The following is a 57,430-nucleotide window of genomic DNA, read 5'->3' on the forward strand; positions in this document are numbered from 1 at the left end:
CCGTCCGGCGGCCCCGTCGGCGACGATCCCGAGGACACGCCCGGCGCGACGATCGCCGACGTGCCCGCGAGCGGCCGTCCGTCACCCTGACGTCAGCAGCGCCCAGACCGACTTGCCCGTCCCGTCGGGCCGCCATCCCCAGTCGGCGGCGAGCGCCGCGACGATGAGCAGCCCGCGCCCGTGCTCGTCGACGGGACCGGCCGCCTCGGCGTGCGGGGGCTCGGGGTTGTCGTCCACGACCTCCAGCAGGACGCGCCCCGGTTCGTGCGTGAGCACGACGGTCGCGTCGGCGGCGTACCGCAGCGCGTTGGTGACGAGTTCGCTGGTGACCAGCTCGGCGTCGTCGGCGAGGTCGGCGAGGTCCCACGCGGCGAGCGCCGCGCGGACGGTCTCGCGCGCGACGCGGATGGCGGGGGCCTCGGGGGTGAAGCTGAGCGAGAACCGGCTGGGGCCGGCCAGGGTCGTCTCGATCACCGCAGCGACTCCCGTCCTGCCGCGCCCCCGCCGTACCGGCCTGTGCACATCGCGTTCTCCGTCCCCCGTTGTCGGTGGTCAGCCGAGCCTTGCCGACCTTGCGCGTTCGGCTGAACTCGGAGCGTGACCGTGGCAAGCTGTGCCCAGCGTGCCCCCGGGTCGCAGGAAATGCAAGGTATGCAGAAACATTGGTTGCAATTTTCGTCCGCGAGGAGGCCGCGTGACCGGCTCCCGTCCCGCACCGACCGTCCGGCTGCGCCGGCTCGCCGCCGAACTGCGCCGCCACCGCTCGTGCAGCGGGCTCACCCGCGACGACGTGGCCGAGCGCACCGGCATCAACACCGCGACGCTCTACCGCATCGAGACGGCGCGGGTCCGGCCGCAGCCCCGCACGCTCGCCTCGCTGCTCCTCGCCTACGGCGTCGACGACACCGAGAGCGCCGAACTGACCACACTGCTCAAGAGCGCCCGGCAGCGGAGCTGGCTGCACACGCTGGCGTCCGAGCTGCCCGAGCGGTACGCGTCCTACATCGAGTTCGAGAGCGAGGCCGTCGAGCTGCTGACCTACCAGAGCCTGCACATTCCGGGTCTGCTCCAGACCGAGGACTACGCCCGCGCCGTCACCGCGGGCTCGCTGCCGGACGCCACCGCCGACGAGATCGAGCACCGGATCGAGGCGCGGATCAAGCGCCAGGAGCGGCTGACCGGCCCGGCGCCGCTGCGGCTGTGGGCGATCGTGGACGAGGCCGCGCTGCGCCGCTCGGTGGGCGGCCCGGGAGTGATGCGGACGCAACTGGAGCACCTGCGGCACGCGACGGCCTCGCCGTCGGTGACGGTGCAGATGGTGCCGTTCGAGGCGGGCGCCCATCCCGGTCTGGTGGGCTCGTTCGTGCTCATGCGCTTTCCCGAGCCGGTCGGTCCCGATGTCGTCTATATCGAAAGTCAGGCCGGCGACATCTTTCTTGAGGAACCCGAAGAGGTCGACCGGTATAGGGTGGCGTTCGAGCATCTCAGAGCCGTCGCACTGAGCCCTGCGGCGAGTGCGGCGGCGACATTGACGGACTAACCCCGCAAAGGAGCAAGGATGGACGCGCAGCACGGTTTCGCCGATTGGCGGACCAGCTCGTACAGCGGCGCCAACGGCGAATGCGTCGAGGTCGCCGGTGCGGTGTCCCACATCGCCGTCCGCGACAGCAAGAACCCGGAGGGTGGCGCGCTGACCATGGCGAACACCGGCTGGGCCGACCTGCTGGACGAGGTCCGCGCCGGGCGTCTCGACCTCGCCTGAGATAGCGGCGGTTCTTTCAGGGGTCCGTCCACCGCGGACCCACTGGAATTCTCACCGATTCTTCCCAGATGCTCATTTACGGCATCGAACTCCTACCGGGCGGGTGTGATCGGCAGCGCGCGGCGCGCATTACCCTGCGGGCCGCGCCATCCGGGCGGAATGCGCTCCAGCACACCGCCCGCGAAAGTTTCATAAAGTCCCAGCGGCGCCAGATGGACGTATCCGATATGGCAGTCGCATTTCTCCAGCGGGCAGCCGCGCGGACGCAGCGCCGCCCGAAACGACCCGTCGTAGAGATTCCCCAGGACGGCCGGAACGAAGTGGCACCGCCGCACCGTCCCCTCGCCGTCCACCGAGACGACGCTCTCCCCCGTCCGGCACGGTAGCCCGAGGCTCGCGTGGGGGTGGCGGCTCAGCGCGAAGTGCGGGTCGATCGCGGTCCACTCCGCCGCCTCCTCGTCGGTGTACTCCCGTCCTTCGGCGGCGTTGACCCACAGGTAGGTCGCGGCGGGCAGTTCGCGGCGGAGCCGGCGCGCGGCGGGCCGGTGCTCGGGCAGACCGACGACGCCCACGCTGTACCGGACGCCGCGCGCCGCCAGGTCACGGCACTTGGCCAGGAAACGGTCGTAGGGCACCTGCTCGGGGTGGTAGGTGGCCCAGAGCGCGAGCCGGTCGAGGTCGGCGTCCCCGGTCCAGTCGACGCGGTGGCTGAGATTGGTCTGGATCGCGACGCGCTCGACGTGCGTCATCCGGCTCAGCTCCACCAGCGCCCGGCGGTACCACGACCGGACGAGGCCCTCGCCCCAGGGCGTGAACAGCACCGACACCGGGTGCCCGCATCCGGCGACCCAGGCGGTGAAGCGTTCGAGCGCCGCCCGGTCGGCGCGGAGCTGCTCGGGCGTGTCGCGGCGCTTGGCGAACGGGCAGTACGGGCAGTCGTAGTCGCAGCTCGCGAGCGGTCCCCGGTAGAGGATCGTCAGGTGGTCCATCAGCGCACCTCGTAGGTGTTCATGAGCGCGTGCACGCGCGGTGAGAACAGCGCGGGGCCGATGGCGTCGGAGTGGGCGAGCCCGTCGGGGGTGAGCCGCAGGACGTCCGGCGCGTCCTCCAGCCAGCCGCGCTCGGCGAGCGGCGCGAGGTCCAGGTGGTCGGCCGCGTCGCCGCCGAAGCGTTCGCGGTAGGCGGCCCGGTCGAGGCCGGACGCCTGGAGCAGCGATTGCAGGACGTACCGGCGCCGCCGCTCGTCGGTGTCGAGCGCGAACCCGACGCGGGCGCGGGAGAAGTCGGGCGCGGCGACGTAGTCGTCGATGATCGCGCGGACCTGGGTGGCGCCGACCGCGTACTCGAACGAGTAGTGCAGCGCGCCGGTGTAGGAGCGGGCGCCGCAGCCGAGGCCGATCATGCCGTCGGTCTGGCAGCAGTACTCGGTGCCGCCGCCGCTGCCGGGACGCCGGAACATCCGCATCGACACCTGCTCGTAGCCGTGGGCGAGCAGGTGGTCGCGGCCGACGCGGTACAGCTCCAGCCGGTCGTCGTCCCAGTCGGACGGGCGGCGCGCCAGACCGGTCAGCGGCCGGACGTAGAGCGGGTACAGGTACAGCTCCTCGGGCTCCCAGCGCAGCGCGGCGTCCAGCGAGTGCAGCCAGGTGGCGGGGGTTTGTCCGTCGATGCCGTAGATGAGGTCGATGTTGAGGACGGGGATCTCGGCGGCGCGGATGCGGTCGAGCGCCGCCTCGACCTCGGCGCGCTTCTGCGGGCGGACGGCGGCGCGGGCCTCCTCGTCGACGAAGCTCTGCACGCCGATGGAGACGCGGGTGGTGCCGTGGTCGGCGAGGACGGCGAGCCGGTCGGTGGTGGCGGTCGCCGGGGACGTCTCGACACCGAGCGGGACGGCGCGCAGGTCGGTGAAGCGTCCGGCGATGGCGCAGAGCCGGTCGAGTTCGGCGGCGGTGAGGTAGGTAGGGGTGCCGCCGCCGAACGCGGCGGTGGCGAACGCGGCGGGGCCGAGGGCGTCGGTGACGGCGGTGGCCTGCCGGTCGAGGGCGTCCAGGTAGGCGGTGGTCAGTTCCTCGGGGGCGCCGGTGCGGGTGAACAGGTTGCAGAAGCCGCAGCGCATCTCGCAGAACGGGATGTGCAGGTAGAGGAAGAGGGCGCTGCGGTCCTCGCCGGACCAGACGTCGCGCAGCGACGGTTCGGGGTCGAGCGGACGGTAGGCCGTCTTGTGCGGATACGCGTAGACGTAGTGCTGGTAGGGGCTGGTCATGACAGGAGGAACTCCCCGTACGGAACGGTCCAGACGACCTCGTGGCCGAGCCGGTGCCCGGTGTGGCCGTCCTCGCCGTAGGCGGTGCCGTGGTCGGAGCAGACGATGACGAAGCTCGGCCGCCGCAACAGGGCGAAGAGGCGGCCGAGGTCGCGGTCGGCGGCGCGCAGGGCGGCGGCGTGGCTGGCGCGGGTGTCGCCGTGCGCGCGGGTGGCGCCGTCGAGGTAGAACCAGTTGGGCTGGTGCAGGACGGCGACGTTGAGCAGCAGGAACAGCGGCCGTTCGGCGGGCGTGCGGGCGAGGACGGCGGCGACGCGGTCGGTCTGGTGGCGCAGCGCGGCGGGTTCGGTGACGCCGAACTCCGGCTCCCAGTGGCGTTCGGCGAACAGCGACGGCAGGGCCGAGCCGAGCGCGGTCAGCCCGTTGAAGAAGCCGACGCCGCCGACGCAGACGGTGTGGTACCCGGCGGCGGCGAGGCCGGTGGGCAGGTCGGCGGCGTCGAACGTCCAGGTGCCGGGGGCGGTGGTCTCGCTGCCGGGGAAGGCGGCGGCGAACAGCCGGGGGTGCGGGCCGGGGGCGGCGGGGGTGGGGAGGAACCCGGCGAGCATGGCGGCGTGCGCGGCGTAGGTGAAGCTGCCCGGCGTGTGCCGCCGCTCCCAGCGCCCGCCGGGCAGGACGGCCGCGAGGTGCGGGGTCTCCCCGGCGGAGCACAGTTCTTCGGCGACGTCGTACCGGAGCGTGTCGAGCGTGATGAGGACGAGGTCGTGCGTGCCGACGATCCGGTTCATGTCGGGCATGGCAGCTCCTCCAGCAGGCCGAGCGCGCGGAGCTGCGCGGTGTAGACGTCCAGCCCCTCGGCAGACGTGCCCGGCAATCCTCGCAGACCGGGCAGCAGGTCACCGAAGGCGTTCACCTCACCGACCGCGCACTGCCCGCGCAGCCCGACGAGCAGGTCGACGCCGGCCATCGGCGTGCCCGGGAAGCAGGCCGCCGCGGCGGCGCACACGTCCAGCGCCCGCCGCCAGCCCGCGCCGAGCAGGTCGCGCACGGCGGCCAGGTCGCCGCGCGCGTTGCCGAGGTGCAGGTTCGTCAGCGGCCCGGTGCCGGTGCGGACGACGACGTGCGTGGGCTCCCCGGCGATCACGACGACGCGCAGGTCGAACGTCCGGCCGCCGACGGCGGCCTTGGGCAGCCAGCGCTCGACGTGCAGGCCGTCGGGGGCGAGGGCGTCGATCAGCGCCGCGACCTCGGCCTCGGTGTCGTAGGTGTGCAGCCGGAGCGAGTTGACCGGGCCGTCCGGCGTGAGCGTGACCGGTGCGACCGCCTTGACCCGGTCCGGCGCCGTCTGGAGCGCGACGACGCCCGAGCCCGACGAGCCGTGCGGCGGCTTGACGAACACCCGCCGCTCGCCCGCCGCCGCCATCGCCGCGCGCAGCGACGCGTAGCCGGTGACGGGGCCGAGCGCCACCGGGACGGGCACCCCGGCGGCGTCCAGGCGGGCGTGGCAGCGGCGCTTGTCGAACATGACCGCGACCTCGCCGGTGTCGCAGGTCAGCCGCGCGCCGGTGGCGGCGACGCGGCGCAGGCCCCGGACGAAGTTCGCGTACCAGGCGGCACCGCCGCCGACGCGGGACGGCTCGCCGGGCCCGCGCAGCAGCGCGTCGGTCTCGGCGTCCGACCCCGGCGACTCGATCCGCACCGGCTCGCCGGGGGCGAGCGCGAGCGGACGGCCGAGCAGCACGTCCGCCCACGGGACGACGGGCGGCGCGGCCAGCCCCGCCGCCCGGCACGCCTCGGTGAACGCCGCGACGCGCCGCTCCCCCGGCACCCCGACGACCGTCAGGCTCATCCGGCGACCCGGACGCGGTCTCCGGAGGACGTCATTCCGACACCGTGATGAAGCGCCATTCGTCCTCGGACGGCTGCTGGCTGGAGACGTCGGCGTTGGGCAGCTCACTCCGGACGCGCTGCATCATGGCGTCCTCCATGAAGTGGTGGTGCAGGTCGAGGACGCGCAGGTGGGTGAGCGGCTGGCCGGACAGCAGCGCCTCGGCGCCCTGGTCGCTCAGCGCGCCGAGTGCCAGGCTCAGCTCCTCCAGCCGCGCCACGATCGGCGCGCCCGCGACGGCGGCGGCGACCTCGTCCGCGATCTCGGCGTTCTCCAGCCCGAGGTGCTTGAGGGCGGGCAGCCGGTCACCGGCGAGGATCGGGGCCAGGTCGCCCACGGTGGCGTCGCCGCCGTAGTTGTCGGTGCCGAGCCACAGGTCCAGGTGCTCCAGGTTCGGCAGGTCGCTCGCGCCGACGGCCCGGACGATGTGGCCGGGCAGGCCGCCGTCCTCGAACCGCAGCGTGCGCAGCGACGGGGCCGAGAACGGTTCGAGCCGCAGCTCCTGCGAGCCGCGCAGGTCGAAACGTTCCAGCGCGGGGAACGCCGCGAAGAGCGGGGTGATGTCGTTGTGGTGAATCCAGGAGACCTCGGACTCCTCCATGACGAGGTCGCCGATGAACAGCGAGCGCAGGTTCGGGAACTCGGCGGCGGCCTTCAGGAGGAAGTAGACGGGGTGGTCGACCTTGCCCTCGTAGGGCTCGGCCCAGAAGCCGAAGATCAGCGTGGTGACCTGGGTGGTGTCCACCTGCTCCCGGAACCGGCGCCACACGTCGGTGATGGGGGTCTCGTCGTACTCGGTCCGCACCCGCCAGGCGCGTTCGCCCGCCGGGGGCAGCACCGCGTCCTGCGCCGTGGTGTTGGAGAACTCCTCCACGGGGAGCCCGGCGTACTCGGAGAGGTGCTGGTTGATCGTCATGGGTTAGGTCCTATCAGGCATGACTAACACATCAGATCGAAACGGCAGATCATTCTGCGACGGCGATAAAACGGCCGTCGCCCTGCCGCGTCTGACGGTCGGTCAGATCGACGTCCACGTCCGGCAGCGCCGCCCGGAGGCGCCGTTCCATCTCCTCGCCGACGAAGTGGTGGTGCAGGTCGAGCCGCGCCAGGTGGCCGAGCGGCTGCCCGGACAGCAGCGCCTCGACACCGTCGTCCGACAGGGTTCCGAGCGCGAGGCTGAGCGACTCCAGCCAGGCGACGCCGGGCGCGCTCGCGACGGCGGCGGCGATCTCGTCCTGAAGTTCGGAGTTCTCCAGGCCGAGGTGCTTCAGGGACGGGAAGCGGTCGCCCGCCAGGAGCGGGGCGAGGTCGTCCAGCGTGGTGTCGCCGCCGTAGTTGACGGTGCCGAGCCAGAAGGCCAGGTGCTCCAGGTTCGGCAGGTCGCTCGCCGCGACGGCGCCGACGATGTGCGCGGGCAGGCCGCCGTCCTCGAATCGCAGCGTGCGCAGCGACGCGGACGCGAACGGTTCGAGCCGCAGGCCCTGCGAGCCGCGCACGTCCAGCCGTTCCAGGCGCGGGAACGCCGTGAACAGGGGCGTGATGTCGGTGTGGGTGATCCAGGAGATCTCCTGTTCCTCCCCGACGATGTCACCGAGGAACAGCGAGCGCAGGTTCGGCAGCTCGGCGGCGGCGGCCGTGAGCAGCGGCACGACCGGCACGTACGCGGCGTCGTACGGCGAGCTCCAGTCGCCCAGGACCAGCGTCGTCACCCGCGCCAGATCGACGCGGGCGCGGAAGCTCTCCCACGCCCGCGTCAGTGGGATCTCGTCGTAGACCGCGGCCGCCACGCGCCAGGCGTGCCGGTCCGGCCGCTCGGCCGCCGCGCCGTCACCGACCTCGGCGATGGGGAGCCCGGCGTAGGACCCGAGGTGTTCCCAGTTCAGCATCAGCGTTTCCTTCCTCGTCGCGTCCGTCCTACCGGGTGCCTCCGACATCGCCGCTCACTCCCCGATCGCGATGAAGACCGGGTCGTCGGGGTCCTCCTGGCCGTCGAGGTCGGCGGCGGGGAGGGCGGCCGCGACACGCTCCATCGTCTCGTCGCTGAGGAAGTGGTGGCCGAGATCGAGCAGGCGCAGGTGCGTGAGCGGCTGCCCGGCCAGCAGCGCCTCGGCCCCGGCGTCGGTCAGCGTGCCGAGGGCCAGGCTCAGCGACTCCAGCCGCGCGACGACCGGCGCGGTGGCGAGGGCCGCCGCGATCTCGTCGGTGATCGTGGCGTTCTCTAGACCGAGGTGGGTCAGCCGGGGCAGCCGGTCCCCCGCGAGGACGGGCGCGAGGTCGTCCACGGTGGCGTCGCCGCCGTAGCCGCCGGTGCCGAACCACAGGTTCAGCGACTCCAGGTTCGGCAGGTCGCTCGCGCCGAGCGCCCGGACGACGTCGCCGGGCAGCCCCGCCGACTCGACGCGCAGGACGCGCAGCGAGGTGCTCGTGACCGGTTCGAGCGCCAGCCCGGCGGTGCCCCGGACGTCGAGCCGTTCCAGGCGCGGCAGTCCGGCGAGCACGGGGGTGATGTCGGTCTGGTCGATCCAGGCGATCGTCCGCTCCTCCTCGACGATCTCGCCGAGGAAGACCGCGCGCAGCTCCGGGAACGCGGCGGCGGCGTCGGCCAGCAGCGACGCGGGGTGCAGGTCGTCGCCGCAGGCGCCGAAGATCAGCGCGGTGACGGCGGCGGTGTCCGCCTCGGCGCGGAACCGGTCCCACAGCCGGGTGAGCGCGGCGGCGTCGGGCGCCCGCACGCGCCAGGCGCGCGACGCGGCGGGCGCGGACGTCCCCGCGGCGACGTCGGTGACGGGAAGCCCGGCGTAGGAGGTGAGATGCTCGAAGATCGACATCGGGCCGTCCTACCAGCCGCGACCGGCGGCGCGCAGCCGAACGGCCCCCGTTCCCGGTGCGGGAACGGAGGCCGTGCGGGGCGGAGCGTCAGGCCGGGAGGACCGAGCCCTGGTACTTGTCCTGGATGAACTTCTTCACCTCGGCGCTCTGGAGCAGTTCGACGAGCTTCTTGACCTGCGCGTCGCCCTCGCGCCCGGCCTTGACGACCAGGCCGTTGACGTAGGGGTTGCCCTCGGCCTTCTCGATCGCGATGGCGTCCTTGGCCGGGTTGAGCCGGGCCTCCAGCGCGTAGTTGCCGTTGATCACCGAGGCGTCCACGTCACCGAGCTGGCGGGGCAGCGAGGCGGCCTCGGTCGGGCGGAACCGGATGTTCTTCGGGTTTTCGGTGACGTCCTTGGCCGTCGCGGACTGGCCGACGCCGTCCTTCAGCGTGATCAGGCCGTTGTCGGCGAGCAGCTTCAGCGCGCGGCCCTCGTTGGACGGGTCGCTCGGCAGCGACACCGTCGCGCCGTTCTTCAGCTCGGCCAGGCTCTTGACCTTCTTGGAGTACACGCCGAGCGGCTCCAGGTGCACGCCCGCCACGAAGACCAGCTTCTGCCCGGTCTTCTGGTTCGACTCCTCCAGGTACGGCCGGTGCTGGAAGTAGTTCGCGTCGAGCTGGCCGTCGTTGAGGGCCGGGTTGAGCTGCTCGTACTCGCTGAACTCCTTCACCTCCAGCTTGATGCCGGCCTTCCCGGCGAGGTTGTCGCGGACGTGGTTGAGGACCTCGGCGTGCGGCACGGACGTGGCGCCCACGGTCAGCGTGTCGTCGGACGCGGCGTCCGAGCCGCCGCAGGCCGCCAGGCCGAACAGCAGACCGGCGGACGCGAGGGCGGCGGAGAACTTGCGAAGCACGAGGAGTGCCTTTCTCTTCAGTGGGTGAAGGGGTGGGATCAGGGGGCTCAGCGGTGGCTGAGACGGCGGGCGGTGACGTCGCCGAGGAGCTGGACGAGCGCCACGAGGAGCACCAGCAGCACCACGATGATCATCATCATCTCGGTCTCGAACCGCTGGTAGCCGTAGCGTTTGGCCAGGTCGCCGAGGCCGCCGCCGCCGATCGCACCGGCCATGGCCGAGTAGCCGATCAGCGCGATGACCGTGACGGTGAGACCCGCGACGATGCCCGGCCGGGCCTCGCGCAGCAGGACCTTGCCGACGATCTCCCGGCGCGAGGCGCCGAGCGCGAGGGCGGCGGCGACCGTGCCCGGCTCGACCTCGCGCAGCGACGTCTCGACGAGCCGCGCGTAGAACGGGATCGCCGCGACGGTCAGCGGCAGGATGGCGGCGCGGGTGCCGATGGACGTCCCGACGACGGCGGTCGTCACCGGGATCAGCGCCATCAGCAGGATGATGAACGGCACGGCGCGGCCGACGTTCACGACCAGGCCGACGGCCTTGTTCAGCGGCGCGAGCGGCAGCAGCCCGCCGCGCTCGGTGATCACCAGCAGGACGCCGAGCAGGATGCCGCCCAGCGCCGTGAACAGCGTGGACCAGCCGGTCATCTGGAGTGTTTCGAGGGTGCCCTGCCGCAGCAGCGGCGCCATCTCGTCCCAGGTCATGCCGGTGCCTCCTCGGCCTCGTGCACCTCGACGGTCAGCCCGGCGCCGCGCAGGTGCGCGAGCTGGGCGGTGTTGGCGGCGGGGCCGCCGGGCAGCTCGACGCGCAGCCGCCCGATGCGCGTGCCGCCGATGTCCTCGACGGCGCCGCCGAGGATGTTGACGTCGGTGGCGAAGTCGCGGGCGAGCGAGGACACGAAGGGGCGGTCGGCGCTGTCGCCCTCGAACGTGACGTCGGCGACGGTCGTGCCGGGACGCGGCCGGGGCGGCGGCAGCGGGAACAGGCCGCGCGCCAGCTCCGAACCGGGCCGCATCAGCAGTTCCCGGACGGGCCCGGACTCGGTGATCCGGCCGTCCCGCATGATCGCGGCCGAGTCGCAGATGCGCTTGACGACGTCCATCTCGTGCGTGATGAGCAGGATCGTCAGGCCGAGCCGCCGGTTCAGGTCGCGCAGCAGTTCCAGGATCGACGCGGTCGTCTCGGGGTCCAGCGCGGAGGTGGCCTCGTCGGACAGCAGCACATTGGGCCGTCCCGCGAGGGCGCGGGCGATGCCGACGCGCTGTTTCTGCCCGCCGGAGATCTGCGCCGGGTAGGCGGCGGCGTGCTCGGTGAGCCCGACGAGCCCGAGCAGTTCGCGGACCCGTTCGGCGCGCTCGGCGCGCGGGACGCCCATGACCTCCAGCGGGAACGCGACGTTCCCGGCGACCGTGCGGCTGGACAGCAGCCCGAAGTGCTGGTGGATCATCCCGATCCGCTGCCGCGCCTTGCGCAGCCGCCCGCCGGAGAGGGCGAGCAGGTCCTGGCCGTCGACGACGACGCGGCCCGCGTCGGGGCGTTCCAGCAGGTTGACGCAGCGCAGCAACGTGCTCTTGCCCGCTCCGCTCCGGCCGAGGACGCCGTGGACCTCGCCCGCGCGGACGGACAGGTCCACCGCGTCGACGGCCGTGACCTGCCGGCCGCGGTCGCGGTAGACCTTGCTGAGTTTTTCGATCTGAATCACAGGAAATATCCCGGCGTAGGCCGGCACCCGTCCCGGGCGACGGCGCGGTGGAACGCGTCGAGGATGCGGAGTGGAGCGGAGGCTAGGCCAGGCCCGGCGGATAGGGCAGGTGGCTCAGCAGGTGGTGTTCGAGATCCATGCGCGTGACGGCCTGTTCGAGACGGCGGGTCGCTCGCTTCGGGGCGCGAGCCGGAAGGCGGGGGCCCTCAGCGGTCACACATTCGGCACGCGGGGACGACGCGCAGGCCCGCGCACACCAGCGTCGCACCGGCCTCCTGGTGGAGGGAGCGGTGCGGCGGGCGCGGACGGGCGGCGGTCATGCCATGAGTAAACACGCTGGACGCAAATGACGTCAAATCCGGCACACCCCGCTGACCTGCGAGTATGAGCGACCTCACACGGGCGCACCACGCGAGATGTCGGGCCGGGGAACACGGGAGAACGCGCAGGAAACAACAAGTCGTCGCAATGCCGCAAAAGCTCTCGTTCCAGACCTTTAGAGTGTGCGCCGGTGGGCGATCCCGCCCGCCGCAACGTCCGGGTGAACACTGAGGTCGGGACCATGAACGATCACGAGGTCAACGAGGAGTGCCTGCGGCTCCTGCGCGACGGCGTGCCCCCCGCCGGCCAGGGCGGCGGCACCGTGCCGTTCCTCCCGCTGGCGCTCGACGTGGACGGCGACATCGCCGTCGTCACGGTGCTGACGGCCGATCCCGGGAACGTTCCCGGCGAGGCGTTCATCGACGGCTGGACCTTCCACCGCCGGGGCGGCGAGTGGATGGCGCTCGGCGGAGGCGGCGGCAGCGCGCCGGCCGAACCCCTCGCCCGGCGCTCGGCCGCCGAGCTGGGCGCGCACCTGCGGCGCTACGGCGGCGGGCGCACCGTCCGCAACGGCGACCGGCTGCTGCCGTGGGGCGCCAAGTACGTCAACCAGGTGCGGCTGCGGGCCGCCGCCGAGGTCGCGCGGGTGCGCGTCGGCCGCCGCGTGATCGACGTCCCCCCGCACGGGCACGTCGCCGTCGTGTGGCCGGACCGCCGGGTGCCGAACATCGAGGCGCTGGACGCGGGCGGCGCGATCCTGGACGTCCTGGACCTCGCCCCCCGCGTCGCGGTGACGCAGCCCGCCTGACCCCCGTCACGCAAAGTCACGATCATGAACGGAACGTGCTAGCTTCCTCTCCCATGGGAGGCGTACGCCACGTGAGCCTGCGACGGCGGCTCTCCGGCGACCCGTTCGCGACGGCCGTCGCCGGGAGCGCGATCGCGCTCGGCACCGTCGGGATGGTCATCGGCGAGCGCGTCAGCCAGGGGATGACCAACAGCCTCGCCGGGCAGGCCAACGCGGTCGCGCACGTGTGGGGTCTCATGCTCGCGGCCGGCGGCGTGCTCGTGCTCTGCGGGCACGACGCGCGCCGCTCCACGCTGGAGCTGCCGGGGCTGTACCTCGTCACCGGCGGCTACGCGTTCTACTGCACGACGGTCCTCACCGGCCTCGGCACGCACGGCCTCGCCGCCGGGCTGATGTCCGGCGCGCTCGCGGGCGGCTGCCTGCTCAAGGCCCGCGAGATCAGCGTCCGCGCCCGCGCCGTCCAGGCCGTCCCGCCGGTTCCGGTCGGCGGTGAGGTCCCGTGACGACGGCCGACGTCATCGTCTCGATCGCGCAGATCGCGGCGGGCGGCACGATCGTCCAGGCCGTCGTCGCGGTGCTGCGCCGCCGCAGCGAACTGCGCCAGCTCGACCGGCAGAGCGAGTCCCTCGCCGTGGAGACCGCCGACCGGCTCGTCGGGATGCTCCGCGCCGAGATGCTCGCCGCCCACGAGCAGATCGCCGCACTCCGCACCGAGCGCACCGCCCTGCTCCGCCAGATCGACGACCTCACCGCCCGGCCCGGCGTCTCGCAGAAGACCTAGAGCCAGCCGAGGTCGCGCGCCATCCGCGCCGCCGCGTGGCGGTTGTCGACGTCGAGCTTGGTGACGGCGGCCGACAGGTAGTTGCGGACGGTGCCCTCCGACAGCGAGAGCGCGCGGGCGATGCGGGAGATGGGCGCGCCGTCGGCGGCGGCGCGCAGCGTGTCCAGCTCGCGGGGCGTCAGCGGGCACTCCTCGGCGGCCAGCGCGTCGGCCGCGAGCTGCGGGTCGATGTAGCGGGCGCCGTCCGCGACCTGCCGGATCACCTGGGCGAGGCGGCGGCCCGGCGCGTCCTTGCCGAGGAAGCCGCGCACGCCCGCGGCCATGGCGCGGCGCAGGTTGCCGGGACGGCCGTGCGCCGTCACGATCACCAGCCGGCAGGACGGCAGGTCGCGGGCGAGCCGCTGCGCGGCGGCCAGGCCGTCCAGCCCCGGCATGTCGATGTCGAGCACCGCGATGTCCGGTTTGAGGGCGAGCGCGCGGTCGACCGCGTCATCGCCCCGGCCGACGTCCGCGACGACGTCGATGCCGTCCTCGGTCTCCAGCAGCAGGACCAGCGCCTCCCGGATGAGCAGGTGGTCGTCGGCCAGCAGGACCCGGATCATGACGCTCCCTTCGGAACCGACGCGGCGACGCGGAACGTTCCGTCGCCCACCGGCCCGGCGATGAACTCCCCGCCCGCCGCGGCGATCCGCTCGGCCAGGCCGGACAGCCCGCTGCCCCCGGCGTGCGGGCGGCGGCCCGCCCCGTCGTTGGTGATCTCCACCCAGACCTGGGCGTCGTCCGCCCAGACCGTGATCAGGCACCAGGTGGCGGCGGCGTGCCGCAGCACGTTGGTGGTGGCCTCCCGCGCGACCCAGCCGAGCGGTTCGTGCACGTGCTCGGGCAGGTCGGCGCCGACCTCGGGACGGTCGGTGCGGATGCCGGCCGCGCGCAGCACCGCCGTCATGCCGTCCAGTTCGGTGCGCAGCGACGTGCGGCGGTGGCCGCGCACGACCTCGCGGACGTCGCGGACCGCGTCCCGCGCCATCGTCTGGATCTCCGCCAGCTCCTTGCGGACGCGTCCCGGGTCGCGTTCCAGGTACCGTTCGGCGACCTCGGCGCGCAGCGCGACGGCCTGGAGGCTGTGGCCGAGGACGTCGTGCAGGTCACGGGCGAACCGCATCCGTTCCTCCCCCACCGCCGACCGGGCCAGCTCCGCGCGCGCCTCCTCCAGTTCACGCACCACGTGAAAGAACCAGACCGTGACATAGCCGGAGAACGTCATGAAGGGGATCGCGACGAACGTGTAGAGCAGCGTCTGCGGCGGCTGCCCCAGCAGCGCCCCGTACAGCGGCGCCGCGAGCGCCACGGCCCCGGCCGTCACCGTCGACTCGCGTACCGGGAGCACCACCGCGAACAGCCCGGCGGGCGCCAGCAGCGCGTTGCCCCAGCCCTGGTCGGCGCCGAACAGCGCGGGCAGCGACCAGCACAGGACGGTCAGCGCCAGCAGCCCCAGCCGGTGCGAGCGCGCGGTGCGGCGCATGAGGTTCTGCCAGAACAGCCGCCCGTACAGCGCGAAGATCGCGCCCAGGAACGCGGTGGCCGCCAGGACCCGGCCCGGATCGGCCCGCTCGAACACCTCGTACCAGTAGGCGGGCAGCAGCAGCCCGGCCATCGCGACCAGCGCCATCGCCACGATGATCGCGGCGATCACGGGGGGACGGGGAATCCTGAGCTGCACCTGCCCGCCTTCGCTGAAACTCGGGGGACATCTCAGCGTATGTCACAGATCACGCCGCGCGGAGCCCCTGGAGTTCGCCGGTCAGCCGCCCGTCGCGCAGCTCGCCGTGCCGGTCGGCGCGGGTCGCCTCGGCGGCGTCCCGCACGGTGAGCAGCACGGTCACGCCGTGCCCGGCGACGAACCGCAGCACCGACCAGACGCGGTCGGCGTCGCCGGGGGCGAGCCCGGCGGTCGGCTCCTCCAGGAACAGCACGTCCGAGCGGCCGACGAGCGCCAGCGCCAGGTCGAGCAGCCGCCGCTGCACGGCGGTCAGCCGCTCGAACGGGACGTCGGCGGCGGCGGCGAGCCCGGTCAGCCGCAGCGCCTCGTCCCGGGTGAGCGGGTCGAGCGTCCAGCGCCGCCAGGTGTCGACCACCTCGGCGACGGTGAGCCCCGGGAACAGGCCGCCCTCGCGCCACACCGCGCCCGCCCGGACCGCGTCGCGGTGGTCGTACGGGTCGGTGCCGCCGACGCGGACCGTTCCGGCGGCGGCGCGCCGCACGCCCGCGGCGGTCTCCAGCACCGCCGAGGCCCCCGGCCCCGACAGCGCACCGATCTCCCCGGCGCCGACGACGAACGAGACACCGCAGACGGTGTCGTTCGCGCCGACCCCCACGTACAGGCCGTCAACTTCGATGTCGGTTCGCCTCATGCCTCTATCGTTCCCAGCCCACGCCGGGACGCGCAGTCAGGAACGTCAGGAAGCCCCCATGACATTTGTCAGTGCCGGGCCCGGCTAGCCGCGGACGAGGGTGTCCAGGCTCAGTTCGGACGGCCGGGTGAGCCCGGCGAGCGCGAGGCTCAGCTCCAGGTCGGCCATGAGGCACCGCAGCACGTGCCGGACGCCCGCCTCGCCGCCCAGCGCGAGCCCGTAGGCGTAGGGGCGGCCGACGAGCACAGCCTTCGCGCCGAGCGCGAGCGCCTTGGCGATGTCCGAGCCCGTGCGGACGCCGCTGTCGAACAGGACGGTGAGCTGCGAACCGGCCGCGTCCGCCACGGCCGGCAGCGCGTCCAGCGACGCGACGGCGCCGTCCACCTGGCGTCCGCCGTGGTTGGAGACGATCACCGCGTCCATGCCGGTGTCCACGGCGCGGCGGGCGTCGTCGGGGTGCTGGATGCCCTTCAGCGCGATCGGCCCGTCCCAGTGCTCGCGCAGGAACGCCAGGTCGTCCCACGTCAGCGACGGGTTCCCGAAGCCGGCGGCCCAGTGCAGGATCGCCGTGTCGCGGTTCTCCGCCGTGACCGGGCCGCCGACGGCCCGCTGGAACACCGGGTCGCTGAAGTAGTTCGCCACGCCGACGCCGCGCAGGAACGGCAGGTACGCCTGGTCGAGGTCGCGGGGCCGCCACGCGAGCGTGAACGTGTCGAGCGTGACGACCAGCGCCGTGTACCCGGCGGCCTTCGCGCGCTCCAGGAAGCTCACCGCCAGGTCACGGTCCTTGGGCCAGTAGAGCTGGAACCAGCGCGACCCGTCGCCGTTCGCCGCGGCGACCTCCTCCAGGGTGTACGACGCGGCGGTGCTCAGGATCGTCGTCAGCCCGGTCGCGGCGGCGGCGCGGGCCGTGGCCAGCTCCCCGTCCGGGTGGAAGATCGACTGGACGCCGATCGGCGCGAGCAGCACCGGCGCCGGTAGCCGCTGCCCCAGGACCTCGACCGACAGGTCGCGGTCGGCCACGTCGCGCAGCATCCGCGGCACGATCCGCCAGCGGTCGAACGCCTCCCGGTTGAACCGCGCGGTCGCGCCGCTGCCCGCCGCGCCCGCCACGTAGCCGAACGCCTGCGCCGACAGCACCGCCTCGGCGCGCTCCTCCAGCCGGGTGAGGTCCGTGGGCCACACGGGCAGCACGTCGCCGAGCCCGCTCAGATAGATCTCGTTCTGGAAATCGGCCAGTGGGCTCACGGAACTCCTCCTCGCAGCGGCGCGCCGGACCCCGGTCCGTGCGCATCTGTCACCGGGACCGGCCACAATGTCACACATGGCACGACGCGGATCTCCAGCCCCTCCCCCGCCGCCCGACTTCGAAGAGAACATCGTCGATGTCGATGTCTCCGAAGAGATGCGCGGCTCCTTCCTTGAGTACGCCTATTCGGTCATCTACCAGCGGGCGCTCCCCGACGCCCGCGACGGCATGAAGCCCGTTCAGCGCCGGATTCTGTACTCGATGAACGAGATGGGGCTGCGCCCCGACCGCGGGCACGTCAAGTGCGCCCGCGTCGTCGGCGAGGTCATGGGCAAGCTGCATCCGCACGGCGACAGCGCCATCTACGACGCGATGGTCCGGCTCGCGCAGCCGTGGTCGATGCGCATGCCGCTCGTGGACGGGCACGGCAACTTCGGTTCGCTCGGCGGCGACGACATGCCCGCCGCCATGCGGTACACCGAGGCGCGGCTGTCCCGCGAGGCCATGCTGATGGTCGAGTCGATCGACGAGGAGACCGTCGACTTCCGGCCCAACTACGACGGCCAGGAGCAGGAGCCCGAGGTCCTGCCGGCGGCGTTCCCGAACCTGCTGGTCAACGGCGCGTCCGGCATCGCGGTCGGCATGGCGACGAACATGGCGCCGCACAACCTCGGCGAGGTCGTGGCGGCGGCGCGGCACCTGATCCAGCACCCCGACGCCACCCTGGACGACCTGATGCGGTTCGTCCCCGGCCCCGACCTGCCGACCGGCGGGCGCATCGCCGGGCTGGACGGCATCCGCGACGCCTACGCCAACGGGCGCGGCACGTTCCGCACCCGCGCCACCATCAAGATCGAGAACGTGACGCCGCGCCGCAAGGGCATCGTCGTCACCGAGCTGCCGTACGCGGTCGGCCCGGAACGCGTCAAGGCCAAGATCAAGGAACTGGTCAACGCCAAGAAGATCAACGGGATCGCGGACCTGAAGGACCTCACCGACCGCAAGGTCGGCCTGCGGCTCGTCATCGAGATCAAGAACGGCTTCCACCCGGAGGCGGTGCTGGCCGATCTCTACCGGCTGACGCCGATGGAGGAGACGTTCGGCATCAACAACGTGGCGCTGGTCGACGGCCAGCCCCGCACCCTCGGCCTGCGCGACCTGCTCCAGGTCTACGTCGACCACCGCATCTCCGTCGTCCGGCGCCGCTCGCAGTACCGCCGCCGCAAGCGCGAGGAGCGTCTGCACCTGGTGGACGGCCTGCTCGTCGCGCTACTCAACATCGACGAGGTCATCCAGGTCATCCGGCAGAGCGACGACTCCGGGCAGGCCCGGCAGCGGCTCATGCAGATCTTCGAGCTGTCGGAGATCCAGGCCCAGTACATCCTCGACACGCCGCTGCGCCGGCTGACCCGCTTCGACCGGCTGGAGCTGGAGAAGGAGCAGGAGCAGCTCCGCAAGGAGATCGCGAAGCTGACCGCCATCCTGGAGTCGGAGACCAAGCTGCGCAAGGTCGTCTCCGACGAGCTGGGCAAGGTCGCCGAGCAGTTCGCGACGCCGCGCCGCACCGTGCTGCTGGAGTCGTCCGGTGAGTCCCGCATCGCGGACGTGCCGCTGGAGGTCGCCGACGACCCGACGCTCGTGCTGCTGTCCGCGACGGGGCTGCTGGCCCGTACGCAGGACGCGTCGCCGCTGGCCGCCGAGGGCGGGCGCTCCTCGCACGACGTGCTGCTCGGGGTCGTCCCGGCGACGGCGCGCGGCGAGGTCGGCGTCGTGACGAACCTCGGGCGGCTGCTGCGGATCGAGGTGATCGACCTGCCCCTGCTGCCGCCGTCGGCCGCGCCGCCGTCGCTGGCGGGCGGCGCCCCGTTCGGGGAGTTCGTGTCACTGGGCGACGACGAACGCGTCGTCGGGCTCGCGGCGATGAGCGAGACCGGGGGCGGGCTCGCGCTCGGCACCCGGCAAGGCGTGGTGAAACGGGTCGTGCCCGACTTCCCGAACAACCGGGACGAGTTCGAGGTGATCACCCTCAAGGACGGTGACGAGGTCGTCGGCGCCGTCCACCTGCCGCGCGAGGAAGCGCACCTGGTCTTCATCACCTCCGACGCGCAGTTGCTGCACTACGCGGCGTCCAACGTCCGGCCGCAGGGCCGCGCGGCGGGCGGCATGGCGGGCGTCAAGCTCGGCGCCGACGCGCGCGTGCTCTGGTTCGGCACCGTCGATCCGGAGCGTCCGTCCCGGGTGGTGACGGTGGCGGGCTCGGCGTCGGCGCTGCCGGGCACGCAGGGCGGCGCCATCAAGATCTCCGACTTCTCCGAGTTCCCCGCCAAGGGCCGCGCGACCGGCGGCGTCCGCGCCCACCGCTTCCTGAAGGGCGAGGACGCCCTGATCTTCACCTGGGCGGGCCCGGCACCCCTGCGCGGCGCCACCTCGGCGGGCAAACCGGTCCCCCTCGACCATCCCCTGGGCCGCCGCGACGGCTCCGGCGAACCCCTGGACGAACCCCTGGGCGCCGTCGGCGGCCCCATCGGATCGGCCGCCGCTCCGGCGACGGAGGAACCACCGGCGGTGGACTGAGCCCGGCCCGCTCGGCGGGGCGTGCGAAGTCGGTGATCGGTGTGCGTCGTCGCGCGTTCCTGGAGCGGTCGCAGGGGGTGAGGGGACGGGTGGGCGCGGTCCAGTTCGGCGGTTTCGGCGGCGACCGGTGGAGGACGGTGATGGCGGACGTGCCGCATGGGCGAGAATCGCAGCATGGCGATCAACTCGTTCATGGTTCCGCTCGGCACGCCCGCCCCCGCCTTCGCGCTGCCCCGCGCCGATGACGGGGGCACCGTCCGGCTGGCGGACGCGTCCGGCGCGCCCGCGCTGCTGGTGATCTTCCTGTCGAACCACTGCCCGTACGTGCGGCGCATCGAGACGGCGGTGGGCGCCGTGGCGGCCGAGTACGCCGAGCGCGGCGTCGTCACGGTCGGCATCGGCAGCAACGACATCGACCGGTATCCCGACGACGACGCCGAACACCTCGTCGAGCAGGCCAAGCGCGCGGGGTTCGCGTTCCCCTACGTCATGGACCCGACGCAGGAGGTCGCGCACGCCTACCGCGCCGCGTGCACTCCGGACTTCTTCCTCTACGACGCCGGACTCCGCCTCGCCTACCGGGGCGAGTTCGACGCCGCGCGCCCCAAGAACGAGCTCCCGTCGGACGGCGCGTCGCTCCGCGCCGCACTGGACCTGGTCCTGGCCGGGAAGACGGTCCCCGAGCCCCACACGCCGAGCCTCGGCTGCGGCATCAAGTGGCGCCCGGGCAACGAACCGGCCTGACGAATGCGCGGCGGGCGGCCTCCCGGGGCCGCCCGCCGCACGTCACATAGAAATGTGGCCGGCGGCGGTCAGCCCTTGTCGATGCCCTCGAACTGCCGGCCGCGCGGCCTGCGCCCGGTGATCGCGCGGTTGACGAACCACAGGACGACGCCGACGCCGAGCAGGACGAGCGCGCGCACATAGACGTCGGCCTCGCGCCCGGTGATCGGCAGCGTCAGGAACGCGCAGCTCACCGCGCCGAGCACCGGCATCCACGTCGGGGCGCGGAAGTGCCGGTGCGGGACGCTGTCGCGGCGCAGCACGAGCACGCACACGTTGACCAGCGCGAACACCGCGAGCAGGAGCAGGACGGTGGTGTCGGCGAGGCCGCCGACGTCGCCGGTGCACACCAGCGCGACGGCGATCAGCACGGTGCACAGGATCGCGACCCACGGCGTCGCCCGCCCGGCGTGCACCTTGGCGAACACCGGCGGCACGATGCCCTCGCGCGCCATCCCGTACACCAGCCGCGACGCCATGATCATGTTGATGAGCGCGGTGTTGCCGACGGCGAGCAGCGCGATGAGCGCGAACAGCTTGGGCGGGAAGTCGAAGCCCGCGACGCGCACGACCTCCAGCAGCGGCCCGGTGGACGCCTCCAGCGTCGCGGTGTCCACCAGCATCGTCGCGGTGAACGCGACGGCGACGTAGATGACGACGGTGACGGCGAGGCCGCTGAACAGCGCGAACGGGAAGTCGCGCGAGGGGTTCTTGGTCTCCTCCGCGAGGTTGACCGAGTCTTCGAAGCCGAGCAGTGCGTAGAAGGCGAGGGCGCTGCCGCCGAGGACGCCGAGGAACACCCCGTTCTCGGGGTGGAACTCCAGCGCCCGCCCCGGGTCGCCGTCGCCGGAGACGAGCGCGAAGAACCCGATGACGATGATGATGATCAGCCCGGACGCCTCGATGATCGTCAGCACGACGTTGACCTTCACCGACTCGGAGATCCCGGCGAAGTTCACCGCCGTCACGAGCGCGAGGAAGACCAGCGCGCCGACCAGCGTCGGCAGCGACACGAACTCGCCCAGGTAGTCGCCGCCGAAGGCCCGCGCCGCCGCGCTCGCCGAGGTGATGCCGCTCATCATGACGGCGAACGCGACGATGAACGTGAGGAACGGCAGGCCGAACGCCCGGTTGGTGTAGAGGGCGGCGCCCGCGGCGCGCGGGTACTTGCCGACGAGTTCGGCGTAGGCCGTCGCCGTCAGCGCGGCCAGGACGAACGCGACGAGGAACGGCACCCATATGGCGCCGCCGACCTCCCCGGCGACCTGGCCGACGAGCGCGTAGATCCCGGCACCGAGGATGTCCCCGATGATGAACAGCATCAGGACCTTGCGCCCGATGACCTTCCGCAGGCCGCCCTCGGGCGGCAGATCGTCGGTGGTGACCTCGCTCATGCGCCGCTCCTCACGCTCCTCGGTTGCCCCCGGGTGACGGGTCGCAAACGGACCCTAGGGGATCAGCCGGAAGGTGCCAGCATGCGACGCACGAAAGCGTGCAGATACCGACGGAAGTGGTCGATCTCGTCCGGTGTGGGTTCGTGTCGCGTCGGCTGCTCGGGCGTGGGGCGGCCGCCGCTGAGGAATCCGAACACCGTCCAGATGACGGTGCCGACGAGCAGCACGGGGTCGACCTCGTCGGGGATGTTCTCCCGCACGCGGTCGATGACGTCCACGGACTGCGTCAGCACGTACTGGGACTCCAGGTCCTCGACGTCGGTGGCGTCCGAGAGCCAGCGGTGCATCCACAGCGCGCGGTACTCCGGGTGCGCGACGTAGAAGTCGAGCACCGCGTCCACGACCTCGTAGGCCGACTCGATCGTCGCGCCGTACCCGTCCGTCGCGCTGGTCAGCATACGGTCCTCGGCCTCGGCCGCCCGCCGCATCACCGCGAGATAGAGCTGCTGCTTGCCACCGGTCAGCCGCGTGACCTCCGCGATCGGCATCCCGAGCGTGTCCGCGATGAGCTGCATCGGCGTCCCGTCGTAGCCCAGCTCCGCGAACAGCCGCGTCGCCACCTCGGTGACCCGCTCCCCCGCCTCCTGATCATCACTCACCGTGACCACACTAGACGTTCAGTGATCACCCCGCACCTCGCCGCCCCGTGTTCACCGACCCCGCCCACCGCGCCGCCCGGGGCGCCGAAGGCGCTACGCAGGAACACCCACCACCACGGGTCAGGGCCGTGCCGCCGCAGAGGGCATGATCCTCCGGACCGAAGGGAGGATGATCATGCCCTCTGCGGCGGCACGGCCCTGACCCCGTCGTGCCGGAGGCACGACCATAAACTAAGTGTCGATGCGGTCCATGTCGAGTTCGGACGCGCCCGCCGTGATGAAGGCGCGGCGGGGGGCGACCTCGCTGCCCATCAGCAGGTCGAAGGTGGTGGCGGCGTCGGCGGCGTCCTCGACGCGGATGCGGCGGAGCATGCGGCGGCGCGGGTCGAGGGTGGTCTCGGCGAGCTGGTCGGCGTCCATCTCACCGAGGCCCTTGTAGCGCTGGATGGGCTCCTTCCAGCGCTGGCCCCGGCGCTCCAGTTCGACGAGCCGCTTGCGCAGTTCGGCGTCGGAGTAGGTGTAGACGTACTTGTCCTGGCCCTTCTTGGGCTTGACCAGCTCGATGCGGTGCAGCGGCGGGACGGCGGAGAAGACGCGCCCGGCCTCCAGCATGGGCCGCATGTACTTGTAGAACAGCGTCAGCAGCAGGCAGCGGATGTGGGCGCCGTCGACGTCGGCGTCGGCGAGCAGGCAGACGCGGCCGTAGCGGGCGGCGTCCAGGTCGAAGGTGCGGCCCGAGCCGGCGCCGAGCACCTGGATGATCGCGGCGCATTCGGTGTTCTTGAGCATGTCGGCGACGGACGCCTTCTGCACGTTGAGGATCTTGCCGCGGATCGGCAGCAGCGCCTGGAACTCCGAGTCGCGGGCGAGCTTGGCGGTGCCGAGCGCGGAGTCTCCCTCGACGATGAACAGTTCGCTGCGGTCGTCGGCGGTGCGGCAGTCGACGAGTTTGGCGGGCAGCGCAGAGTTCTCCAGCGCGTTCTTGCGGCGCTGGTTGTCGCGCTGGGTGCGGGCGGCGATGCGCGTCTTGGCGGCGCCCGCGACCTTCTCCAGGACGGTGCGGAGCTGCTGCTTCTGCGCGCGCCCGGGGTTCTCGAAGATCCGCTTCAGTTCGCGGGTGACGACCTGCGCGACGATGCGCGTCGCGGCGGAGGTGCCGAGGATCTCCTTGGTCTGCCCCTCGAACTGCGGCTCGGGCAGCCGGACGGTGATGACGGAGGTGAGGCCCTCCAGCACGTCCTCCTTGAGGACGTCCTCGTCGTTGGTCTTGAGCAGCCGCACGGCGCGGAGCTGCTCATTGAGGACGCGGACGAGGGCGCGCTCGTAGCCGCGCACGTGCGTGCCGCCCTTGGGCGTGGCGATCACGTTGACGAACGAGCGGGTGACGCTCTCGTAGCCGGTGCCCCAGCGCAGCGCGACGTCGACCTCCAGGTCGCGTTCGACGTCGGTGGGGGTGAGGTGGCCCTGGTCGTCCAGGACGGGGACGGTCTCGGTGAAGTGGCCGCGCCCCTCGATGCGCAGGACGTCGTTGACGGGGGCGTCCTGCGCGAGGTAGGCGCAGTACTCACCGATACCGCCGTCGAACCGGAACGTCTCCTGGACGGGCTCGTCGCCGCGCTCGTCGCGGACCTCGATCGTCAGGCCGGGGATGAGGAACGCCGTCTGGCGCATCCGGTCCATGACGAGGGACCGTTCGACGGTCGCTTCCTTGAGGAAGATCTGAAGATCCGGCCAGAACCGGACACGGGTGCCGGTGACCTTCTTGGCGACGCGGCGGAGCTGGTGCACGCCCGACCGCTTCTTGAACCGGGCGTTGGGGCGGCCGGTGTCGGCGAACTCGCCGGGCAGGCCGCGCTTGAAGCTCATCCCCCAGGTGTGGCCGTCGCGGTCGACCTCGACGTCGAGCCGGGCCGACAGCGCGTTGACGACCGAGGCGCCGACGCCGTGCAGACCGCCCGACGCGGTGTAGGAGACGCCGCCGAACTTGCCGCCCGCGTGCAGCCGCGTCATGACGAGCTCGACGCCGGGCAGGCCCGTGCGGGGCTCGATGTCGACCGGGATGCCGCGGCCGTCGTCGCCGACCTCGAACGACCCGTCGGCGTGCAGGACGACCCCGATGTGCGTGCAGGCCCCGGCCAGCGCCTCGTCGACGCAGTTGTCGACGATCTCCCAGAGGCAGTGCGCCAGTCCCCGGCTGTCGGTGGAGCCGATGTACATGCCGGGTCGCTTGCGCACGGCCTCCAGCCCCTCCAGCACCGAGAGGTGCCGGGCGGAGTAGCCCTGCGGGTCGTCGGTCGTGGCTTCGGCGGTCGCGGCGGTCAACGTGCGTGTGCTCCTCGGGGGTGAGCCAGGTCGCGGCGGTGAAGGGATCGCCGCCGGGACGAGGGTACCCCCGGCCACCGACATTCCACCTGAAGGGCTCGCCGCCCCCGCGACCCGGCCGTCCGCACCGCGTCTCCTCCTGCCGGTGGAGGTGCGGTGGGCCCTGCGGTCCTATCGTCCGATCATGGCACACACGATCCGCGCGACCGGGCTGCGCAAGCGTTACGGCGCGGTGCGCGCCGTGGACGGCGTCTCGCTGGAGGCCGGCGAGGGCGAGTTCCTCGGCGTGCTCGGCCCGAACGGCGCCGGGAAGACGACACTGCTGGAGATGATCGAGGGGTTGCGCGAGCCGGACGAGGGCGAGGTGACCGTGCTGGGCCTGCCGGTCTGGCCGCGCAACGCGGCGCTGCTCCCCCGTATCGGCGTGCAGTTGCAGGCCACGTCGTTCTTCGAGCGGCTGACGGCGCGCGAGCAGCTCCGCACGTTCGCCTCGCTGTACGGCGCGTCCGGCGCCCGCGCCGACGCGATGCTGGAGACCGTCGGCCTGGCGGCCAAGGCCGACACCCGGGTCGAGAAGCTGTCGGGCGGGCAGGCGCAGCGGCTGTCGATCGCGTGCGCGCTCGTGCACGACCCCGAGGTGGTGTTCCTGGACGAGCCCACCGCCGCCCTGGACCCGCAGGCCCGCCGCAACCTGTGGGACGTGCTCCGCGCGATCAGCACCGGCGGCCGCACGGTGGTGCTGACGACGCACTCGATGGACGAGGCCGAGACCCTCTGCGACCGCGTCGCGATCATGGACGAGGGCCGCGTTCTCGAACTCGGCCCGCCCGCCGCGCTGGTGCGCGGCCTGGACGTGCCCGCACGCGTGAGCGTCCCGTCCGGCCGCCTGCCCCGCGCCGAGGCCGCCGCGCTGCCCGGCGCGCTGGACGCCGCCGACGACGGCGTCTCGCTCGTGGTGTCCACCCGCGATCCGGCGGCGGTGCTGGCCGCGATGGGCGCGCGTGATGCGCTGGACGGCGTCCAGGTGCGCGGCGCGACGCTGGAGGACGTCTTCCTGCACCGGATCGGACGGGAGTACCGCGCGTGAACACCGGCGTCGTCCGCAGCCTCACCCGCGCCCTGTTCGTCGGGTTCGTCCGCGACCGGGCCGCGCTGTTCTACACCCTGCTGTTCCCGCTGTTCTTCCTCGTCGTCTTCGCCGGGGTGTTCGGCTCCGCCGACAGCCCGCGCGTGGAGGTGGCGCGCGTCGCGCCGGTCCCGCTGCTGGACCAGGCCCTCGCCCACGATCCCGGGCTGCGCGACACGATCGAGGTCACCGCGTACCGCACCCCCGAGGCGGCCGTGCGCGCCGTGGAGAAGGGCGACGCGGACGCCTTCGCCGCGCAGGACGGCGGCACCCTCTCGATCCGCTACTCCGTGGCCGACCGGGTGCAGTCGGGCATCGTGCAGAGCCTGTTCGGCGGCCTGACCCAGGCGGCGAACCGGGCCGCGACGGGCGAGCGGCCCGCCTACCGGCTGGAGGCCCGCCAGGTCGAGGACGCCTCGCTCAGCGCGATCCAGTTCTTCACGCCCGGCCTGCTCGGCTGGGCGCTGTCGATGGCCGGGGTCTTCGGCGCGTCGACCACGCTCGTCACCTGGCGCAAGAACGGCCTGCTGCGGCGGCTGCGGCTGTCCCCGGCGCCGCTGCGGTCGGTGTTCGCCGCCCGCGTCCTGGTCAGCCTGGTGACGGCCCTGATCCAGCTCGCCGTCTTCCTCGGCGTCGCGCTGCTGCCGGTGTTCGGGTTGCGGCTGACCGGCGCCTGGTGGATGTCGATCCCGCTCGTGCTGGCGGGCGTGCTGGCGTTCCTCGGCATCGGGATGCTGGTCGGGGCCTGGGCGAGGACGCAGGAGGCGGCGTCGGCGGTCACCCAGTTGATCGTGCTGCCGATGGCGTTCCTCGGCGGCTCGTTCTTCCCGCTGGACTCGGCGCCCGGCTGGATGCGGACCCTCTCCTACGTCTTCCCGCTGCGCTACCTGAACGACGGGATGCTCGACGTGATGGCGCGCGGACTCGGCCCCGCGTCGGCGTTGCCGCAGATCGCGGCGCTGCTCGCCGTCGCCGTCGTCACGTCCCTCGCGGCGGCCCGGATCTTCCGCTGGGACGCCACATGAGGCACATGTTGTGACCTCGGTCACTCCCGGGCCCCATTCCGCTCTGGGCGTACGCGGAACCAGGTTGGGAACGTCCACGTCGGGTTAGATGTTGTCCTAAGTACCGACCCCGAGCATGAGGAAGGTGCCGTGACTGGAGCCCTTGCCCCGACCAAGCCGCTGACCGTCGCCGACCGTTGCGACCGCTGTGGCGCCCAGGCCTACGTCCGTGCGGTCCTTGTAGGCGGCGGCGACCTTCTCTTCTGCGCCCACCACGGGCGTAAGTACGGGGAGGCGCTCCGTTCCAACGGGGCCGACATCCACGACGAGTCCAACCGGCTGAACGAAACCCCGGCCACCGCCGTCGAAGACGAACGGTAGCCCGTCAGCAAGTCCACGCCGTGATCGGCGGTCACCGGAGACGGTGACCGCCTTTCGCCTGTTCTGCGCCCCGCGCGGCGTCCCGGTCATCGAGGAAGAACGTGCACATCCTGCTGCCGCCGTCGGAGAAGAAGGCGGCCGGAGGCGACGGCCCCCCGCTCGATCTGGCGGCGCTGAGCCTCCCCGCGCTGAACCCCGCCCGGCGCAAGGCGCTGCGCGCGCTCGCCCAGACCGGCCGCCGCGCCGACGCCCCGGAGATCCTCGGCCTCCCGGTGGGCCAGGCCGACGACGCGCTCGCCCGCAACCGCGCCCTCAAGACGGCCCCGGCGCTGCCGGTCGCCGAGCTGTACACCGGCGTCCTGTACGACCATCTCGCGCTGTCCCGGCTCGACGCCGCCGCGGCGGCCGAGCGGATCATCGTCTTCTCGGGCCTCTGGGGCGCGCTGCGCCTCACCGACCGCATCCCGCCCTACCGGCTGGCGATGGGCGTCGCACTGCCGCCCGTCGGACGGCTCGCCGCCCTGTGGCGGCCCGCGCTGACCAAGGCGCTGCGCGACCTCGACGGGCTCGTCGTCGACATGCGCTCGGGCCCGTACGCGGCGGCGTGGAAGGCCCCGGCGCCGGCGGTCGCCGTCCGCGTGTTCCGCGAGCACATCGTGGGCGGCGTCCCCAAGCGGACGGTCGTCAGCCACATGGCCAAGGCGACGCGCGGCACGATCGCGCACGACCTGATCGCGGCCGGGGCGCGTCCCGGCACACCGGAGGAACTGCTCAAGGCCGTCACCGGCCTCGGGCACACCGCCGAGCTGAACGGCACGAACCTGGACGTGATCCTGCCCGGCTGAGCGTCAGGTCAGGATGACGTTCAGGTGCTTGCACGCCTTGACGTAGTGGTGCGCCGCGTCCCCGCCCAGGTAGCTCCACGGCAGGTTGCTCGGCCGCCCGAACGTGCGCAGCAGGTGCTGCCGCGCCGGACGGCGGGCGTCGGCGAGATGGAACGCCGCGCCGAACAGGTTGTGCGCCTCGATCGTGCGCGGATGCGGGCGCGGGCCCTCGAACCAGCCGCGCGCCGCGACCGCGACGTCCCGGCACTCCTCCGTGCTGAACCACGACGACGACCCGTTGCGGATCAGCCCCGACCGGGCCTGCGCGAAGTCCTCGAAGTAGGCGAGCGGGATGAGCGCGGCGCGCGGGTCCTCGCGGGTGGCGGTGCTCATCGCGACGCGCGCGAAGTCGAACATCTCCTCCGGCATCCCGCCCCACTGCGGCGACAGCGTCACCACGCGCGCGACGTGACCGGCGTACAGGGTCGGGCAGCGGGCGTACACCCGCTCCCAGAGCGCGTCCTTCTCGGCACGGTCCAGATCGAGCCCGAGCGCGTACCAGAGCATCGCCTCCCACGGGACGGCGTCGTCGGGCAGCAGCTCGGCGGCGGTCATCAGCGGCTCGCGCGCCGACGCCATGAGCTTGCCGTAGGCGGTGAACCCGGCGGCCTGGACGGCGCGGGCCCGCCCGTCCGGCCGGATCGCCCACGCCTCTTCGACGCGGGTGCGGCCCAGCCACAGCCACAGGTCGGGGTTGCCCGCGTCCTCGGCCAGCAGCGCCTCGATGCCGCGGCTCCAGCCCACGGCCGCGCGGGCGAGGGCCTCGACGCGCAGGGACCGCACCTCCGGATCGCCGCGCGACTCGGCCAGGACGTGCGCGCCGAACCGGAAGTACCGGTCCCGGACGGCGTTCATCGCCTGGTCGAGCGCGGGGTCCAGCCAGGGACGGTCGTTGATGACGTGTGCGGTGCGGGGTCGGACGGCCGTCGCCCCGCTCGTCCGGTTCTCCACCGGCCCTCCCGGTGCCCGGTCAAGCTCCATGAGTCCCATAGCGCGAGAGCGTAGGAAGAGGCGAGGCCGGGCGCGCTACTCCCGGGTAAACAGTGTGTTACATACCCGGGAGTAGGTTGACCTGGGACATTTCTCCATGTCAGCCGTCATCCGGACTACGGCCGGGAGGCGCCGGACACGTCCACGTTACATGCCGAGATCCCCGCCCCAGGAGGGACGGGGACCTCGCGCCGCGCCGCCGGTCAGTCCAGGTAGTCGCGCAGCACCTGGGACCGCGACGGGTGCCGCAGCTTCGACATCGTCTTCGACTCGATCTGCCGGATGCGCTCGCGCGTCACGCCGTAGACCTTGCCGATCTCGTCCAGCGTCTTCGGCTGGCCGTCGGTCAGACCGAACCGCATCGACACCACGCCCGCCTCGCGCTCGCTGAGCGTGTCCAGCACCGAGTGCAACTGCTCCTGAAGGAGCGTGAAGCTGACCGCGTCCGCCGGGACGATCGCCTCGGAGTCCTCGATGAGGTCACCGAACTCGCTGTCGCCGTCCTCACCGAGCGGGGTGTGCAGCGAGATCGGCTCACGGCCGTACTTCTGCACCTCGACGACCTTCTCGGGGGTCATGTCGAGTTCCTTGGCCAGCTCCTCCGGGGTCGGCTCGCGGCCGAGGTCCTGGAGCATCTGCCGCTGCACGCGCGCCAGCTTGTTGATGACCTCGACCATGTGCACCGGGATGCGGATGGTGCGGGCCTGGTCGGCCATGGCGCGGGTGATCGCCTGCCGGATCCACCAGGTGGCGTACGTGGAGAACTTGTAGCCCTTGGTGTAGTCGAACTTCTCGACCGCGCGGATCAGACCCAGGTTGCCCTCCTGGATGAGGTCCAGGAAGAGCATGCCGCGACCGGTGTAGCGCTTGGCCAGCGACACCACCAGCCGCAGGTTGGCCTCCAGCAGGTGGTTCTTCGCGCGGCGGCCGTCCTCGGCGATCCACTCGAAGTCCTCGAGGTCTTCCTCGGACATCGCCGGGCCGTCGGCGGCCAGGCGCTCCTCGGCGAACAGGCCCGCCTCGATGCGCTTGGCCAGCTCGACCTCCTGCTCGGCGTTGAGCAGGGGGACCTTGCCGATCTGCTTGAGGTAGTCCTTCACCGGGTCGGCGGTGGCGCCGGCCGCGGCGATCTGCTGGGCCGGGGCGTCCTCGTCGTCGTCGCCGAGGACGAACGCCTCCTCCTCGGACTTGCTCTTCTCGGCCACCGGGGCCGGGACGGGCGCGGGGACCGCGACGGCGGGCGCCGGGGTCTCCTCGGTGTCGTCGGAGGTCTCCAGCTCGGCGTCGTCGGTGACGAGTTCGGTGTCCAGCTCGTTCAGTTCGTCGTCGATGTCGGTGACGTCGACGTCGTCGTCCAGCTCGGGGTCGTCGGCCTTCTTGGCGCCCTTGCCCTTGGCGGCGGCGGGCGCGGCCTTGGCGGCCGTCTTCTTCGGCTTGGCCGCGGCCTTCTTGGCGGCGGGGCGGACCGGCTTGGGCTTGGCGGCCGTCTCTTCGTCGTCACCGACGACAGCGGTCACCGTCTCGGGCTGCTGCTCCTTGGCGGCAGCGGCGGTCTTGGGCTTGCGCACCGGAGGCGTCGCCGCGCGCTTGCGCGGGCGCTTCGGTGCGGCGGAGTCGGCGGCGCTCACCACGACCGTCACACCCTCCTTGCTGAGGCTCCGCAAGATGCTGGAGGCTTTCGACACCGGGATGTCGGCCTCCTCGAACGTACGTCGTACGTCGTCGGCTTCGAGGTAACCCTGGGACCGTCCACGCTCGATCAGTTGCGCGATGACGTGCTCGTGCAGATCTGACGCTTTCGAGGTCGAGCTAGCAGGCGACACAAATACCTCTCGAACGAACGTGTGGCTTGGTTGACCCAAGTGCCCTGACGGGCCCGGCCTCACACGGGGTGGGACCACACACCGAGCCGGGTCACCTCCGCGGGACCGCAGCGTACCCGTTCGGCGACTGGGTCAAGCATTTCTGGCACTGCTGCGCGTTCCGCCTCGGTGTCCTGCCCGGTAGCACTCCACCTTAGAGGGCGCGGAGCGGTCCTTCGTACGGACGGAGCCGTCTCCCCACCGTCTGGGACGGGCTTGCCTACGCGGGCCTCGGCGGTACATGCAGGGCGAGGACGGTCACATCGTCGGCTTGCTCGTAACCGGCAAGCATCCGATCGACCAGGAAGTCGACGAGTCTCTCGGGATCTCCTACCACTTCAGGTGGTGCGTCGTCGGCCACGGAGACCAGTTCCTCCAGGCCGGCGTCCACTCCACGCCTACGGTTCTCGACCAGTCCATCGGAATAGAACACCACAGTGTTGCCGGTCTCAACGGAAAAACTCGTCTGCTGACGCTGGCTGGGCCAGCCGAGGGGCGTTCCGGCCTCCAGATCGCTCACCCGCGAGGGCTCGCCCGGCGCCACCACCAGCGGCGGCGGGTGCCCGGCGTTGCTGAACGCGCCCTTGCCGGTCTCGGGGTCGATGACGACGTAGGCGACGGTGGTGAACTGCTCTTCGGTCTCGGTCGCGGCGAACAGCCGGTCCAGCCCGGACAGCACCGCCGCCGGACGCGAGTCGTTCAGCGCCAGGGCGCGCAGCGCGTTGCGGACGCGGCCCATCCCGGCCGCCGCCAGCACGCCCTTGCCCATGACGTCGCCGACCGCGACGGCGAGCCGGTCGTCGGGGAGGCGGAACACGTCGTACCAGTCGCCGCCGACCTGCACGTCGCGCGTGGCCGGGTTGTACCGCGCGGCCAGCACCATGCCCGGAAGCTGCGGCAGATCGCTCGGCAGCAGGCTGCGCTGCAACTGCTCGGCGGTGTCGTGCTCGCGCTCGAACAGCAGCGCCCGCTCCACCGCCAGCGCGCACTGGCCCGCCAGCGCCTCCAGGAACACCCGCTCCTCGTCGGTGATCTCACGCGGACGCGTGAACGAGAACCGCAGCGCGCCGATCGGGGCGCCCGCCGCCAGCAGCGGCAGCCCCACCCACGCCCGTTCCTCGGTGTGCTTGCTGAACAGCCCGGCCTCGTCGGTGCCGAGCAGCAGGCGCAGCGCGTTCGGGTGCTCGGCCAGGAACGGACGGCTCTCGCGCACGGCGACCGACATCACGGTCTGGTCGGAGACGGAGATCGTCTCGCGGGACGGGCGCGTCTCGGGCGGCGGCGTCTCCCCGACCGGCGACGGCTCCACGACCGACAGTTCCAGCTTGTCGTCGTCGAGCAGCGCCACGGCCGAGTAGTCGGCGCCGATCGCGGACCGGCCGACCTCGGTGATGACCTGGACGACCTGCGACACCGTCAGCGCCTCGGCCAGCATCGACGTCGCCTGCTGGAGCCGCGCCGTGCGCAGCGCCGCCGCCGACAACTGCTCGGTGAGGCGTCCGCGCATCTCCTCGGCCTCGCGCTGGCCGGTGACGTCGGTGTTGGCGCCGACCCACTCCACGACCGCGCCGGCGCGCCGGATCGGCACCGCCCGCACGTCGAAGTGGCGGTAGGCGCCGGTCTTGGTGCGGATGCGGTAGGCCGTCTCGAAGACGCTCTCCTCCGCGACGCACGCCCGCCACCGCGCCTCGACGCGGGCGCGCTCCTCCGGGTGGACGACGGCGAGCCAGCCGCCCTCGGCGTAGTCGGCGGTGGTCTGGCCGGTGACGTTGCGCCAGTCGGGGGCGTCGTCCAGGGCGGTGCCGTCCGGCGCGGACACCCACACGACCTGGGCGCTGGCCTCGACCAGCGAGCGGTAGCGCTGCTCCTTGCGGCGGATGACGTCCTCGGCGCGGCGCCGGTCGGTGACGTCGAACGCGGTGAGCACGACGCCCACGGTGCCGCCGTCGGCGTCGCGGGCGGGCATCCACGTGCAGGACAGGATGCGCTCGTCGACCGGGCCGGGCCTGCCCTGGCGCGGCACGAGCGGCGCGGCCTCGGCGGGCGCCGGAACGGGGACGACGAGTTCGGTCTCGGCGAGCGCGGACTCGCCGCCGAGCACGTCGGCCAGGGCCGTCTCGGCGGGGCCGGACAGGGCGTCGGGCAGGATCTCGCCGAGCCGGCGTTCGGTCAGCGCCTCGGGTTCCACGCCGAGGAGCCCGGCGAGCGCGTCGTTGGCGCGCCGGCAGCGCAACCCGGCGTCGAAGAACGCGAAACCGGCCGGTGCCTCGTTCATGAGCGTGGCGTACAGCGCGGCGTCGGACACGTTCATCTGCTGCCCCTCCACGCCGGACATACGGGGACGGGGAACGGACGTCCCGGTGTTCATCGGCGCCACCTCCGCCCCTGCGGGCCATATACCGCACGGTGATTTCTCATCACCTTCGGTGAATGGGAGCAGGCTAGCGCTCCCGCGTTCATCACAACACCGGTCGAGGTCAGGTTCTCATCATCCCGAGGGTTCGGCGCGGACGGAAGGGCCGCGGACATCCTCGTCGCGGACCTCCGCCGACGACGGCGGACACGGACGGCGCACCGCGCGTCGAGCACGCGGGCACAGGCAGAAGATGCTACGGCGCCGGACGCGCCCACGGTGGCCGGTCACGCCGTTCGTTCCCGTCAGGACCGGTCCATAGAACCGCGAAGCCCCTGATTCCAACGAGCAAAAGTTCGGCAAAGGCCCCGGGGTTCAGCGCTTGGCGGCGGCCTTCATCTCCTGTTTGTAGGCGCGCACCCGGCCCAGCGACGGTTCGTCCACGATGTCGGCGACGGAGCGGTACGAGCCTTCGTCCCCGTACGATCCGGCGGCCTTGCGCCAGCCGTCGGGACGGACGTCGAGCCGCTTGCCGAGCAGCGCCACGAAGATCTTCGCCTTCTGCTCCCCGAACCCCGGCAGCGCGTGCACCCGCTTGTACAACTCGGCCCCGGACCCGGCGTCCCGCCACACCGCCTCCGCGTCACCCCCGTACTGCTCGACCAACGCCCGGCACAACCCCTGCACCCGCGCGGCCATCGCCTTCGGATACCGATGCAGCGCCGGCTTCTCCGCGAACACCCCGACGAACGCCTCAGGGTCGTAGCCCGCGATCTCCTCAGCGTCCAACTCCCGCCCCAACCGCCGCGCCAACTCCGCCGGAGCCGCGAACGCCCGCTCAAGAGGCACCTGCTGATCGAGCAGCATCGCGATCAGCAACGCGAGCGGGCTCCGGTTCAGCAGAGCGTTCGCCTCGTCACCGATCGGCAGCGACATCACCATCGTGTCCCCTCCCACAGAACGTGTGGGCAGCTCGCGACCTACCCGCTCAGGTCATAACCGCACGTGAGGGACCTTAATCGGCGCCGGGGTCGCGTGCGGCCGTTCGGCACCCTACGTGATCTCCGCCACGACTCCAAAAAGACACTTGTGTTCCTTTGAAATCCTCGCGCTGGGTGCGGAGCGAGGGCCCCTCGGCTGCCCCACCACCGACGAGACCCCCACCCCCGACGGGCGCGCACGCGGTCTGGGGCGTCATCCGCGGCCGCTGGCAGAACCTCGGCTGGGAGAGGGCTTCCTCGGCTACCCGGTCCAGGACGAACAAGTCAACTGGGAACAGGTCACCAACCCGGTGAACGTGAGACGGCATGAGTGCGACTGGTAGCGACTGAGGCCGGCGCTCCGCCGCCCCCGGCGCCGACCCGGCGCGGGGGTGGCGGAGAGGTGAAGGGTGGGTGGCAGGGGTTGACATGGGCGGGGAAACGTCTGGAATGGGGCTGAGGCTCCTCGTTCCAGTGGTCCCCCGTCCGCCGGGGCCTCGGGGTGAAGGGTGTGCGCATGCCGGTCCTGGTCCACCGCCGCGACGAGAACGCGGACGCCGTGGTGCGGCGTCTCGCCGACGAGTTCCTGTACGTGCCGCCGGAAGCGGTCGACCGATGCGTCGCCGACGTGCGGGCGCGGGCGATCCACCTCGGGCTGGAGGACACCCCCGTCCTCGTCGAGCGGATGGCGCGCGAGCACCTGGTCGGACGGGTCAAGTCCGAGCCGCCGTCGGGCAAGGTGCGCTGACCCGATCCGGACGCGCGCGGTGTCCTGTCCGAGGCCGCTCGCCGGATCTGCGAAGCTGGAGACGTGACGCCCCGCAGCCGTGATACCAGCGCCGGGGTACCGCCCTCCCCGGCGATGCGGGAGATCTTCGAGGGGATGCTGCGCCACGCCCGCGAACTGCTCGCGGTGCGCGGCGCCCTGGACGCCGAGCTGATCGTCAGCGACATCCTCGGCTCCTGGTGGGGCGGCCGCCTGTCCGGCGGGCGCGACGCCGAGGAGATCTTCGGCGAGGGCCTGGTCGCGCACGCCGCCCGCGCGGGCACGCCCGCCGCGCTCGCGCTGCTCACCGGCGTCGGCCGGCTCGGCACGAACCGGCAGGCCGCCCTCGCCGACGACGCCGCCCGCGTCCTCGTCGCGCGCGGCGTCGCCCGTCCCGGCTGGGCCGGACGGGTCGGGCAGGCGGTCGCCGAGGAGTGCTTCGTCGCCCGCGACCGGTACGGCGACCACGAGACCGTCGTGTGCACGTTCGCGTACAACGGCATCGAGCGGCACGCGCTCATCGCCCAGCTCGACCGCACCCGGGGCGGCGACGTCCACGGCGTGCTCCGCGACGCGTGGGTGTCCTCGCGCGTCGCGCGGCTCCTCGAACAGGGCCGCAAGGACGCCCGCGAGAACCCGCTGATGGCCTTCGAGCCGCTCGACCCGCGTGTCGCGCGCGCCCGGCTGACGCAGGCGCTGGACGCGACCGACGCCGCCACCGTCGGCGCCAAGTTCGGCGCCCACCACGCGTTCCTGCGCACCCGGCTGCGGGCGCTGCCGCCGGGCGGCGCCGCGCCGCGTCCCGCGCCGCACGGCCGCGACGCCCGCGCCACCCTCGCCGCCCGGTTCCTCGCCTCGGCCGAGGCCGAGAGCCTGTCGGACGTGTCCGCCGCGAGCCGCTGCGCCGACCAGATCATCCAGTACGGCTGCGACCACGACTTCGGCCGCCCGCTGCGGGTCAGCCCGAGCAAGGTCGAACGCTTCCTGCTCGACTGGCTGCCCCGCAAGGTGCTGCTGACGCCCGCCGAGCAGGAGGCCGTCCCGCACGTGCTGGCCGCGTGGACGCGGTGGGCGGCGGCCCGCACCGGCCTGCCCGCCGAGGGCGTGCGCGCCACGCTCGACGCCGTCTGGGACGCCACCGGCGCGTTCGCGAGCGCCTACCGCGACCCGGCGTCCTCGGGGCTCGATCCGGACGTTCTCGCGCGGCTGCTGCCCGACCGCGACCTGGAGGCCCTGCCCCGCCGCGCGTTCGCGCTGCCGTTCCTGGTCGGCAAGCACCGCGTGACCGGCCGCCGCGGCGTCATCGACCTGGCCGCGCTCGACCCGGCCGACCCCGTCGACCGCCGCGTCATGCTGGAGTTCGAGCACCCCGGCGCCGACCCCGCGCACCTGGACGCCCACGAGCGCCTGGCGGCGGCCCTGTGGGACGGCGAGCCCCCCGAACTGTGGGACGCCGCCCAGGCCCTCCTCGACGCGGGCGTCGAGCGGCACGACGTGCTGCACCGGCTGATCACCGAGACGGAACGGCACGTCGGCGACGCCGCCGGGCTGCGCGGCGCGCTGCGTGCGTTGCGTCACGAACCGCCCCGGGGGTGACGGCCGGTTTGCCAGAAGGCGTCCGGGGCGACAATCATCGGAAGTTCGGGCAGCGGTCTCGCGGGGGCCAGGGGACGGCCCCGGGGATAGGGAGTGATCTTGTTGGAGTGGTCCGAGTTCGCTCGGCGCCTGGGACGGGAACTGGCCGGGCTCGATCCGGACACCATCCTCATCGTCCGCGAACGTGACGAGAGCCGCCACTACGTCCAGGCGATCCGCGAGCCGGACCGGCTCTACGCCGAGGCCGTGAGCAACAACTTCCTCGAGGGTCCGCTGCTGCTGACCGTCGCCGACGAGGAGGTCATGACCGAGGCCGGCTGGCACCCGCCGGGTGACCCGGCGCCCCGCAACTGGTGGACGGAGCTGTCCGCGACGGCCTCCCCCGCCGAGCACGACCGCCTCGCCGACGTCATGGTCACCGCGCTGCGCGACGTGCAGGGCGTCCGGCGGCCCGCCGACCTGGTGTACGAGTCGTTCCACCGGCACGGCACGGGCCTCACCGAGCTGCTGGGGTTCGGCATCGACGTGGCCGACCCGTCGCGGGTCACCGCCCGCCGCACGACGGCGGTCCCGCATCCGCCGCCGCCCGCCGCCGAACCGGCGGAGCGTCCGGCCGTGAACGGCGTGCACCGGGCCCCGGCCGGGGCGGGCGCCCCGCTCGGCGCGCCCGTGCCGGACGCGCCGCCCGCGCCCGCGTCGCTCGAATCGCTGCTCGTCGACGCCAAGCAGCGCGGCGACCACGTCGCCTACTTCGAGCTGCTGCGCGGCGCCGACCTGGTGCTGCCGGGCGCGGGCGGCCCGGAGGAGCCGCACGGCCTGCCGCTCATCGCGATCGGCGAAGGAACCTACATCGCGGTGTTCACGTCCCCGGCGGCGCTCGCCCCCGACGGCGGCGAGCCGGGCCCGTTCCGGCGGACGTCGTTCAGCGAGCTGGCCGCGCGCTGGCCCGACCCGTCCTGGCAGCTCGCGGTGAACCCCGGGGCGCCGAGCGAGGTGCTGCTCGACACGGTCGCGGTGGCGCGGCTGGACGCGCGGCAGCGCGCCGCCGAGGGCGTGCGTCCCGGTCCCGCCCCCGAGCCGCCGCCCGCCCCGGCCGAGGTGCGCGACGCGCCCGAGCTGCGCTCCCCGCACGGCGCCCGGCTGTGGCGCTGGGACGAGGAGAACCCCGACGGCGCGGTGCCCGTCGCGGTGTACGACGCGATCGGCGGAGTGTGGGCGCCGGTCCGCCCGGACGTCCTGCCGGGCCCGCCCGCCGAGTGACGGACCGCCCGCCAGTGGCGCTACCGTTCGGTACGGACGAGAACACGTCGGATGCGAGTGTGGAGCGCGGGTGGACTGGGAAGACTTCGCCGAACGGCTGGCGCGTGAGCTGAAACGGCTTCCCGTCCGTTCGTTCCTCATCGTGCAGGCGCCGTCGGGGTTGCCGTACGTGCAGGCGATCCGGTCCTCGCACGCGCTGGACGCCGAGGCGGTCGGCAGCGCGTTCCTGCCGCGTCCGCTGACGCACCGCCAGGAGCGGCGGCTGGGCGCGCAGGGCTGGCGCAAACCCGACGGACGCGAGCGGCTGAACTTCTCCTCGCGGGTGCCGATGCCGGGCCGTCCCCGGCTGACGCCCGCGCAGGCCGAGGCGGTGGACGCGCTGGCGCAGCGGATGGTCGAGGCGTTCCGCGACGTCTACGGCACGCGCGGGCCGCTCGACCTCGTCTACCAGGCGGGCAGCACGGGCAACAGCGCGGGCGGCATCGCGATGCCGGGGCTGGGCCTGCCGCTGGCCATCCCGGAGGCGGAGCGGTCGGCGGCCGAGACGATCGGGCTGGCGCCCCGCCCCGCCGACCTGGAGACGCTGCTGACGGCCGCGCGCGAACGCGACGACGAGGCCGCCTACCTCGACCTGCTCCGCCAGGTGAACCTGTGCCTGCCGGTCCCGGGCGAGCCGGGGTCGGACGAGGCGGGCCGCTTCGCGACGGCGCGGTTCGGCGACGGCACGTTCGTGCTGGCCTTCACCTCGCCGGAGGCGATGGAGCGGTCGCTGCGCGGCCAGGCGGTCCACCACCGTCCGTCCACGCTGGCCGAGCTGACGGCCGCCTGGCCGAATCCGGCCTGGCAGCTCGCGGTGAACCCGGGCCTGCCGAGCGCGGGCTACCTGGACGCGACGTCCCTGACCCCGTCGCCCAACGGCACCGGCCCCACCACGCCCGCGCCACAGCCGCCCGACGCCGCAACATCGCCCGCCACCACCGGCCAGCCCGACCTCACGAAGCAGCCAAGCCCCACACCCCAACCCGACCCCCGAGACCCGTCCGACCCCACAACACGCCCCGGCACCCCGGACCACCCCGCCCACACCGCGCAGCCCGGACCCGCAATACGACCCGGCGCCACAGAGCGCCCCGGCCACGCGGGGCAGGCCGAACCCCAAGGCCAGCCCGGACCCGCGACACGACCCGGCTCCCCGGCGTTGCCCGGCCACACGGCGCGAGCCGAACCCCAAGCCTCACCCGGACCCGCGATGCGGCCCGGCGCCACAGAGCGCCCCGGCCACGCAGCGCAGGCCGAACCCCAAGGCCAGCCCGGACCCGCGACACGACCCGGCTCCCCGGCGTTGCCCGGCCACACGGCGCGAGCCGAACGCCAGGCCCCACCCGGACCCGCGACGCGGCCCGGCCACACGGCACAGTCCGAATCCCAAGGCCAGCCCGGACTCGCAGCGCGGCCCGGCCACGCGGCGCAGGCCGGACCTGCAACGCCACCCGGCCACGCGGCGCGGGCCGAGTCCCAAGGCCCGCCCGGACCCGCGACGCGGCCCGGTTCCTCGGCGCAGGCCGACCCCCAAAGTACGTCTGGACCCGCGACACGGCCCGGCTACGCGGCGCGGGCCGAGTCCCAGGGGCCGTCCGATCCTGCGACGGGGCGCGGCTTTGCGGAGCGGTCCGGCTCTGCGGCTTCGTCCGGTGTCACCGGAGCGCCGGGTCCTGCGACACCTGGCTACGCGGGGCAGAGCGGGTCCGGGGCGGGGCGTGGACCCGTAGAGCGGCCCGGTTACGCGGGTCCGTCCGGTGGCGGAACGCCCGGGGCCGGACGCGGTGGGGGGCGGCCGGATCGCGTGGTGGCGGGTGGGGCGGCGGAGCCGCTGCCCCGGCGGACGGCGACGCACCGGGGGCGGCCCGCGCCGGAGCCGGCGGCGGCGCCGGTCCAGCCGCCGCCGAGCCCGGAACCGGCCCGCAGCACGGTGATCATGCAGAAGGTGCTGCGGCCCGAGCACGTCGCGCACTACCTCGACGGCGGTTACGACCTCGTCGCCGGATACGTCCACCGGCTCGGTGACGTGGCGGGCCTCGGCACGCCCGCCGAGCTGGTGCACCGGCTCGGGCTCACCTACGCGGGCAGCCCGTTCGCCAAGTCCGACGAGCACGTCCACGTGCTGCGCTGGACGGCCGTGAAGCCGGAGCTGTTCCGCACCCCGCTCGGCGGCATCGACGAGTGGAGCATGCAGATCGTGCCGGGCGGCTGGGTGATCGAGACGGCGCCGTTCCCCGGGTCGGGTTACGCCCCGGGCGACGGCTCGCCCATCCCCGAGTTCAAGATCGAGAGCCAGCGGGTGCCGCACGGGTCGGAGATCCACCGGCTCGACCGGAACGCCGACGAGCGGCTCGTCGCCGTGTACGACGCGGACCGGCGCGCCTGGCGGCGTCCCGAACCGAGAGGACGGCGCTGACGTGCGCAACGGCTACTACGCGACGTGGCGCGGCACGGAGTACGAGGCGAGCCCGGACGGCCCGCGCGTCCGCCTCTACCGGTCGGCGCCCGCCGAGGGGTTCGGGGCGGCCGGTCCGGACCGGCACGTGCGCGTCGTCGGCGTCTCCGAGGTCGACCGGCTGGTGTACGTGCACACGCTGTGCACGTGGCGGGGCGAGCCGTTCGCGGTGCTGGGCGAGCACGACGGCTGGCTGCGGCTGGAGTACACCGGCGGCAAGGCGCCGGTGGCCGAGCGGCTGGGCCTGGAGCGTTTCGACCGGGGCGTCTACCAGGCGTGGGCGTCGCGCGACGATGTCACCGACGTCCACGAGCGAACCGTCTGATCGGAATTCACCGGGCATGGGGCGGAGGCCGCGCCGGCGACCTGGGTCCGGGAGAATGGCGCCATGGCGGTCATCGACATCAACGCCGACCTCGGTGAGGGGTTCGGCCGGTGGGAGCTGGGCGACGACGCGGCGCTGCTCGACGTCGTCACGAGCGCGAACGTGGCGTGCGGTTTCCACGCGGGCGACCCGCTGATCATCCGGCGGGTGTGCGCGGGGGCGGTGGCGCGGGGCGTGACGATCGGCGCGCAGGTCTCCTACCGCGACCTGGCCGGGTTCGGACGCCGCGAGATGGACGTGGCGCCGGAGGAGCTGACGGCCGAGGTCCTGTACCAGATCGCCGCGCTGGACGGCGTCGCCCGCGCCGAGGGGGGCAGGGTCGCGTACGTGAAGCCGCACGGGGCGCTGTACAACCGCATCGCGCGCGATCCGGCGCAGGCGGCGGCGGTGGCCGACGCCGTCCGCGCCTACGACGCGTCGCTGCCGCTGCTGACACTGCCCGGATCGGCGGTGTACGGCGTCGCGGACGGGCTGACGGTCGTCGCGGAGGCGTTCGCCGACCGCGCCTACCGGCCGGACGGGACGCTGGTCCCGCGCCGCGAGCCGGGCGCCGTCGTCCACGACCCGGGCGCGGTCGTGCGCCGCGCCCTGGACATGGCGGCCCGGCACCGCGTGACGGCCGCGGACGGCACGGACGTCACCGTCGAACCGCGCTCGCTGTGCGTCCACGGCGACACCCCGGGCGCGGTCGACCTAGCGCGCGCCGTCCGTACGGCCCTCACCGACGCGGGCGTGACGCTGGAGCCGTTCGCGTGAGGGTGCGGCGGGCCGGAGACCGGGCGGTGCTGGTCGAGACGGAGGCGCCGGGGCGGTTCGACGCGGCGGTGCGGGCGGCGGGGCTGGACGGCGTCGTGGACGTGGTGCCCGGGGAGCGGACCGTCCTGGTGACGACGTCGGGCGACGCGGCGGCGCTGGCGGACGCGCTGGCGCGGCTGGAACCCGTGGCGCGCGGGGACGAGGGCACGGGCGTCGTGGAGATCCCCGTCGTGTACGACGGCGACGACCTGGCGGACGTGGCCGACCTGGCGGGCCTGAGCGTCGAGGAGGTGATCGCCCGGCACGCGGGCGCCGAGTACACCGTCGCGTATCTGGGGTTCTCCCCCGGCTTCGGGTATCTGACCGGGTTGCCGGAGGAGCTGCACGTCCCCCGCCGGGACACGCCCCGCACGTCGGTGCCCGCCGGATCGGTCGCGGTGGCGGGGCCGTACACGGCCGTGTATCCGTCGCCGTCGCCGGGCGGGTGGCGGCTGCTGGGACGTTCCGCGCTCACGCTCTGGGACGTGACGCGGGAGCCGCCGTCGCTGCTGCGGCCCGGGATGCGGGTCCGGTTCGTCCGGGAGGCGCCGTGATCGAGGTGCTGCGGCCGGGACCGCTCACCACCGTCCAGGACCTCGGCCGTCCCGGCTACGCGCACCTGGGCGTGCCGGGGTCGGGCGCGGCGGACGCGGGAGCGCTGCGGCTGGCCCACCGGCTCGTCGGCAACCCCGAGGACGCGGCGGCGCTGGAGCTGACGTTCGGCGGACTGGCCGTGCGGGCGCTGCGGGGCGTGTGGGCCGTGGTGACGGGCGCGCCGTCGCCGGTGCTGCGGGACGGACGGCCGCAGGGGATGAACGCGCCGTTCTTCGTCCCGGCGGGCGCGACGGTCGAGGTCGGGACTCCGGAGGCGGGGTTGCGCGGCTATCTGGCCGTACGCGGCGGTCTCGTGCCCGGCGCGGTGCTGGGCAGCCGGTCCACCGACCTGCTGTCGGGCCTCGGCCCGGCGCGGGTCGCGGCGGGCGACCGGCTGCCGGTGGGGCCGTCGGCGGGGCTGGCGCCGCTCCGCGTGGACGTCGCGCCGGTGGCGCCGCCCGCCGCCGCGCCGGTGCTGCCGATCGTCCCGGGTCCGCGCGACGACTGGTTCACCGGCGCCGCGCTGAACCGGCTCGTCACCGAGCCCTACACGGTGTCGGCGGACGCGAACCGCGTCGGCGTCCGGCTGGAGGGGCCGCCGCTGGCCCGCTCCCGCGACGGCGAGCTGCCGAGCGAGGGCATGGTCACGGGGGCGCTCCAGGTGCCCCCGGACGGCCGCCCCATCCTGTTCCTCACCGACCACCCCACGACGGGCGGCTATCCGATGATCGCCGTCGTGGCCGCGTCCGCCTTGGACGCGGCGGCGCAGCTCCGCCCCGGCCAGCACGTTCGCTTCGTCAACCGTCCAGGAGCGGGCGGAGCCGGTCGATCTCGTCGGCCAGCGCCTCCTTCGGGAGGTCATCGAAGGGGGTGACGGTCACCTCGCCGTCCGTCGTCTCCCAGACGCCCGCCGCGCGGCCCCGGTGCAGGACGACCGGGGAGATCCAGCCCGCCGGGCGGCTCACGGCCGTGCGGTGCTCGGCCGGGACCAGGTACGTCGCGGACGTCCCGGCGCCCAGGACGTACTGGTCGAACGGGCCGAGCAGCCGGATCTCGGGGGCTTCCGGAGCGGCGGAGATCGCGTCGGCGTGCTCGGACAGGACGGTCATCGCGGTGCCGTCCACCTCGATCTCGGTCGTCTCGTCCGCTAGGGCCGCGAACCAGCGCTTCACGTCGCGCTTGCGGTTCATGCCGCGCATGAGCCACCGGTCGAACGTCTCCGGCGTGGCCGGGCCGTGCGCGCCGAGGAACGACCGGAGCACCGTGCGCGCCGCGTCCTCCTCGTCCGCGACCGGCCGCCGGCCGGGCAGCGACGACGGCGCCGCGAACGTCACGCGCTGCCCCTGCGGCGGCCCGTAGACGAGCACGCCCTTCCACGCCAGCGGCTTGAGCAGCGTGCCCCAGCCCGAGCCCAGCACCTCGGCGAGGTGCCGCGACCCCGTCCGCTCGACGATCGCCGCCGTCAGCTCCTCGCGGGTGAGCGCCGCCCCGCCCGCCAGCGCCTCGCCCGCAGCCTCCGCCATGGCCTCGATGTCGGCCGGAGACGCGCCGAACGCCTTGGTGAAGCTCGGTTTCTCCCAGTTGCGCACCTGCGCGCACAACGTCGCGTACGCCCCGGCCTCCTCGACCGGCAGCAGATGCAGCGTGCCGCGCATCGCCCACGTCTTCACCAGCGCGCCGTCGGCCAGCGCGCGTTCCACCTCGCCCGCCGACGGCCGCCCGCGCCGCACCGCGACGGCCAGCGCCGCCGACGACGCCACCTGCGCCTGCACCCCGCACAGGCGCCGCGCGACGTCACCGGCCGAATCCGCCTCCGGCCCGGCCAGGAACTGCCGCCCCATCCGCCACGCGAGCACCTGCCCCCACGTCACCGCGCTCATGCCCCGCATGACATCACACGCCTACGACAGGAACAGCCGCTGGGTCAGCTCCGCGAACGCGTCCCGGACGTCGTCGGCGGTCAGGACGGTGAGGTCCTCGGCGGTGGCGTCCGCCAGCTCGGCCGCGCGCAGCGCCCGGCACGCGGACGCCTTCTCGTACAGCGACCGCGCGAACCGGCCGTTGCCCAGCTCGTCGATCCGGCCCTGCCCGACGACCCGCTGGAACACCAGCGCGAGGTCGTCCAGCGCCCGTTCCTCCCACACGTCGCCGCCCTGCTCGGCCATGAGCTGCGCGATCCGCAGCAGCTCGTCCGGCCCGTAGGACGGGAACTCGACGCGGACGCCGAACCGCGAGGCCAGCCCCGGGTTGGACGCCAGGAAACGGTCCATGTCGGCGTCGTAGCCCGCGAGCACGACGACGAGCCGGTCCCGGTCGTCCTCGGCGCGCTTGAGCAGCGTCTGCACGGCCTCGGCGCCGAACGCGTCGCCGCCCGCGTAGCCGGGGTTGGCCAGCGCGTACGCCTCGTCCACGAACAGCACGCCGCCGAGCGCCGAGTCGATCACCTTGTTGGTCTTGATCGCGGTCGAGCCGAGGTGGTCACCGACCAGGTCGGCGCGCTGCGCCTCGACCACCGACGGCCGCGCCAGCAGGCCGAGCGCCGCGAACACCTGCCCGAGCGCCCGCGCGACCGTCGTCTTGCCGGTGCCGGGCGGGCCGGTGAAGACGAAGTGCCGCGTCGGCGGACGCGTCACCAGGCCCTGTTCCTGGCGGAGCCGGTCGACGCGGAGCTGCGCGGCGATCTGCCGGACCTGCCGCTTCACCGGCGCGAGCCCGATCATCGCGTCCAGCGAGCCGAGCGCCTCGTCCAGCGTGGGCGTCTCGGCGTAGTCGCGGAAGCGTTCGGTGACCTCGGCGTAGGCGGCCTCGACGTCGGCGGCGCGCAGCGTCACCAGGTCGTCGGCGGACGGCGGGACGCCCGTCACCGCGTTCACCACCCGCAGGTCGCGGGCGCGGGCGGCGGCCTCGGCCAGCGACCGGACGAACCGCCCGTTGCCGAGTTCATCCACGATGCCGCGCCGCCGCACCTCCTCGAACCGGTCGCGCAGCCGCTCGCGCGCGTCGTCGGCGAACCGGTCGCCGCGCAGCTCGACGTGGTAGTCCGCGATCCGCAGCAGCTCCGGCGGCCGGTACGACGGGAAGTGCACGCGGGTGCCGAACCGCGACGCCAGCCCGGGGTTGGAGTCGAGGAACTCGGCCATCTGCGCCTCGTACCCGGCCAGGATGATGACGAGGTGGTCGCGGTCGTCCTCGGCGCGCTTGAGCAGAGTCTGCACGGCCTCGTTGCCGAACCGGTCGGGCTGGCCCTCGGCCGCGTTGACCAGGCCGTACGCCTCGTCGATGAACAGCACGCCGCCGAGCGCGGAGTCGACGAGCTCGTTGGTCTTGATCGCGGTGGCGCCGAGGTGGTCACCGACGAGATCGGCGCGGCCCGCCTCCACCACCGACGGCGTCGGCAGCAGCCCGAACGCGTAGAAGATCTTGGCCAGGACGCGGGCGACCGTCGTCTTGCCCGTCCCGGACGGGCCGACGAACACGAAGTGCCGCATCGGCTTCTCCGTCGGCACCCCGGCGGCGGCGCGCAGGTGCGCGGCCTCGATCGACGCGGCGACCGAGGACACCTGCCGCTTGACCGGCTCCAGCCCGACCATGTCCGCCAGTTCGGTCAGCGCCTCGTCCACCGAGATCGGCGGCGGCACCGGCTCGCCCCGCTCGGGCGGCGCGGGCGCGGCGGCGGCGCGCTGCTCGTAGGCCGCCTGCACGGCCGCCGGCACCCCCGTGGCGGCGGGGTCGCCGTCGCGGGGTCTCGGCACGGTCATGGCGTCCCCTCCCGGAGCGGCCGGTGCCTGCTCCTGCTCCTGCACCCATCCCGTCTCGTACGCCTCCGCGGCCACCGTACGGCGTGCGCGGTTCCAGCGGTACCCGAGGACGGCGGCAGCCAGCACCCACGCGGGCAGCACCCCGGCCGCCGGGGCGAGCGCGGCGGTGGCCGCCGCGGCGATCCCGGCCAGCAGCAGCGCGACCAGCGCCGTCCGCCACGGCGCGTACCCGCTCAGCCGCAGCGCGGCGAACGCGACGGGCAGGGCGAGCGACGCCAGCAGCAGCGCCTCGTAGCCGCCGTCCGGATACCGGGACGCCAGCGGGAACGACGCGGCGAGCCAGGCCGCGACGACGAGCACGACGGCCATGCCGGCCGGGGACCGCAGCGTCAGATGGACGACGACGAGCAGGATCGCGGCCGACGCGGCGGCGGCCGGAACGGGGAGGTTCGCCAGGACGGCCCCCGCGACGATGCCCGCGAGCAGCACGACGCCGCCCAGGAAGCGCAGGCCCGCCGGGATCTGGAAGTACCGGGAGCGCAGGCGCTCGAACAGATCCCGTGCCGTCGTGGCTATCGCCGTCGCCGGGCGGGAGCGGAAACCGCCGAACTGAGCCATCTCACCGAGTAAATCGCAGGACCGACCGGAACGGGACTACCCGGGCAAGGTCGATTGACACGCGTGTTGTCCGGCCCGGCCGCGCCGCGCCGCGTAGGGTCGGGCCTGACCCGCCGTTTCCTTCCCCGGAGCCCGCCGTGACCGACGCCCTGCCCGGCCTGCCCGACGCCGCCCCGGTTCCCGCTCCGGCGGGCTACGCGATCGAGGACGAGTTGCGGGCCGCGCTCGGCCCGGTCCGCATCGCCGGGGTGGACGAGGTCGGCCGGGGCGCGTGGGCCGGACCGGTGATGGTCTGCGCGGCGGTGACCGATCTGTCCGCGCCGCCGGAGCTGCCGGGGCGCGGGGGCAAGACCGTCCGGCTCACCGATTCCAAGCTGCTGACGGCCGCGCACCGGGAGGCGTTCGCGGACGTCCTGCCCGGCTGGCTGGCCGGGCACGCGATCGGGTCGGCGTCCCCCGCCGAGATCGACGAACTCGGGATGACGGCCGCGCTGCGCCGCGCCGCCGTCCGCGCGCTGGAGGCGCTGCCCGAGCCGCCCGACGTCGTCCTGCTGGACGGCGGGCACGACTTCCTCGGCCGTCCGTGGCGGGTGCGCTGCGCGGTCAAGGCCGACCAGCGGTCGGTCACCGTCGCGGCCGCGTCCGTCCTGGCCAAGGTGCGCCGCGACGCGCTGATGGCGGGGCTCGGCGCCGAGTTCCCCGGCTACGCGTTCGCTGAGAGCGCCGGATACCCCTCGCCCGACCACCAGAAGGCGCTGGCCGAACACGGGCCGACGCCACATCACCGGATGTCCTGGTCCTATCTGGACGATCTGCCCAAGTGGCGGCACCTGCGCACCCACCGCGACCCGCTCGCCGGGGAAGGCCAGCTCAGCCTGCTCTGATGCGTCACCGCCGGGCCTCGCGGGTAGGGCCGCGTGCATGGACGACGTCGTGGAAGAACTGCTCAGGGACGCGGGCAGCGAGACCTACGCCCGGCAGGCGGGCTTCGCCGTCAAGGACCAGCCCGCCGCGCTGTTCAAGCTGCTCGTGCTGGCCAACCTGCTGAGCGCCCGCATCAACGCCGACATCGCCGTCGCGGCGGCCCGCGAACTGTACGCGGCCGGGGGCGGCACCGCGCGCGGCATGCGCGACCTCACCTGGCAGCAGCGCGTGGACGCCCTCGGCCGGGGCCACTACCGCCGCTACGACGAGTCGACGGCGACCCGCCTCGGTGAGTGCGCCGACCTCGCCCTGGACACCTACCGGGGCGACCTGCGGCGGCTCGCCGACGCGGCCGGTGCGGACGCCCGCCGCGTCCGTGAACTCCTCCAGGAGTTCCCCGGCATCGGCCCGACCGGCGCCGACATCTTCTGCCGCGAGGCGCAGGCGGCCTGGCCGTGGCTGCGCCCCTACCTGGACGACCTCACACTGAAGGGCGCCGACCGGCTCGGCCTGCCCACCGACCAGAAGCGCCTGGCCCGCCAGGTGCCCGACGACGACCTCGCCCGCTTCGCCGCCGGTCTCGTCCGCGCCGCGCACGACAAGAAGCTCGCGGACCGGCTCGTCAAGGCCGCGCGCTAGAGCCGGACGATCACGTCGTCGTGCGGTTTGCGGGTGATGTCGGGAACGGTGGCGCCCTCGGCGGGATAGCCGACCGGGATCACGACGTAGGCGCGTTCCTCGCGGGGCCGTTCGCAGACCTCGTTGAGGAACCGCATCGGGCTCGGCGTGTGCGTCAGCGTCGCCAGCCCCGCCTGGTGCAGCGCGGCCAGCAGGAGGCCGACGGCGATGCCCACCGACTCCTTCACGTAGTACGGGCGCGGGGTGCTCGGACCCCGGTGGACCTCGAACACCACGATCACGGCCGGGGCGTCCTCCAGGAACGGCTTGCTCGCGTCGGTGCCGAGCGGCGCCAACGCGTCCAGCCACTCGGCCGAGGCGCGATGCGCGTAGAACTCGCGTTCGGCGGCCTCGGCCGCCGCGCGGAGCCGCCGCTTGCGCTCGGGATCGGTGAGCACGACGAACCGCCACGGCTGGAGGTTCGCGCCGCTCGGCGCCGTCGCCGCCGCGCGGACGGCGTGCTCCAGCACGTCGGCGGGGACCGGGCGCGCGGCGAAGTCGCGCACGGTGCGGCGCAGCGCCATCACGTCCGCGAACGCCTCCGCCCGCGCCACCGCCTGCGCCGCCGGGACGTCGAACCGGGGGGCCGGGACCACCGGGTACCGCTCGGCAGGGCTCATGCCCTCGTTCCTATCCCGGCGGCGCCCGGCCCGCAAGATCAGTCCTTGCCGCGAGCCGCGACCCACTCCAGGTTCCAGCCGTACGCCTGGTCGACCGACATCTTGCCCCAGCGCGGACGGCCCGGCGGCGGCGGCACGAACCGGCCCTCGCGGCGGACGACCAGCTCGCCGTTCACGTTCTCGATGAGCGCGAGGACGGCGTCGCGGGACGCGTCGGAGCAGTCGTCCATGCGCATCTCGATGGGCGGCGCGCCGACCGGGTACAGCGTGGCGATGGCGTCGAGGCCGCGGAAGTCGTCGGCGCCGTCGTAGATCTCGGCGAAGACCAGGATGCGGCGGAACTTCGCGGTGTGGTCGAGGTTGATCGTGAGGTTCTCGCCCGCCGCGACGGCGCCGGTGCGGTCGTCCTTGTCGAGCTGGATGAACGGCGCCTTCTGGAGGCTGCCCATGTCGCCCAGGGCGTGGATGATGCCCTTGCGGCCGTCCTGGAGTTCCCACAGGCAGCACAGGTCGAGGTCGAGGTCGTGGCCCCGGCGGCGCTTGCCGAACAGGCCGGTGGCGACGCCCGCGCGGGCCGTCCAGTTCAGGTTGACGCGCATGTTGCCGGACGTGGCGCCGTGCTTGGTCAGCGACACCGACGGCGCGTTCTTCGTCAGCGAGATCGCCCCGCCGCCCGACGGCGCCGCCTGCCGCCCACCCGGCGGAGGCGTGTACTGCCCACCCGGCGGCGGAGGCGGCGGGGCGTACTGACCGCCGGGCGGAGGCGGAGGCGGGTAAGCACCGCTGGGCGGGGGCGCGTACTGGCCGGGCGGTGTGGGGGCGCCACCGGCCGGAGGGGCGTACTGGCCGGGCGGCGTGGGTGCGCTACCAGGCGGCGGGGCGTACTGACCGGGCGGGGGCGTGTGAGCGCCGCCGGGCGGGGGCGTGTACTGCTGCGCGGGCGGCGGAGGCGGCGTGTGCTGCGGCGGCGCGGATGGCGGGGCCGGGGCTTCGTCGACCGTGATGCCGAAGTCGGTGGCGAGCCCGGCCAGCCCCGAGTCGTAGCCCTGGCCGACGGCGCGGAACTTCCACGCGCCCTGACGCCGGTACAGCTCCCCGAGGACGAACGCCGTCTCGGTGGTGGCGCCGGGGCTGTCGAACCGGGCGATCTCCGCGCCGGACGCGGCGTCCAGCACCCGCACGTACAGGCCCTGGAACTGCCCGAACGTGCCGCCGTCCGCCGAGGCGGCCACGACGACCTTCTCGACGGCGGGTTCGACCCGCGCCAGGTCCACGGCGAGCACGTCGCGCACCTCGGCCCCGCGCTGCTTGCCCTCGTGCCGCACGGCGCCCGACGCGTGCGCGGGCTGGTTGTAGAAGACGAAGTCGTCGTCGGACCGCACGCGGCCGGCGTCGGTCACGAGCAGCGCGGACGCGTCCGCGTCCGGAACGCCCATCCCGCTGCGCCACCCGAGCTCCACCCGCACCGAGGCGGCGGACACCGGGGTGTTGGCGCCCTTCTGCATGGACATGTCGCGTTCCTCCTCCTGCCGGACGGCGTCCGGTCCCTCGTCGTCGGAGACGGACGACGCGGCCGAGAGGTTCCCGGACCGCGACGTCAGCGCGTCCGGCCGCGCGCCTTCAGCGGCGTGGCCGGCAGCGGCGGCGCGGGCAGCGGCGGCCCCGCGTACCCGTGGACGGTCCCGAACCGCTCCCCCGCGTTCCACTGCGCGCTCGCCTGCGCGATCTCCTCGCCGGTACGCCCGACGAAGTTCCACCACATGACGAGCCTCTCGGCGAACGGCTCCCCGCCGAGCAGCACGAACCCGGCGTCACCGTACGCGCGCAGCGGCAGCTCGCGCCGCCCGCAGCCGAGATACAGCATCGATCCGGGCGCGAGCCGAACGCCGTCCACGTCGGTCTCGCCCGACATCGTCAGCACCGCGTACTCGAAGTCGGGCTCCAGCGGGACGGCGACCTCAGCCCCGTCGCGCAGCGTGACGTCCGCGCCGACGATCGGCGTGAACGTGCGTCCCGGCGAGACGGCGCCGTCGAACGCGCCGAGGACGACGGTCGCGTCGAACCCGCCGCCGGTGACGCGCGGCAGGTCGCCGTGGTGCTCGAACGCGGGCTCGGTGTGGCGGTGCTCGTCCGGCAGCGCCACCCAGAGCTGCGCGCCGTGCAGGACCCGCGAATGGTCGGCGGGCGACTCCTCCGAGTGCGCGATGCCGCGTCCCGCCGTCATCAGCCCCAGCTCGCGCGGCCGGACCGTCTGGAGGCTGCCGAGGCTGTCCCGGTGCAGCACTTCGCCGCCGTGCAGCCAGCTCACCGTCTGCAACCCGATGTGCGGATGCGGCGGCACCTGCATGCCGGGTTCGCCCGCGATGTCGTCCGGCCCGTAGTGGTCGACGAAGCACCACGCCCCGACCATCCGCCGCCCCAGGCTCGGCAGCAGCCGCCGCACGACCGTGCTCTCCCCCAGCGGCACGTCCCGCGCCCGCAGGACCTCCCGCACCGGCGCGGCCGACACCTCGTCCCGGCCCCCGGTCCGCACCGCCTCGGGCCGCACGTCCAGATCGCTCAACGCCGTCCTCCTCGCTCGCCGGACCTCTCACGCTAACGCCGAAAGGGGGAACCGGCGGACCGGTCCCCCCTCGTGCCGGACGCGTCAGGCTAGCTGCAACCGCTGGTGGAGCCGCAGCCCTCGCAGACGTAGCAGCTTCCCGCCGGGCGCATCTTGGTGCCGCAGGTCATGCAGAGCGGCGCGTCGGCGGTGCGGCCCTGGACCGCCTCCAGAGAGGACGGCTGCGGCGTCGCGGGAGCCGGGGCGGCGGCCGGGCGCGGCTCGGACGGCGGGGTGATCTCCGCCGTCTGGGCGAGCATGTCGTGCTCGACGTCCGCGTCGGCGTGCAGGGTCGCCGGGTCTTCGCCGTTGGCCTGCATGGCGCGCTCGGCGGCGGTGAAGATGCCGAGTTCGGCGCGCTGGTCGAACGGCATGTTGTCCAGCGCGAGACGGCGGAAGATGTAGTCCATCACCGACGTCGCCATGCGGATGTCCGGGTCGTCGGTCATGCCCGCCGGCTCGAACCGCATGTTGGTGAACTTCTCCACCCAGGTCTCCAGCGGCACGCCGTACTGGAGGCTGATGGAGATCGCCATGGAGAACGCGTCCATCACGCCAGCGAGCGTCGAACCCTGCTTGCCGAGCTTGAGGAACACCTCGCCCAGGCCGTCGTCGGGGTAGGACGACGCCGTCATGTAGCCCTCGGCGCCCGCCACCGAGAACCGCGTCACCGTCGCCGGGCGCTGCTTGGGCAGCCGCTTGCGGACCGGACGCGGCGGCTCGGCCACCGCGACCGCGGCGGGTGCCGGGGCGGCCTTCTCCTTCTTGCCCGCCGCCGACAGCGGCTGGCCCACCTTGCAGTTGTCGCGGTAGATCGCCAGCGCCTTCAGGCCCAGCTTCCAGCCCTCGAAGTACACCTTCTCGATGTCCTCGATGGTGGCCTGCTCCGGCATGTTCACCGTCTTGGAGATCGCGCCCGACAGGAACGGCTGCACGGCCGCCATCATCCGGACGTGGCCCATCGGCGGGATCGCCCGCTCACCCATCGCGCAGTCGAACACCTCGTAGTGCTCCAGGCGCAGGCCGGGAGCGTCGACGACGTGGCCGTTCTCGGAGATGTACTCGACGATCGCCTCGATCTGCTCCTGCTGGTAGCCGAGGTTCCTCAGCGCACGCGGGACCGTGTGGTTCACGATCTGCATCGAGCCGCCGCCGACGAGCTTCTTGAACTTCACCAGCGCCAGGTCGGGCTCGATGCCGGTGGTGTCGCAGTCCATCATGAGGCCGATGGTGCCGGTCGGCGCGAGCAGCGACGCCTGCGCGTTGCGGTAGCCGTTCTTCTCACCGGTCTTCAGGCACTCGGCCCACTGCTTCGCGGCGGCGGCGTGCAGCGACGCGTCCATCGTGTCCAGGGGACGGACGTCGTCGTTGGCGGCGGCGTGCTTGCGCATGACGCGCTTGTGCGCCTCGGCGTTGCGCGCGTAGCCCGCGTACGGGCCGACGACGCCCGCCAGCTCCGCCGAACGGCGGTAGGCGACGCCCGTCATCAGCGAGGTGATCGCCGCCGCGAGCGACCGGCCGCCCTCGGAGTCGTAGGCGTGGCCCGTCGCCATCAGCAGCGCGCCCAGGTTGGCGTAGCCGATGCCGAGCTGCCGGTAGTCGCGGGTCGTCTCGCCGATCTTCTCGGTCGGGAAGTCGGCGAACGTGATGGAGATGTCCATCGCGGTGATGACCAGCTCGGTGAGCTTGACGAACCGCTCCACGTCGAACACGTCGTTCGCGTCGAGGAACGTCAGCAGGTTGATGCTGGCCAGGTTGCACGACGAGTTGTCCAGCGACATGTACTCCGAGCACGGGTTCGACGCGGTGATGCGGCCCGTCTCGGGGTTGGTGTGCCAGTCGTTGATGACGTCGTCGTACTGGATGCCGGGGTCGGCGCACTCCCAGGCGGCCTTGGCCATGAGGCGGAACAGGTCCTTGGCGGACACCGTCTCCACGACCTCGCCCGTCATCCGGGCGCGCAGCGCGAAGTCGCCGCCGCTCTCGACGGCGCGCATGAACTCGTCCGACACGCGGACCGAGTTGTTGGCGTTCTGGTACTGGACGCTGCCGATGTCCTTGCCGCCGAGGTCCATGTCGAACCCGGCGTCGCGCAGCGCGCGGATCTTGTCCTCCTCGCGCGCCTTGGTCTCGATGAACTCCGCGACGTCGGGGTGGTCCACGTCGAGGACGACCATCTTGGCGGCCCGCCGCGTCGCGCCGCCGGACTTGATCGTCCCGGCGGAGGCGTCGGCGCCGCGCATGAACGACACCGGGCCGGACGCGGTGCCGCCCGAGGACAGCAGTTCCTTGGACGAGCGGATGCGCGACAGGTTCAGGCCCGCGCCGGACCCGCCCTTGAAGATGATCCCCTCTTCCTTGTACCACTCCAGGATCGACTCCATCGTGTCGTCGACCGACAGGATGAAGCACGCCGAGACCTGCTGCGGCGACTTGGTGCCGACGTTGAACCAGACCGGCGAGTTGAAGCTGAAGAGCTGGTGCGCCAGGGCGTACGTCAGCTCGTGCTCGAAGATCTCCGCGTCCTCGGGCGTGGCGAAGTAGCCCTGCTCGCGGCCCGTCGTCGCGTACATGCCGACGACGCGGTCGATGAGCTGCTTGAGGCTCCATTCGCGCGCCGGAGTGCCGACGGCGCCCCGGAAGTACTTGGACGTGACGATGTTCACCGCGTTCAGCGACCAGAAGTCGGGGAACTCGACGCCGCGCTGCTCGAAGTTGACCGAGCCGTCGCGCCAGTTCGTCATGACGACGTCGCGGCGCTCCCAGCGGATCTCGTCGTACGGGTGCACGCCGGGCGTGGTGAAGATCCGTTCGACCTTCAGCCCCTTGCGGCCCCCCTTGCCCCGCTTGGCCGCCGAACCGCTCACCGTCTCCGTCATGGACTTCCCCCTCCGGACCCGCCGCATTCGGGTCCTGTTGGAACAACGTCTGACCAGGACCGGATCATCCGGTCCTGGGGTGCTGCCTCTGTGCTGATGGAAGGTGCCGCCCGGCGGCGACCACCGGCGTTCTAGCCGGACGGCGCCGGACCGGCGGGCTGACCGCCGCGCAGGGTCTCGATCTCCCGGGCGAAGTCGTCGAGCGACTCGAAGCTCCGGTAGACCGAGGCGAATCTGAGGTAGGCGACCTCGTCCAGCTCCCCGAGCGGCCCGAGAATCGCCAGACCCACCTCGTTCGAGGGGATCTCGGCGATGCCGGTGCCGCGGATCGCCTCCTCGACGCGCTGGCCGAGCTTGGCGAGCGCGTCCTCGTCGACCGGGCGCCCCTGGCAGGCCCTGCGCACCCCGGCGATGATCTTCTCGCGGGAGAACGGCTCGGTGACCCCGCTGCGCTTGGCCACCATGAGGAGCACGTTCTCCTGGGTGGTGAACCGCTTGCCGCACTCCGGGCAGGAGCGACGCCGCCGGATGGCGGCTCCGTCCTCGGTGGAGCGGCTGTCGATCACGCGGCTGTCGGGGTTGCGGCAGAACGGGCAGTGCACGCGTTCCCCCCATCCCTGACAGTTGCCAACCGACCCACGGGAACACAACCTGTGGATAAGAACATCTGTGTAATTACTAGATGTTGTGGTCAACCGTAAGGGGCGGGCGGGGGCTGCGCAAGCCGGATCGCGAGCCACGTCCGTAGACCCTGGTCACATCGCGTCTCCCGCGTTCCGGGCCGGGCGTGTCGCGGCCGGACGATCACTCCCGGCGACCACCGGACCGTCTCCGACCTGCCCGAACACCCCGGTGAACATACCCCGTCGGCTCAGGGGACGCGCAGCCGCTGGCCCGGCTGGACGATCGTCGTGCCGAGCCCGTTCAACGCGACGATCCGGCGTACGAGCGCCCCCGCGTCGCCCCCGGGATCACGTCGTTCCGCGATCCCCCACAGCGTGTCGCGCTCCCCCACGACGACCTCCAAGACGGGCCGCGGCGCCGCCGCGACCGGAGCGGCGGCGGCCGGTTCCCCGCCCGCCCGCGCGGCGGAGCACCCCGCCGCCCACCCCGTCCCGAGAAGCGCGGCGGCGAACAACAGCACGACGAGCGCCCGCCCCCGCCGCGTCAACCGCACCCCGCCCCGACGCCGCCCCGTGGACCGAGCCCCCGCCCCCGGCCCCGCACCCGGCCGCCCCCGCACGACCCGCGCTGCCCCCGACCCCGACACACCGGAACCCGGCACGCCCCGCCGCCGCGACCCCGAGCGTCCCACCGCCCCACGCGACGCGGCCGACCCCAACGCAGACGAACCGCCCACCAGCCGCTCCGCCACAGCCGAACGCTGCCCGGCCGGGCCCTGCGCGGCCGAGCGGGGCGCGGATGAGCGGGGCGCGGATGAGCGGGGCGCGGATGAGCGTGCCGCAGACCGCCCCGACGCGGCCGGGCGCTGCGCAGACGAGCGCGGCGCGGTCGGGCCCTGCGCGGTCGGGCCCTGCGCGGTCGGGCGCTGCGCAGACGAGCGCGGCGCGGACGAGCGCTGCACGGCCGGGCCTTGCGCGGTCGGGCCCTGCGCGGCCGGGCGCTGCGCGGCCGGGCGCTGCGCGGCCGGGCGCTGCGCGGATGAGCGCTGCGCGGACCGCCTCGACGGGGCCGTGCTCGGCGCGGCCGGGCGCTGCACGGCCGGGCGCTGCACGGCCGGGCTCGGCGCGGCCGGACGCTGCACGGCCGGGCTCGGCGCGGCCGGGCGCTGCCCCGATGGCGTCGGGCTCGGCGCGGTCGGGTGTTGTGCGGGCGAGCGCGGCGCGGACGGACGTGACGCGGACGGACGTTGCGCGGCCGGGCGCTGCGCGGACGGGCGCTGCGCGGACGGGCTCGGTGCGGCCGGGCTTGGAGCGGCCGGGCTTGGAGCGGCCGGGCGTTGTGCGGGCCGAGCTGACGGGGTCGGGGTCGGTGTCGTCGGGCGTTGCGAAGTCCCGCCGCGCGTGGACTGGCGCGGTGGGGTCGGGCGCGGGGTGGGCTGGCTTTCCGGTGGTCGGCGCGGTGGGAACGGGCGTGGGTCGGAGGAGGGCGGTACGGGGAGAGTCGGTGGGGTCCTGCGTGGCGCGGGCTGGTGGGTGGTGGATCTGCGGCGTGTGGAGGGGCGTGCGTCGCGCGGTTGTGGCGTGGGGCGGCGTGGGTCGGTGGTGGTCTGGGCCGGGTCGTGGTCGGGTCGGGTGTCGTGGGGTGGGGTGGCCGGGACCAGGCGGAGGTGGCCGCGGACGCCGGGCTGGTGGTGGGTGTGGTCGGGCGGGTCTGCGTACCCGCGTCGGAGCGAACCTGACATGTTGGGCCCCCTTGCCGCCGATCGGGCGTTCGAACGCGTTTTCGATCGAACGCCTGTACGATGTTCTACCGCAGGCCGCGCAGGATGACGAGTACCGACTTCGAACAATTGTTTGATCACCGGCCGGGAACGCGATAGCGTTCGACGACGAGGAGTGACGGTTCCGGCGCTGGGAGGCGACGAGCGATGAGCAAGGTCCGGGAGCTGCCCGACGGTCCCATTGACGAGACCGGGCTGACCCAGCGTCAGCGCATGGTCCTCGAAGTGATCCGTGATTCGGTGCAGCGCCGCGGTTACCCGCCGTCGATGCGCGAGATCGGCTCCGCCGTGGGCCTCACCAGCACCTCCAGCGTGTCGCACCAGCTCCGCACGCTCCAGCGCAAGGGCTTCCTCCACCGCGACCCGAACCGTCCCCGCGCGGTCGAGGTCCGCGTGCCGGGCGCCACGCCCGTCCGCTCCGAGGAGGAGGTCGAGACGGCCGACGGCTCGCCCCGCCCCGCCCCGGCCTACGTGCCGCTCGTCGGCCGCATCGCCGCCGGTGGCCCGATCCTCGCCGAAGAGGCCGTCGAGGACGTCTTCACGCTGCCCAAGCAGCTCGTCGGCGAGGGCACGCACTTCCTGCTCCAGGTCACCGGCGACTCCATGATCGACGCCGCCATCGCCGACGGCGACTGGGTCGTCGTCCGCCAGCAGCCCGTCGCCGAGCAGGGCGACATCGTCGCCGCCATGATCGAGGGCGAGGCCACCGTCAAGACCCTCAAGCACCGCGACGGCCACACCTGGCTCATGCCGCAGAACCCCGCCTACGAGCCCATCCCCGGCGATGAGGCGAGCATCCTCGGCCGCGTCGTCGCCGTCCTCCGCAAGATGTGACGC

General features: G+C 73.3%; 54 protein-coding genes (1 of these 54 running past the window's edge). 24 read left to right on the forward strand and 30 right to left on the reverse strand.

Annotated elements, in window-relative coordinates; genetic code table 11:
* Positions 1-90: the 3' portion of an AI-2E family transporter gene (locus C229_RS31270; RefSeq protein WP_018656942.1), read on the forward strand. The gene continues 1,068 nt to the left of window position 1, outside the view; the window shows 90 of its 1,158 coding nt (coding positions 1,069-1,158); the start codon falls outside the window, past its left edge; its stop codon occupies positions 88-90.
* Here the strand turns inward: C229_RS31270 and C229_RS0120310 are convergent.
* Positions 82-474, reverse strand: a complete 393-nt coding sequence (locus tag C229_RS0120310; RefSeq protein ID WP_018656943.1) for an ATP-binding protein — start codon at positions 472-474, stop codon at positions 82-84. The two genes, C229_RS31270 and C229_RS0120310, sit on opposite strands and share 9 nt — an antisense overlap.
* 220 nt (positions 475-694) lie before the next feature.
* Here C229_RS0120310 and C229_RS0120315 point away from each other — a divergent pair, with 220 nt between their 5' ends.
* A complete protein-coding gene (locus C229_RS0120315) occupies positions 695-1,540 on the forward strand; it encodes a helix-turn-helix domain-containing protein (protein ID WP_018656944.1) in 846 nt (281 codons plus the stop codon).
* Between the two features lie 18 nt (positions 1,541-1,558).
* On the forward strand, positions 1,559-1,762 hold the full coding sequence (locus C229_RS0120320) for a DUF397 domain-containing protein (RefSeq protein ID WP_018656945.1): 204 nt from the start codon (positions 1,559-1,561) through the stop codon (positions 1,760-1,762).
* 92 nt (positions 1,763-1,854) lie between these two features.
* Here C229_RS0120320 and C229_RS0120325 read toward each other — a convergent pair whose 3' ends face one another.
* The 10 genes from C229_RS0120325 to C229_RS0120370 form a co-directional block, all read right to left on the reverse strand.
* On the reverse strand, positions 1,855-2,751 hold the full coding sequence (locus C229_RS0120325) for an STM4011 family radical SAM protein (RefSeq protein WP_018656946.1): 897 nt from the start codon (positions 2,749-2,751) through the stop codon (positions 1,855-1,857).
* Positions 2,751-4,025 (reverse strand): STM4012 family radical SAM protein, encoded by a 1,275-nt coding sequence (locus C229_RS0120330; RefSeq protein ID WP_018656947.1) that lies wholly within the window; start codon positions 4,023-4,025, stop codon positions 2,751-2,753. The genes C229_RS0120325 and C229_RS0120330 overlap by 1 nt, the downstream gene beginning before the upstream one ends.
* On the reverse strand, positions 4,022-4,822 hold the full coding sequence (locus tag C229_RS0120335) for an STM4013/SEN3800 family hydrolase (protein WP_018656948.1): 801 nt from the start codon (positions 4,820-4,822) through the stop codon (positions 4,022-4,024). The genes C229_RS0120330 and C229_RS0120335 overlap by 4 nt, the downstream gene beginning before the upstream one ends.
* Positions 4,810-5,874 (reverse strand): STM4014 family protein, encoded by a 1,065-nt coding sequence (locus C229_RS0120340; RefSeq protein WP_018656949.1) that lies wholly within the window; start codon positions 5,872-5,874, stop codon positions 4,810-4,812. Before C229_RS0120340 ends, C229_RS0120335 begins: the two co-directional genes overlap by 13 nt.
* 31 nt (positions 5,875-5,905) lie before the next feature.
* Positions 5,906-6,829, reverse strand: a complete 924-nt coding sequence (locus tag C229_RS0120345) for an STM4015 family protein (RefSeq protein ID WP_018656950.1) — start codon at positions 6,827-6,829, stop codon at positions 5,906-5,908.
* A 49-nt stretch (positions 6,830-6,878) separates the two neighbouring features.
* Positions 6,879-7,799, reverse strand: a complete 921-nt coding sequence (locus C229_RS0120350) for an STM4015 family protein (protein WP_018656951.1) — start codon at positions 7,797-7,799, stop codon at positions 6,879-6,881.
* A 54-nt stretch (positions 7,800-7,853) separates the two neighbouring features.
* Positions 7,854-8,741 carry an STM4015 family protein gene (locus C229_RS0120355; RefSeq protein WP_018656952.1) on the reverse strand — a complete coding sequence of 296 codons (888 nt, stop codon included), beginning with the start codon at positions 8,739-8,741 and terminating at the stop codon, positions 7,854-7,856.
* An 88-nt stretch (positions 8,742-8,829) separates the two neighbouring features.
* Entirely contained in the window at positions 8,830-9,636 is an 807-nt protein-coding gene (locus tag C229_RS0120360; RefSeq protein ID WP_018656953.1) for a MetQ/NlpA family ABC transporter substrate-binding protein, read from the reverse strand.
* A gap of 47 nt (positions 9,637-9,683) precedes the next feature.
* Complete coding sequence (locus C229_RS0120365) at positions 9,684-10,340, reverse strand: methionine ABC transporter permease (protein WP_018656954.1); 657 nt, start codon at positions 10,338-10,340, stop codon at positions 9,684-9,686.
* Complete coding sequence (locus C229_RS0120370; protein WP_018656955.1) at positions 10,337-11,338, reverse strand: methionine ABC transporter ATP-binding protein; 1,002 nt, start codon at positions 11,336-11,338, stop codon at positions 10,337-10,339. The genes C229_RS0120365 and C229_RS0120370 overlap by 4 nt, the downstream gene beginning before the upstream one ends.
* Before the next feature lie 562 nt (positions 11,339-11,900).
* Between C229_RS0120370 and C229_RS0120375 the strand changes: the two genes are divergently transcribed.
* The 3 genes from C229_RS0120375 to C229_RS0120385 all read left to right on the forward strand — a co-directional run bounded on the left by C229_RS0120375 (position 11,901) and on the right by C229_RS0120385 (position 13,248).
* Positions 11,901-12,467 carry a hypothetical protein gene (locus C229_RS0120375; RefSeq protein ID WP_155884946.1) on the forward strand — a complete coding sequence of 189 codons (567 nt, stop codon included), beginning with the start codon at positions 11,901-11,903 and terminating at the stop codon, positions 12,465-12,467.
* Positions 12,468-12,538: 71 nt separating this feature from the next.
* A complete protein-coding gene (locus C229_RS0120380; protein WP_018656957.1) occupies positions 12,539-12,970 on the forward strand; it encodes a hypothetical protein in 432 nt (143 codons plus the stop codon).
* Positions 12,967-13,248, forward strand: a complete 282-nt coding sequence (locus C229_RS0120385) for a hypothetical protein (RefSeq protein ID WP_018656958.1) — start codon at positions 12,967-12,969, stop codon at positions 13,246-13,248. Before C229_RS0120380 ends, C229_RS0120385 begins: the two co-directional genes overlap by 4 nt.
* Here the strand turns inward: C229_RS0120385 and C229_RS0120390 are convergent.
* The 4 genes from C229_RS0120390 to C229_RS0120405 all read right to left on the reverse strand — a co-directional run bounded on the left by C229_RS0120390 (position 13,245) and on the right by C229_RS0120405 (position 16,907).
* Positions 13,245-13,850, reverse strand: coding sequence for a response regulator transcription factor (locus tag C229_RS0120390; RefSeq protein WP_018656959.1), 606 nt, complete (start codon positions 13,848-13,850; stop codon positions 13,245-13,247). The two genes, C229_RS0120385 and C229_RS0120390, sit on opposite strands and share 4 nt — an antisense overlap.
* Positions 13,847-14,941, reverse strand: a complete 1,095-nt coding sequence (locus tag C229_RS0120395) for a sensor histidine kinase (protein WP_018656960.1) — start codon at positions 14,939-14,941, stop codon at positions 13,847-13,849. The genes C229_RS0120390 and C229_RS0120395 overlap by 4 nt, the downstream gene beginning before the upstream one ends.
* A gap of 76 nt (positions 14,942-15,017) precedes the next feature.
* Positions 15,018-15,659 (reverse strand): ATP-binding cassette domain-containing protein, encoded by a 642-nt coding sequence (locus C229_RS0120400; protein ID WP_018656961.1) that lies wholly within the window; start codon positions 15,657-15,659, stop codon positions 15,018-15,020.
* Positions 15,660-15,743: 84 nt separating this feature from the next.
* On the reverse strand, positions 15,744-16,907 hold the full coding sequence (locus tag C229_RS0120405; RefSeq protein WP_018656962.1) for a lactate 2-monooxygenase: 1,164 nt from the start codon (positions 16,905-16,907) through the stop codon (positions 15,744-15,746).
* A 76-nt stretch (positions 16,908-16,983) separates the two neighbouring features.
* Here C229_RS0120405 and C229_RS0120410 point away from each other — a divergent pair, with 76 nt between their 5' ends.
* Positions 16,984-19,482: a DNA gyrase/topoisomerase IV subunit A gene (locus C229_RS0120410; protein ID WP_026313983.1), complete on the forward strand. Its 2,499-nt coding sequence runs from the start codon at positions 16,984-16,986 to the stop codon at positions 19,480-19,482.
* A 174-nt stretch (positions 19,483-19,656) separates the two neighbouring features.
* Positions 19,657-20,226: a thioredoxin family protein gene (locus C229_RS0120415; RefSeq protein WP_026313984.1), complete on the forward strand. Its 570-nt coding sequence runs from the start codon at positions 19,657-19,659 to the stop codon at positions 20,224-20,226.
* 68 nt (positions 20,227-20,294) lie between these two features.
* On the opposite strand, the gene C229_RS0120420 is transcribed toward C229_RS0120415, so the two are convergent.
* From C229_RS0120420 to C229_RS0120430, 3 genes are all read right to left on the reverse strand, one after another.
* Positions 20,295-21,659: an APC family permease gene (locus C229_RS0120420; RefSeq protein ID WP_018656965.1), complete on the reverse strand. Its 1,365-nt coding sequence runs from the start codon at positions 21,657-21,659 to the stop codon at positions 20,295-20,297.
* Between the two features lie 62 nt (positions 21,660-21,721).
* A complete protein-coding gene (locus C229_RS0120425) occupies positions 21,722-22,318 on the reverse strand; it encodes a TetR/AcrR family transcriptional regulator (protein WP_033424625.1) in 597 nt (198 codons plus the stop codon).
* A 231-nt stretch (positions 22,319-22,549) separates the two neighbouring features.
* A complete protein-coding gene (locus tag C229_RS0120430) occupies positions 22,550-24,640 on the reverse strand; it encodes a DNA gyrase/topoisomerase IV subunit B (RefSeq protein ID WP_018656967.1) in 2,091 nt (696 codons plus the stop codon).
* Positions 24,641-24,824: 184 nt separating this feature from the next.
* Here C229_RS0120430 and C229_RS0120435 point away from each other — a divergent pair, with 184 nt between their 5' ends.
* From C229_RS0120435 to C229_RS0120450, 4 genes are all read left to right on the forward strand, one after another.
* Positions 24,825-25,727 carry an ABC transporter ATP-binding protein gene (locus C229_RS0120435; RefSeq protein ID WP_018656968.1) on the forward strand — a complete coding sequence of 301 codons (903 nt, stop codon included), beginning with the start codon at positions 24,825-24,827 and terminating at the stop codon, positions 25,725-25,727.
* Positions 25,724-26,791, forward strand: coding sequence for an ABC transporter permease (locus C229_RS0120440; protein ID WP_018656969.1), 1,068 nt, complete (start codon positions 25,724-25,726; stop codon positions 26,789-26,791). The genes C229_RS0120435 and C229_RS0120440 overlap by 4 nt, the downstream gene beginning before the upstream one ends.
* A gap of 129 nt (positions 26,792-26,920) precedes the next feature.
* Entirely contained in the window at positions 26,921-27,151 is a 231-nt protein-coding gene (locus C229_RS0120445) for a DUF7455 domain-containing protein (protein WP_018656970.1), read from the forward strand.
* Positions 27,152-27,252: 101 nt separating this feature from the next.
* Positions 27,253-27,996 (forward strand): YaaA family protein, encoded by a 744-nt coding sequence (locus tag C229_RS0120450; RefSeq protein WP_018656971.1) that lies wholly within the window; start codon positions 27,253-27,255, stop codon positions 27,994-27,996.
* A 3-nt stretch (positions 27,997-27,999) separates the two neighbouring features.
* On the opposite strand, the gene C229_RS0120455 is transcribed toward C229_RS0120450, so the two are convergent.
* The 4 genes from C229_RS0120455 to C229_RS0120470 form a co-directional block, all read right to left on the reverse strand.
* Positions 28,000-28,986, reverse strand: a complete 987-nt coding sequence (locus tag C229_RS0120455) for a hypothetical protein (protein ID WP_018656972.1) — start codon at positions 28,984-28,986, stop codon at positions 28,000-28,002.
* Between the two features lie 242 nt (positions 28,987-29,228).
* Positions 29,229-30,848 (reverse strand): RNA polymerase sigma factor, encoded by a 1,620-nt coding sequence (locus C229_RS0120460; RefSeq protein ID WP_081639963.1) that lies wholly within the window; start codon positions 30,846-30,848, stop codon positions 29,229-29,231.
* A gap of 259 nt (positions 30,849-31,107) precedes the next feature.
* On the reverse strand, positions 31,108-33,255 hold the full coding sequence (locus tag C229_RS0120465; protein ID WP_026313987.1) for a SpoIIE family protein phosphatase: 2,148 nt from the start codon (positions 33,253-33,255) through the stop codon (positions 31,108-31,110).
* Positions 33,256-33,615: 360 nt separating this feature from the next.
* Positions 33,616-34,182, reverse strand: a complete 567-nt coding sequence (locus C229_RS0120470) for an HhH-GPD-type base excision DNA repair protein (RefSeq protein WP_018656975.1) — start codon at positions 34,180-34,182, stop codon at positions 33,616-33,618.
* A gap of 173 nt (positions 34,183-34,355) precedes the next feature.
* Between C229_RS0120470 and C229_RS35975 the strand changes: the two genes are divergently transcribed.
* The 9 genes from C229_RS35975 to C229_RS31275 all read left to right on the forward strand — a co-directional run bounded on the left by C229_RS35975 (position 34,356) and on the right by C229_RS31275 (position 42,984).
* Entirely contained in the window at positions 34,356-34,535 is a 180-nt protein-coding gene (locus C229_RS35975; RefSeq protein ID WP_338029181.1) for a hypothetical protein, read from the forward strand.
* 202 nt (positions 34,536-34,737) lie between these two features.
* Entirely contained in the window at positions 34,738-34,968 is a 231-nt protein-coding gene (locus tag C229_RS0120475; protein WP_018656976.1) for a three-helix bundle dimerization domain-containing protein, read from the forward strand.
* Positions 34,969-35,031: 63 nt separating this feature from the next.
* On the forward strand, positions 35,032-36,582 hold the full coding sequence (locus tag C229_RS0120480) for a hypothetical protein (RefSeq protein WP_026313989.1): 1,551 nt from the start codon (positions 35,032-35,034) through the stop codon (positions 36,580-36,582).
* A gap of 93 nt (positions 36,583-36,675) precedes the next feature.
* A complete protein-coding gene (locus C229_RS0120485; protein WP_240487350.1) occupies positions 36,676-37,842 on the forward strand; it encodes an SseB family protein in 1,167 nt (388 codons plus the stop codon).
* 70 nt (positions 37,843-37,912) lie between these two features.
* Positions 37,913-40,297 (forward strand): TY-Chap domain-containing protein, encoded by a 2,385-nt coding sequence (locus C229_RS0120490; protein WP_026313990.1) that lies wholly within the window; start codon positions 37,913-37,915, stop codon positions 40,295-40,297.
* A gap of 1 nt (position 40,298) precedes the next feature.
* Positions 40,299-40,661, forward strand: a complete 363-nt coding sequence (locus C229_RS0120495) for a hypothetical protein (protein WP_018656979.1) — start codon at positions 40,299-40,301, stop codon at positions 40,659-40,661.
* Positions 40,662-40,724: 63 nt separating this feature from the next.
* Complete coding sequence (locus tag C229_RS0120500; protein WP_018656980.1) at positions 40,725-41,477, forward strand: LamB/YcsF family protein; 753 nt, start codon at positions 40,725-40,727, stop codon at positions 41,475-41,477.
* On the forward strand, positions 41,474-42,070 hold the full coding sequence (gene pxpB, locus C229_RS0120505; RefSeq protein WP_026313991.1) for a 5-oxoprolinase subunit PxpB: 597 nt from the start codon (positions 41,474-41,476) through the stop codon (positions 42,068-42,070). Before C229_RS0120500 ends, pxpB begins: the two co-directional genes overlap by 4 nt.
* Positions 42,067-42,984, forward strand: coding sequence for a 5-oxoprolinase subunit C family protein (locus C229_RS31275; protein ID WP_018656982.1), 918 nt, complete (start codon positions 42,067-42,069; stop codon positions 42,982-42,984). Before pxpB ends, C229_RS31275 begins: the two co-directional genes overlap by 4 nt.
* Here the strand turns inward: C229_RS31275 and C229_RS0120515 are convergent.
* A complete protein-coding gene (locus tag C229_RS0120515) occupies positions 42,908-43,990 on the reverse strand; it encodes a winged helix DNA-binding domain-containing protein (protein WP_033424580.1) in 1,083 nt (360 codons plus the stop codon). The two genes, C229_RS31275 and C229_RS0120515, sit on opposite strands and share 77 nt — an antisense overlap.
* Before the next feature lie 21 nt (positions 43,991-44,011).
* A complete protein-coding gene (locus C229_RS0120520; RefSeq protein WP_018656984.1) occupies positions 44,012-46,486 on the reverse strand; it encodes an AAA family ATPase in 2,475 nt (824 codons plus the stop codon).
* Positions 46,487-46,623: 137 nt separating this feature from the next.
* Here C229_RS0120520 and C229_RS0120525 point away from each other — a divergent pair, with 137 nt between their 5' ends.
* Entirely contained in the window at positions 46,624-47,370 is a 747-nt protein-coding gene (locus C229_RS0120525; RefSeq protein ID WP_018656985.1) for a ribonuclease HII, read from the forward strand.
* A 37-nt stretch (positions 47,371-47,407) separates the two neighbouring features.
* The gene (locus C229_RS0120530; RefSeq protein ID WP_018656986.1) at positions 47,408-48,049 is read left to right on the forward strand and encodes an HhH-GDP family DNA glycosylase; all 642 of its coding nucleotides are present in this window, start codon (positions 47,408-47,410) and stop codon (positions 48,047-48,049) included.
* Here C229_RS0120530 and C229_RS0120535 read toward each other — a convergent pair.
* The 6 genes from C229_RS0120535 to C229_RS31280 all read right to left on the reverse strand — a co-directional run bounded on the left by C229_RS0120535 (position 48,046) and on the right by C229_RS31280 (position 55,360).
* Positions 48,046-48,708 carry a nitroreductase family protein gene (locus tag C229_RS0120535; protein WP_026313992.1) on the reverse strand — a complete coding sequence of 221 codons (663 nt, stop codon included), beginning with the start codon at positions 48,706-48,708 and terminating at the stop codon, positions 48,046-48,048. The genes C229_RS0120530 and C229_RS0120535 overlap by 4 nt on opposite strands.
* Positions 48,709-48,746: 38 nt before the next feature.
* Complete coding sequence (locus C229_RS0120540) at positions 48,747-50,219, reverse strand: TerD family protein (RefSeq protein WP_026313993.1); 1,473 nt, start codon at positions 50,217-50,219, stop codon at positions 48,747-48,749.
* A gap of 86 nt (positions 50,220-50,305) precedes the next feature.
* Complete coding sequence (locus C229_RS0120545) at positions 50,306-51,271, reverse strand: pirin family protein (protein ID WP_018656989.1); 966 nt, start codon at positions 51,269-51,271, stop codon at positions 50,306-50,308.
* An 89-nt stretch (positions 51,272-51,360) separates the two neighbouring features.
* A complete protein-coding gene (locus C229_RS0120550; protein WP_018656990.1) occupies positions 51,361-54,189 on the reverse strand; it encodes a vitamin B12-dependent ribonucleotide reductase in 2,829 nt (942 codons plus the stop codon).
* A gap of 131 nt (positions 54,190-54,320) precedes the next feature.
* On the reverse strand, positions 54,321-54,791 hold the full coding sequence (nrdR, locus tag C229_RS0120555; RefSeq protein WP_018656991.1) for a transcriptional regulator NrdR: 471 nt from the start codon (positions 54,789-54,791) through the stop codon (positions 54,321-54,323).
* 269 nt (positions 54,792-55,060) lie between these two features.
* Positions 55,061-55,360, reverse strand: coding sequence for a LysM peptidoglycan-binding domain-containing protein (locus C229_RS31280; protein ID WP_018656992.1), 300 nt, complete (start codon positions 55,358-55,360; stop codon positions 55,061-55,063).
* A gap of 1,380 nt (positions 55,361-56,740) precedes the next feature.
* Between C229_RS31280 and lexA the strand changes: the two genes are divergently transcribed.
* Positions 56,741-57,427, forward strand: coding sequence for a transcriptional repressor LexA (lexA, locus tag C229_RS0120565; RefSeq protein WP_018656993.1), 687 nt, complete (start codon positions 56,741-56,743; stop codon positions 57,425-57,427).
* Positions 57,428-57,430 lie beyond the last annotated feature (3 nt).

Origin of the sequence: Actinomadura flavalba DSM 45200 (genome assembly GCF_000374305.1) — a bacterium.
In the GTDB taxonomy this organism is placed as follows: domain Bacteria; phylum Actinomycetota; class Actinomycetes; order Streptosporangiales; family Streptosporangiaceae; genus Spirillospora; species Spirillospora flavalba.

Excerpts from the sequence above, each read along its gene's own strand:
- C229_RS0120355 (WP_018656952.1), bottom strand. The coding sequence starts at position 8,741 with ATGTCGATCTTCGAGCATCTCACCTCCTACGCCGGGCTTCCCGTCACC.
- C229_RS0120535 (WP_026313992.1), bottom strand. The coding sequence starts at position 48,708 with ATGAGCCCTGCCGAGCGGTACCCGGTGGTCCCGGCCCCCCGGTTCGAC.
- C229_RS0120470 (WP_018656975.1), bottom strand. The coding sequence starts at position 34,182 with ATGGTGATGTCGCTGCCGATCGGTGACGAGGCGAACGCTCTGCTGAAC.
- C229_RS0120375 (WP_155884946.1), top strand. The coding sequence starts at position 11,901 with ATGAACGATCACGAGGTCAACGAGGAGTGCCTGCGGCTCCTGCGCGAC.
- C229_RS0120390 (WP_018656959.1), bottom strand. The coding sequence starts at position 13,850 with ATGATCCGGGTCCTGCTGGCCGACGACCACCTGCTCATCCGGGAGGCG.
- C229_RS0120320 (WP_018656945.1), top strand. The coding sequence starts at position 1,559 with ATGGACGCGCAGCACGGTTTCGCCGATTGGCGGACCAGCTCGTACAGC.
- C229_RS0120365 (WP_018656954.1), bottom strand. The coding sequence starts at position 10,340 with ATGACCTGGGACGAGATGGCGCCGCTGCTGCGGCAGGGCACCCTCGAA.
- C229_RS0120340 (WP_018656949.1), bottom strand. The coding sequence starts at position 5,874 with ATGAGCCTGACGGTCGTCGGGGTGCCGGGGGAGCGGCGCGTCGCGGCG.
- C229_RS0120335 (WP_018656948.1), bottom strand. The coding sequence starts at position 4,822 with ATGCCCGACATGAACCGGATCGTCGGCACGCACGACCTCGTCCTCATC.
- C229_RS0120500 (WP_018656980.1), top strand. The coding sequence starts at position 40,725 with ATGGCGGTCATCGACATCAACGCCGACCTCGGTGAGGGGTTCGGCCGG.
- C229_RS0120330 (WP_018656947.1), bottom strand. The coding sequence starts at position 4,025 with ATGACCAGCCCCTACCAGCACTACGTCTACGCGTATCCGCACAAGACG.
- C229_RS0120350 (WP_018656951.1), bottom strand. The coding sequence starts at position 7,799 with ATGCTGAACTGGGAACACCTCGGGTCCTACGCCGGGCTCCCCATCGCC.
- C229_RS0120345 (WP_018656950.1), bottom strand. The coding sequence starts at position 6,829 with ATGACGATCAACCAGCACCTCTCCGAGTACGCCGGGCTCCCCGTGGAG.
- C229_RS0120435 (WP_018656968.1), top strand. The coding sequence starts at position 24,825 with ATGGCACACACGATCCGCGCGACCGGGCTGCGCAAGCGTTACGGCGCG.
- C229_RS0120325 (WP_018656946.1), bottom strand. The coding sequence starts at position 2,751 with ATGGACCACCTGACGATCCTCTACCGGGGACCGCTCGCGAGCTGCGAC.
- C229_RS0120515 (WP_033424580.1), bottom strand. The coding sequence starts at position 43,990 with ATGAGCGCGGTGACGTGGGGGCAGGTGCTCGCGTGGCGGATGGGGCGG.
- C229_RS0120550 (WP_018656990.1), bottom strand. The coding sequence starts at position 54,189 with ATGACGGAGACGGTGAGCGGTTCGGCGGCCAAGCGGGGCAAGGGGGGC.
- C229_RS0120520 (WP_018656984.1), bottom strand. The coding sequence starts at position 46,486 with ATGGCTCAGTTCGGCGGTTTCCGCTCCCGCCCGGCGACGGCGATAGCC.
- C229_RS0120420 (WP_018656965.1), bottom strand. The coding sequence starts at position 21,659 with ATGAGCGAGGTCACCACCGACGATCTGCCGCCCGAGGGCGGCCTGCGG.
- C229_RS0120415 (WP_026313984.1), top strand. The coding sequence starts at position 19,657 with ATGGCGATCAACTCGTTCATGGTTCCGCTCGGCACGCCCGCCCCCGCC.
- lexA (WP_018656993.1), top strand. The coding sequence starts at position 56,741 with ATGAGCAAGGTCCGGGAGCTGCCCGACGGTCCCATTGACGAGACCGGG.
- C229_RS0120410 (WP_026313983.1), top strand. The coding sequence starts at position 16,984 with ATGGCACGACGCGGATCTCCAGCCCCTCCCCCGCCGCCCGACTTCGAA.
- C229_RS0120465 (WP_026313987.1), bottom strand. The coding sequence starts at position 33,255 with ATGAACACCGGGACGTCCGTTCCCCGTCCCCGTATGTCCGGCGTGGAG.
- C229_RS0120530 (WP_018656986.1), top strand. The coding sequence starts at position 47,408 with ATGGACGACGTCGTGGAAGAACTGCTCAGGGACGCGGGCAGCGAGACC.
- C229_RS0120540 (WP_026313993.1), bottom strand. The coding sequence starts at position 50,219 with ATGTCCATGCAGAAGGGCGCCAACACCCCGGTGTCCGCCGCCTCGGTG.
- C229_RS0120400 (WP_018656961.1), bottom strand. The coding sequence starts at position 15,659 with ATGAGGCGAACCGACATCGAAGTTGACGGCCTGTACGTGGGGGTCGGC.
- C229_RS0120475 (WP_018656976.1), top strand. The coding sequence starts at position 34,738 with ATGCCGGTCCTGGTCCACCGCCGCGACGAGAACGCGGACGCCGTGGTG.